The 57,671-nt window shown below is 54.0% G+C and carries 49 protein-coding genes (2 of these 49 cut by a window edge); 24 read left to right on the forward strand and 25 right to left on the reverse strand.

Translation table 11 applies throughout. The annotated features are described in order from the left end of the window. The 11 genes from ptsP to INT19_RS16920 all read left to right on the forward strand — a co-directional run. Positions 1-1,658 carry the 3' portion of a phosphoenolpyruvate--protein phosphotransferase gene (gene ptsP, locus INT19_RS16870; RefSeq protein WP_193061589.1) on the forward strand. Its footprint begins 922 nt before the window's first position, so 1,658 of the gene's 2,580 nt are visible here — the last part of the coding sequence; its start codon lies off the left edge, out of view; its stop codon occupies positions 1,656-1,658. 1 nt (position 1,659) lies between these two features. Next, on the forward strand, positions 1,660-3,414 hold the full coding sequence (nagE, locus tag INT19_RS16875) for an N-acetylglucosamine-specific PTS transporter subunit IIBC (protein WP_193061590.1): 1,755 nt from the start codon (positions 1,660-1,662) through the stop codon (positions 3,412-3,414). Positions 3,415-3,606: 192 nt separating this feature from the next. Next, positions 3,607-5,013: an OprD family outer membrane porin gene (locus INT19_RS16880; RefSeq protein WP_193061591.1), complete on the forward strand. Its 1,407-nt coding sequence runs from the start codon at positions 3,607-3,609 to the stop codon at positions 5,011-5,013. 17 nt (positions 5,014-5,030) lie between these two features. Next, entirely contained in the window at positions 5,031-7,724 is a 2,694-nt protein-coding gene (locus tag INT19_RS16885) for a beta-N-acetylhexosaminidase (protein WP_193061592.1), read from the forward strand. A gap of 128 nt (positions 7,725-7,852) precedes the next feature. Further along, on the forward strand, positions 7,853-8,650 hold the full coding sequence (locus tag INT19_RS16890; protein WP_193061593.1) for a Cof-type HAD-IIB family hydrolase: 798 nt from the start codon (positions 7,853-7,855) through the stop codon (positions 8,648-8,650). A 120-nt stretch (positions 8,651-8,770) separates the two neighbouring features. Continuing rightward, complete coding sequence (locus INT19_RS16895; protein WP_193061594.1) at positions 8,771-9,496, forward strand: response regulator; 726 nt, start codon at positions 8,771-8,773, stop codon at positions 9,494-9,496. Further along, on the forward strand, positions 9,493-10,965 hold the full coding sequence (locus tag INT19_RS16900; RefSeq protein ID WP_193061595.1) for an ATP-binding protein: 1,473 nt from the start codon (positions 9,493-9,495) through the stop codon (positions 10,963-10,965). The genes INT19_RS16895 and INT19_RS16900 overlap by 4 nt, the downstream gene beginning before the upstream one ends. 164 nt (positions 10,966-11,129) lie before the next feature. Beyond that, the gene (locus tag INT19_RS16905; RefSeq protein ID WP_193061596.1) at positions 11,130-12,425 is read left to right on the forward strand and encodes an ABC transporter substrate-binding protein; all 1,296 of its coding nucleotides are present in this window, start codon (positions 11,130-11,132) and stop codon (positions 12,423-12,425) included. 82 nt (positions 12,426-12,507) lie between these two features. After that, a complete protein-coding gene (locus INT19_RS16910; protein WP_193061597.1) occupies positions 12,508-13,422 on the forward strand; it encodes a carbohydrate ABC transporter permease in 915 nt (304 codons plus the stop codon). Further along, entirely contained in the window at positions 13,415-14,293 is an 879-nt protein-coding gene (locus tag INT19_RS16915; RefSeq protein WP_193061598.1) for a carbohydrate ABC transporter permease, read from the forward strand. Before INT19_RS16910 ends, INT19_RS16915 begins: the two co-directional genes overlap by 8 nt. 184 nt (positions 14,294-14,477) lie before the next feature. Next, positions 14,478-15,599 (forward strand): ABC transporter ATP-binding protein, encoded by a 1,122-nt coding sequence (locus INT19_RS16920; RefSeq protein WP_193061599.1) that lies wholly within the window; start codon positions 14,478-14,480, stop codon positions 15,597-15,599. A gap of 84 nt (positions 15,600-15,683) precedes the next feature. On the opposite strand, the gene INT19_RS16925 is transcribed toward INT19_RS16920, so the two are convergent. Together INT19_RS16925 and betC are read right to left on the reverse strand one after the other, a co-directional pair. Then, positions 15,684-17,324 carry a BCCT family transporter gene (locus INT19_RS16925; RefSeq protein WP_193061600.1) on the reverse strand — a complete coding sequence of 547 codons (1,641 nt, stop codon included), beginning with the start codon at positions 17,322-17,324 and terminating at the stop codon, positions 15,684-15,686. 84 nt (positions 17,325-17,408) lie between these two features. Continuing rightward, complete coding sequence (gene betC / locus INT19_RS16930; RefSeq protein WP_193061601.1) at positions 17,409-18,947, reverse strand: choline-sulfatase; 1,539 nt, start codon at positions 18,945-18,947, stop codon at positions 17,409-17,411. A gap of 107 nt (positions 18,948-19,054) precedes the next feature. On the opposite strand from betC, the gene INT19_RS16935 reads away from it, so the two are divergent. Next, positions 19,055-19,957, forward strand: coding sequence for a LysR substrate-binding domain-containing protein (locus INT19_RS16935; protein WP_193061602.1), 903 nt, complete (start codon positions 19,055-19,057; stop codon positions 19,955-19,957). On the opposite strand, the gene INT19_RS16940 is transcribed toward INT19_RS16935, so the two are convergent. Genes INT19_RS16940 through INT19_RS16955 form a run of 4 tightly spaced genes read right to left on the reverse strand, consistent with a single transcriptional unit; the run spans position 19,954 to position 23,490 of the window. Continuing rightward, positions 19,954-20,982 carry a YcjF family protein gene (locus INT19_RS16940; protein ID WP_193061603.1) on the reverse strand — a complete coding sequence of 343 codons (1,029 nt, stop codon included), beginning with the start codon at positions 20,980-20,982 and terminating at the stop codon, positions 19,954-19,956. The two genes, INT19_RS16935 and INT19_RS16940, sit on opposite strands and share 4 nt — an antisense overlap. After that, positions 20,979-22,367: a YcjX family protein gene (locus INT19_RS16945; protein WP_193061604.1), complete on the reverse strand. Its 1,389-nt coding sequence runs from the start codon at positions 22,365-22,367 to the stop codon at positions 20,979-20,981. Before INT19_RS16945 ends, INT19_RS16940 begins: the two co-directional genes overlap by 4 nt. 4 nt (positions 22,368-22,371) lie before the next feature. Beyond that, complete coding sequence (locus tag INT19_RS16950) at positions 22,372-22,560, reverse strand: hypothetical protein (protein ID WP_038482470.1); 189 nt, start codon at positions 22,558-22,560, stop codon at positions 22,372-22,374. Between the two features lie 60 nt (positions 22,561-22,620). Then, on the reverse strand, positions 22,621-23,490 hold the full coding sequence (locus tag INT19_RS16955; protein WP_193061605.1) for a D-hexose-6-phosphate mutarotase: 870 nt from the start codon (positions 23,488-23,490) through the stop codon (positions 22,621-22,623). 159 nt (positions 23,491-23,649) lie between these two features. Between INT19_RS16955 and INT19_RS16960 the strand changes: the two genes are divergently transcribed. From INT19_RS16960 to INT19_RS16975, 4 genes are all read left to right on the forward strand, one after another. Next, positions 23,650-23,892, forward strand: a complete 243-nt coding sequence (locus tag INT19_RS16960) for a GlsB/YeaQ/YmgE family stress response membrane protein (protein WP_009722543.1) — start codon at positions 23,650-23,652, stop codon at positions 23,890-23,892. A 259-nt stretch (positions 23,893-24,151) separates the two neighbouring features. Next, positions 24,152-26,617 carry a DUF1266 domain-containing protein gene (locus tag INT19_RS16965; protein WP_193061606.1) on the forward strand — a complete coding sequence of 822 codons (2,466 nt, stop codon included), beginning with the start codon at positions 24,152-24,154 and terminating at the stop codon, positions 26,615-26,617. Positions 26,618-26,724: 107 nt separating this feature from the next. Then, entirely contained in the window at positions 26,725-27,363 is a 639-nt protein-coding gene (locus INT19_RS16970) for a C40 family peptidase (RefSeq protein ID WP_089038740.1), read from the forward strand. A gap of 36 nt (positions 27,364-27,399) precedes the next feature. Continuing rightward, positions 27,400-28,587: an MFS transporter gene (locus tag INT19_RS16975; RefSeq protein WP_193061607.1), complete on the forward strand. Its 1,188-nt coding sequence runs from the start codon at positions 27,400-27,402 to the stop codon at positions 28,585-28,587. On the opposite strand, the gene INT19_RS16980 is transcribed toward INT19_RS16975, so the two are convergent. From INT19_RS16980 to INT19_RS17000, 5 genes are read right to left on the reverse strand one after another with little or no spacing between them, the layout of a single operon-like run. Continuing rightward, positions 28,544-29,188: an ABC transporter ATP-binding protein gene (locus INT19_RS16980; RefSeq protein WP_193061608.1), complete on the reverse strand. Its 645-nt coding sequence runs from the start codon at positions 29,186-29,188 to the stop codon at positions 28,544-28,546. The two genes, INT19_RS16975 and INT19_RS16980, sit on opposite strands and share 44 nt — an antisense overlap. After that, positions 29,181-30,035: an ATP-binding cassette domain-containing protein gene (locus INT19_RS16985; RefSeq protein WP_193061609.1), complete on the reverse strand. Its 855-nt coding sequence runs from the start codon at positions 30,033-30,035 to the stop codon at positions 29,181-29,183. The genes INT19_RS16980 and INT19_RS16985 overlap by 8 nt, the downstream gene beginning before the upstream one ends. Positions 30,036-30,050: 15 nt before the next feature. Continuing rightward, complete coding sequence (locus tag INT19_RS16990; protein ID WP_193061610.1) at positions 30,051-30,851, reverse strand: ABC transporter permease; 801 nt, start codon at positions 30,849-30,851, stop codon at positions 30,051-30,053. Next, positions 30,848-31,828 (reverse strand): ABC transporter permease, encoded by a 981-nt coding sequence (locus INT19_RS16995; protein WP_319022200.1) that lies wholly within the window; start codon positions 31,826-31,828, stop codon positions 30,848-30,850. The genes INT19_RS16990 and INT19_RS16995 overlap by 4 nt, the downstream gene beginning before the upstream one ends. Next, complete coding sequence (locus INT19_RS17000; protein WP_089038734.1) at positions 31,819-33,399, reverse strand: ABC transporter substrate-binding protein; 1,581 nt, start codon at positions 33,397-33,399, stop codon at positions 31,819-31,821. The genes INT19_RS16995 and INT19_RS17000 overlap by 10 nt, the downstream gene beginning before the upstream one ends. Positions 33,400-33,505: 106 nt before the next feature. Between INT19_RS17000 and nikR the strand changes: the two genes are divergently transcribed. After that, entirely contained in the window at positions 33,506-33,907 is a 402-nt protein-coding gene (gene nikR, locus INT19_RS17005; RefSeq protein ID WP_038482498.1) for a nickel-responsive transcriptional regulator NikR, read from the forward strand. A 63-nt stretch (positions 33,908-33,970) separates the two neighbouring features. Here nikR and INT19_RS17010 read toward each other — a convergent pair whose 3' ends face one another. Next, entirely contained in the window at positions 33,971-34,453 is a 483-nt protein-coding gene (locus INT19_RS17010; RefSeq protein WP_009722554.1) for an FKBP-type peptidyl-prolyl cis-trans isomerase, read from the reverse strand. Positions 34,454-34,632: 179 nt separating this feature from the next. Here INT19_RS17010 and INT19_RS17015 point away from each other — a divergent pair, with 179 nt between their 5' ends. After that, positions 34,633-34,914, forward strand: a complete 282-nt coding sequence (locus tag INT19_RS17015; protein ID WP_193061612.1) for a hypothetical protein — start codon at positions 34,633-34,635, stop codon at positions 34,912-34,914. A gap of 122 nt (positions 34,915-35,036) precedes the next feature. On the opposite strand, the gene INT19_RS17020 is transcribed toward INT19_RS17015, so the two are convergent. The 9 genes from INT19_RS17020 to INT19_RS17060 form a co-directional block, all read right to left on the reverse strand. Then, the gene (locus tag INT19_RS17020) at positions 35,037-35,504 is read right to left on the reverse strand and encodes a glycine zipper 2TM domain-containing protein (RefSeq protein WP_030070161.1); all 468 of its coding nucleotides are present in this window, start codon (positions 35,502-35,504) and stop codon (positions 35,037-35,039) included. A gap of 275 nt (positions 35,505-35,779) precedes the next feature. Beyond that, the gene (locus INT19_RS17025) at positions 35,780-37,378 is read right to left on the reverse strand and encodes an isocitrate lyase (protein ID WP_038482507.1); all 1,599 of its coding nucleotides are present in this window, start codon (positions 37,376-37,378) and stop codon (positions 35,780-35,782) included. A 448-nt stretch (positions 37,379-37,826) separates the two neighbouring features. Next, positions 37,827-38,249: a GNAT family N-acetyltransferase gene (locus INT19_RS17030; RefSeq protein WP_193061613.1), complete on the reverse strand. Its 423-nt coding sequence runs from the start codon at positions 38,247-38,249 to the stop codon at positions 37,827-37,829. A gap of 6 nt (positions 38,250-38,255) precedes the next feature. Continuing rightward, positions 38,256-39,437, reverse strand: a complete 1,182-nt coding sequence (locus INT19_RS17035) for a cupin domain-containing protein (protein ID WP_193061614.1) — start codon at positions 39,435-39,437, stop codon at positions 38,256-38,258. Between the two features lie 55 nt (positions 39,438-39,492). Then, a complete protein-coding gene (purB, locus tag INT19_RS17040) occupies positions 39,493-40,878 on the reverse strand; it encodes an adenylosuccinate lyase (RefSeq protein WP_038482516.1) in 1,386 nt (461 codons plus the stop codon). A gap of 93 nt (positions 40,879-40,971) precedes the next feature. Further along, positions 40,972-41,610 (reverse strand): high frequency lysogenization protein HflD, encoded by a 639-nt coding sequence (hflD, locus tag INT19_RS17045; protein ID WP_038482519.1) that lies wholly within the window; start codon positions 41,608-41,610, stop codon positions 40,972-40,974. Next, positions 41,607-42,749 carry a tRNA 2-thiouridine(34) synthase MnmA gene (gene mnmA / locus INT19_RS17050; protein WP_193061615.1) on the reverse strand — a complete coding sequence of 381 codons (1,143 nt, stop codon included), beginning with the start codon at positions 42,747-42,749 and terminating at the stop codon, positions 41,607-41,609. Before mnmA ends, hflD begins: the two co-directional genes overlap by 4 nt. 73 nt (positions 42,750-42,822) lie before the next feature. Beyond that, positions 42,823-43,272: an NUDIX domain-containing protein gene (locus INT19_RS17055; protein ID WP_038482525.1), complete on the reverse strand. Its 450-nt coding sequence runs from the start codon at positions 43,270-43,272 to the stop codon at positions 42,823-42,825. An 8-nt stretch (positions 43,273-43,280) separates the two neighbouring features. Next, positions 43,281-43,883 (reverse strand): pseudouridine synthase, encoded by a 603-nt coding sequence (locus tag INT19_RS17060; RefSeq protein WP_193061616.1) that lies wholly within the window; start codon positions 43,881-43,883, stop codon positions 43,281-43,283. Positions 43,884-44,188: 305 nt separating this feature from the next. On the opposite strand from INT19_RS17060, the gene INT19_RS17065 reads away from it, so the two are divergent. From INT19_RS17065 to clpA, 3 genes are all read left to right on the forward strand, one after another. After that, complete coding sequence (locus INT19_RS17065) at positions 44,189-46,426, forward strand: NADP-dependent isocitrate dehydrogenase (RefSeq protein ID WP_193061617.1); 2,238 nt, start codon at positions 44,189-44,191, stop codon at positions 46,424-46,426. Positions 46,427-46,736: 310 nt separating this feature from the next. Then, positions 46,737-47,081, forward strand: a complete 345-nt coding sequence (clpS, locus tag INT19_RS17070) for an ATP-dependent Clp protease adapter ClpS (protein WP_193061618.1) — start codon at positions 46,737-46,739, stop codon at positions 47,079-47,081. Between the two features lie 138 nt (positions 47,082-47,219). Continuing rightward, the gene (clpA, locus tag INT19_RS17075) at positions 47,220-49,496 is read left to right on the forward strand and encodes an ATP-dependent Clp protease ATP-binding subunit ClpA (RefSeq protein ID WP_089038725.1); all 2,277 of its coding nucleotides are present in this window, start codon (positions 47,220-47,222) and stop codon (positions 49,494-49,496) included. Positions 49,497-49,667: 171 nt separating this feature from the next. On the opposite strand, the gene infA is transcribed toward clpA, so the two are convergent. From infA to aat, 3 genes are all read right to left on the reverse strand, one after another. Next, positions 49,668-49,886, reverse strand: coding sequence for a translation initiation factor IF-1 (gene infA, locus INT19_RS17080; RefSeq protein ID WP_007111068.1), 219 nt, complete (start codon positions 49,884-49,886; stop codon positions 49,668-49,670). A 139-nt stretch (positions 49,887-50,025) separates the two neighbouring features. After that, entirely contained in the window at positions 50,026-50,760 is a 735-nt protein-coding gene (locus INT19_RS17085) for an arginyltransferase (RefSeq protein WP_038482539.1), read from the reverse strand. A 62-nt stretch (positions 50,761-50,822) separates the two neighbouring features. Next, positions 50,823-51,575, reverse strand: a complete 753-nt coding sequence (gene aat, locus INT19_RS17090; RefSeq protein WP_089038724.1) for a leucyl/phenylalanyl-tRNA--protein transferase — start codon at positions 51,573-51,575, stop codon at positions 50,823-50,825. Between the two features lie 118 nt (positions 51,576-51,693). Between aat and INT19_RS17095 the strand changes: the two genes are divergently transcribed. After that, positions 51,694-55,131: a DNA translocase FtsK gene (locus INT19_RS17095; RefSeq protein ID WP_193061619.1), complete on the forward strand. Its 3,438-nt coding sequence runs from the start codon at positions 51,694-51,696 to the stop codon at positions 55,129-55,131. Positions 55,132-55,299: 168 nt separating this feature from the next. Next, complete coding sequence (gene lolA / locus INT19_RS17100) at positions 55,300-55,953, forward strand: outer membrane lipoprotein chaperone LolA (protein WP_193061620.1); 654 nt, start codon at positions 55,300-55,302, stop codon at positions 55,951-55,953. 64 nt (positions 55,954-56,017) lie between these two features. Here lolA and INT19_RS17105 read toward each other — a convergent pair whose 3' ends face one another. After that, positions 56,018-57,352 (reverse strand): replication-associated recombination protein A, encoded by a 1,335-nt coding sequence (locus tag INT19_RS17105; RefSeq protein WP_193061621.1) that lies wholly within the window; start codon positions 57,350-57,352, stop codon positions 56,018-56,020. A gap of 254 nt (positions 57,353-57,606) precedes the next feature. Here INT19_RS17105 and INT19_RS17110 point away from each other — a divergent pair, with 254 nt between their 5' ends. Then, positions 57,607-57,671: the beginning of a hemerythrin domain-containing protein gene (locus INT19_RS17110; RefSeq protein WP_089038720.1), read on the forward strand. It continues 481 nt past the right edge of the window; the window shows 65 of its 546 coding nt (coding positions 1-65); the start codon lies at positions 57,607-57,609; its stop codon lies beyond the right edge, outside the window.

A 57,671-nucleotide genomic window follows, 5' to 3' on the forward strand; every position in this document is an offset into this window, starting at 1 on the left:
CCTTGATGGGCGAGGGCGAAGCCGTTGAGACAGCTCGCTTGAAAAAGGCGCTGTTAAGCGTTGGCGAGGCGTTAGCCAACGCTGAAACGCAAGCAACGCGCCAGGGGCAGAGCGCCGAGGCGGAAATCTTTGCTGCCCATGGCGCCTGGCTCGATGATCCCGATTTGGCAGCAGCGGCAGGTAAGCACATTAGTGAAGGTCGCAGCGCTGGCCAAGCTTGGCGTGAGGCGCTTGATGACGAGGCCGCAAGGCTTGCGGCGAGCGGAAATGCGCTGCTTGCCGCCAGGGTTGCAGATCTGCGCGACTTGCAGCGCCGTGTGATGGTGGAACTAAGCGACGACCAGCAAGCGGCACTTCCTGAGCTGCCTAAAGGGGCCGTCGTCGTTGCTGATGAGCTGACACCCTCAGAGCTGGTGGCCGTTGCTACCCAGCATCCTGCTGGGCTGTGTCTCGCGGGCGGCGGCACCACTTCTCATGTGGCCATTTTGGCACGCGCCCGAGGTATTCCCTGCCTCGTGGCCATGGGGGCGAGCCTAATCGACGCTGCTAATAGCGCCACAAACGAGAGCGTCATTCTAGATGCGGAAAATGGGCGCTTGGCGTTGAGCCCTAGCGCTACTCAACGGGCGGAAGTGGCAGAGCGCATTGATGCTCGCCGTTATGAAGCAGAGCAAGCGCAAGCGTTAGCCCATGAACCAGCGATCACTCTGGACGGGCGAGAAATTGAGGTATGCGCCAATATCGGTGGCGCCGAAGAGGCGCGTTTAGCGGCAGATTCGGGTGCTGATGGTGTAGGTCTACTGCGCAGTGAGTTTCTTTTTCTTGAGCGAGATAGTGCCCCCAGTGAAGCGACTCAGCGTGATGAGTATCAGGCTGCTGTGAAGGCCTTAGATGGCAAGCCTGTGATTATTCGCACCCTGGATATTGGTGCAGACAAGCAGCTTCCTTATCTGCGATTGCCGTCAGTACCTAACCCAGCGCTGGGCGTGCGGGGCGCTCGTTTGTGGGCCAGCCAGCCTGAACTGCTGGAGACCCAGCTGCGAGCGCTACTCGGCGTTACGCCGTTGGAAACGTTACATATCATGCTGCCGATGGTGACCGAGGTTGGCGAGCTGCGCGAAGTGCGCAAGCGCTTAGAGACGTTGGCCAGCGAAATGGGGCTCGATGCGCGGCCGCGCCTTGGTGCCATGATCGAGGTGCCTAGTGCTGCTCTGTGCGCCAGAAGCCTCGCTGTTGAAGCCGACTTTCTGTCAATCGGCACCAACGATTTAACCCAGTACACCCTGGCGATGGACCGTGAGGACCCGGCGCTCACCGCACGAGCGGATGTATTGCATCCCGCGGTGCTGCGGCTGATTCAAGCGACGGTAGACGGCGCGAAAGGACACTGCCCCGTGGGTGTCTGCGGTGCCGCCGCGGGTGATGAGCGGGTCGCGCTTCTGCTCGTCGCGCTGGGTGTCGATGAACTCTCTGTAGAACCTGCACGTGTGCCTGCAGTGAAAGCTGCCCTGCGTTGCCTGAATGCTGCCGCACTGGCAGATGAACTTCCCGCACTACTGGCCTTGGACGATGCGACCGCTGTACGCCAGCACTTAAGCGCGTGGCTTGCTAAGGCCAACCAAACCGACATAACAACAACGACCCTTGAGAGGTGCTGAAATGTCTTCTACGACCTTCGGTTCCCGCCTGATGGGCGGGCTACAGCGGCTTGGCCGCTCTCTGATGCTACCCATCGCGGTATTGCCCATTGCAGGTCTATTGCTGCGCCTTGGGCAGCCTGATCTGCTGGATGTTGCCTTTATTGCTGGCGCTGGCCAGGCCATTTTCGCCAACCTGGCGCTGATTTTTGCCATCGGCCTCGCCGTAGGCTTCGCGGATGATAGTAACGGCGCTGCCGGCCTGGCCGGGGTGATTGGCTACCTGGTGCTAGATGCGGTGCTGACCGCGCTTAACCCTGAGATTGATATGGGGGTGCTGGCAGGGATTATTGCCGGCAGCGTGGCAGGCCTGCTTTATAATCGCTATAAGTCGATTCAGCTCCCTGACTATCTGGCCTTTTTTGGTGGGCGACGCTTTGTACCTATTGCTACTGGCCTAGCGGCAGTAGCAATGGGGGTGGTTTTTGGGGTGATTTGGCCGCCTATTCAACATGGCATTGATGCTCTTGGTCACTGGCTGATTGGCGCCGGTGAACTGGGGCTTTTCGTTTACGAAACGATTAACCGTTTGTTGATTATGACGGGTCTGCATCACGTGCTGAATAGCCTGGTGTGGTTCGTCTTCGGCAATTTTGAGACAGCCGCTGGGGTAGTAGCCAATGGCGACCTTAACCGTTTCTTTGCTGGTGACCCTGAAGCAGGGCGCTTTATGGCGGGCTTTTTCCCGGTGATGATGTTCGGCCTGCCAGCCGCGGCGCTGGCCATGTACCATGCCGCACCAAAAGGACGCCGTGCCCAGGTGGGTGGCTTGTTACTTTCGCTGGCATTGACGGCTTTCCTGACCGGTGTCACCGAACCCATCGAATTCACCTTTATGTTTCTGGCACCGCTGCTTTATGGCATGCACGCAGTGTTAACAGGCATTTCCATGGCGCTGCTGCACTGGCTGGACGTGAAGCTTGGCTTCACCTTCTCCGCTGGAGCCTTTGACTTTGCACTCTCTTACGGGCTTTCCACCAATGGTTGGCTGATGCTGCCTGTCGGCCTCGTCTATTTTGTTCTGTACTACACGGTATTTCGCTGGGCCATCGTCCGCTTTAATCTACCTACCCCAGGGCGCGAGCCGGAAAGTGCTTCCTCCGCAGCAGCCCCGACACCACTCGGTGAGCGTGGCCCAGCGTTTGTCACGGCGTTAGGTGGCGCGAGCAACCTGCAAAGCGTAGGTGCCTGTACGACTCGGTTGCGCTTGGTGCTGGAGAATCCTGAGGCAATTGATGAGCCGGCTCTGAAATCGTTGGGCTCTCGGGGGATTATGCGTCTCCAGGGCGGTGGTCTCCAGGTAGTGATGGGGCCCATTGCGGATGGTATCGCAGATGAGATTCGACAAGCGCTCAAGCAGAGTGGAGCGGCGATTGATGCTAATACCTCTTCTCATGGCCCTGCTGCACATAGTCCTTCTGCACATAGTCCTTCTGAACAGAGCCCTGGCACCCCCGCAACCCCTTCTCAACCAACGGCATTGCCCGCCGAGGTGGCCCAACGCTGGATGGCTGCCTTAGGTGGTAATGCCAACGTGCAACGGCTGGACGTCCAAGCCCAGACACGCCTGCGCGTAGAGCTAGTCGATGGCGCTGGTCTAGACAGCGCAGCGCTTGACCAACTGGGATGTAGAGGCATTCAGGCGTTGAACGGCAATACATGGCATCTGATCGTCGGCGATCAAGCCGCTGCTATCGCGCATTCACTAAGAGCCTAACGCTCGTAATCGACACCCGTTACTCGGCAACGGCCGAGTAACGGGGAGCCGTGGCGATTTAGCCAAGACTTCTACGTCATAGACCCATGTTTATGGGGCAGCGCTGCGCTGCCCCACAGACCCCGCGCGTCTTTAAAACGTGCACATCACTGCAACGCTAATACAAAATCAACAACAATCGGATACGACGCCATGCTGATATCAAGCATACCTACGCCCCAAAAAGGGCAACCGTTAGGTCGCTTTGGTCAACTAGCCCTGATCGGTACCTTATCGTTGGTTCCTTTGACATCTTCTGCCGACGAGCCCCAGGGCTTTATGGAAGAGGCCAGCCTTGAGACCACCCTGTTTTATATCTATCGCGACCGTGATCGTCGTTCGGGAGGTATGGGGCCTGATGGCGAGGGCACTCCAGGGGCTTACGCTTCCAATCTGCAGCACTCCACCGCCAATCTGGCTGTCGACTTTTCGAGTGGTCATGCGGGGGGCGTTGTAGGACTGGATCTAGCCGCCTTTGCTGCTTACGACTTTCAGAACCGCCACCAGGGCACGGAATTCAATTTCCGCCCAGCGAGTACGCTCTGGGAGGAGCGCTGGGACGGCAAGGAGACGAATGGTGCCAGCCTCTACCGGGCCGCACTCAAGTTCAAGTTTGGCGATATGTGGGGGCGGCTAGGCTATCTGCAGCCCCAAGGCACCAGTGTTATCGCCCCTAACTGGTCCTTCCTGCCAGGCACTTATCGCGGTGGAGAACTCGGCGCCAGGATAGGTGACCTATCGCTGAGCTATTTTCATGCTGATCGTTACAAGGCGCCTTGGTATCAGAGCTTCTACGAGTTCCGCCAAGCTGATGGAGAAACGATCGACTACCTGCACTCGCTGGGAGCACGCTACGACGTCACCGATGACTTGGCCATCGAAGCAGCTTTTGGGCAAGCCCAGGGCTATATGGATCAAGGGTTCGGCAAGGTGTCTTATGCTACCCAGCTGAACGACTCCCCGCTGCGTTTGAGTTACCAAACCTACGCCGCCCGTGACCGCCATGACGATGGCTCAGCCAACGACGTCTATGACGGTACTGCCTGGCAACAGGTGCTTACCGCTCACTATGATCAGGGGGCCTTCGATTGGCGGCTTGAGTTTAGCTGGGTGCATGCACCTGGGGCTCAGGGCTACTTCCTGCCGCGAATGACCACTCCTTATGCATCGTCCAACGGCCGCTTGGATATCTGGTGGGATGCCCGATCCGACTGGAATCACGATGGTGAAAAGTCCCTCTACGCCGGTGTCACCTATGACCTGGAAGGCTGGGATTTGCCTGGTTGGTCACTGGGCTTGGCTCATGCTTATGGCTGGGATGCTCGTCCCTACTCAGGTTTTGAGGACCCCGGGCGCCGCTTCAGTGAGTCCGCCTGGAACTTTGACGTGCATTACAAAGTTCAGAATGGCTGGGCCGAGGGCACGCGTTTTCAACTGCACTATACCCGCTACGACAACCGCACCGACTACGCCTCCTGGGGAGATGGCGGCTTTAAAAATGCCTTTCAAGATGAGCACGACATCAAGTTCACGGTCGTGGCTCCTTTCTCGATTCTGTAATGCTTGAGGTGAAAACAATGACAACATTGACGAAGGCCCTAACGACACTGGCTATCGGGGTTGCAATCAACTCGGCGGCAGCCCAGGCCAGCGAAACCACTCAGCTTGATGCGTCGTCTGCCCATGACTTGGCGCAGCGGCTAGACGTGCAGTACAAGGTAACTGCCAACCAGCCACAGGCGCATGATATCGACTGCCAGAGATTGGGGGCGGATTACGCCGCCTGTTTCACCGCGACGATCCTTTTGACCAATACCTCCGATAAGGCCATTGAGGCGAGCGACTGGGGGCTGTATTTCTCGAGTATTCGTCGTCTGCTGCAGATGGATCATCCTGAACTGTCACTGACGCGTATCACAGGGGATCTCCATCGCCTTGAACCCAATGACACCTTTACTGGACTGGACGCTGGAGAGAGCCTGGAAATTCCCATCGTGGGTGAGTACTGGCAGCTATTCATGACCGATGTGATGCCCAACTGGTACCTGGCAGTGGGCGATGAAACCGCGGTGATCGATAATACCCGTGATGAAGTGCTGACCGATTTTGTCCGTGCTCCTTTCGGTGAGCAGCTTATGCGTACACCGGACGATAACAACGTGGTGATGACGGCCGAGACACGCTTCGAGCGCAACGCTGCGGCCACTGCAATGCCCGCCGACGCATTGCGGGGAGCTATTTTGCCGACACCGCGCTCATCTCGCCTGGGAGAGGCTACTCTCGATTTGTCTGAAGGGGTCAGCCTCGAGATGCCAATGCTGAGCGAGGCCAGCCTAGCGGTACTGGGAGAGCGCTTCGAACGGCTCGACATCCCCGTCAACGAAGGTGGCGACAGCTTGGTGATCCGAGCCCGCTTGGTCTCTGAGTCAGACGTTCTCGATGAAGCGTTGGCACGGGAGGGAGGCTATCGCCTGCAGCTCAATGAGTCCGGTGCCGATATTCTGGCCTTTGACGCTAGCGGGGCTTTCTACGCTGTCCAGTCGCTAATAGCGGCCATGGATGAGGAAGGGCTGGTGCCAGCGATGGACATTGATGATGCTCCACGTTACGACTATCGCGGCGTCATGTTGGATGTTGCACGGAATTTCAAAGATAAGGCCTCAGTGTTGCGCTTGCTGGATCAGATGGCTGCGTACAAGCTCAACCGTTTCCACTTCCATCTCACCGATGATGAGGGCTGGCGGCTGGAAATTCCGGGGTTGGCGGAATTAACCGAAGTAGGCAGCAAGCGCTGTCATGATCTGGAAGAAATGAACTGTCTTTTACCTCAGTTGGGCTCTGGGCCAGAGGACGATACTGCCGGTAGCGGTTTCTACACCCGTGAGGATTATATCGATATCGTTCGCTATGCCGAGGCTCGCCATATTCAGGTGGTGCCTGAAATTGATATGCCGGCTCATGCTCGTGCCGCTGTGGTGGCTATGGAAGCGCGATATCGTCGGCTGATGGAGGAGGGCGATAGTGCGGCAGCCAATGAGTATCGATTAATCGACCCTGAAGATACGTCTAATACGCTGTCGGTTCAGCTCTATGATCGTCGCAGCTACCTTAACCCCTGTCTTGAGTCGACGAACCGCTTTGTCGATAAGGTGATGGGCGAAGTGGTATCGATGCACCAAGAGGCGGGCCAGGCGCTGGACAATTGGCACTTTGGTGGTGATGAAGCCAAGAATATCCTGCTAGGTCATGGTTTTCAGGATATCGATGCTGAAGAACCGGTCGACTGGCGAGGAACCATCGACCAGAGTGATCAGCACCATCCCTGGGAGGCGTCGCCAATTTGCCAACAGAGCGTTGCCGATGGAGAGGTCGCTTCTGTAGAGGAACTGCCGAGCCGTTTTGCCCTACAGGTCAATCAACTCGCTGATAGCTACGGAATAGCGCGGATGTCAGCCTGGCAAGACGGCCTAAAGCATGTTGAGTCCGCCTCCGAGTTTGCGACGCCGCAGGTCGCGGTCAATTTCTGGGATCCGCTGTTTTGGGGCGGTAGTCAGTCGGTGGCCGAGTGGCAGTCGCGGGGCTATGAGGTGATTCTTTCTAGCCCAGATTATCTCTACTTTGACATGCCCTACGAGGTCAACCCACACGAACGAGGCTACTACTGGGCGACACGTTTCACCGATACGCGCAAAGTGTTCTCCTTTGCCCCCGATAATCTGGCGCAAAATGCGGAAACCTCAGTTGATCGAGACGGCAATACCTTTCGTTCCGAGAGCGCCGAGGGGTGGCAAGGCGCTCGGGGGATTTCCGCTCAAGCCTGGGGTGAAACGGTACGTAGCGAGACGCAGATGGAGTACATGATCTTCCCGCGTCTGCTAGCGTTGGCCGAGCGAGCCTGGCACCAAGCCGAGTGGGAACTCGATTATCAACCTGGTCAGGCGTTCATCGGTGGCGAGACGTCCTTTGTCGACCATGAGTCGTTGATCGAGGACTGGCAGCGTTTTGCCAACCTGCTTGGCCAGCGTGTCCTACCACGGCTGGAGCGTGATGGAATCGCTTATCGTCTGCCGTTGCCAGGAGCCCGGGTTGAAGCGGGTAGGCTAGTGGCCAATGTCGCTCTGCCGGGAGTAAGTATTGAGTACTCCTTAGACGATGGGGCAAGCTGGCAGGTCTATCAGGACAGCGCGCCACCCGAGGTGAAAAACACGGTGCTACTGCGCAGCGCCAGTGCCAATGGTCAGCGGCATAGCCGTGTCGTGACGCTAAATTAACTACTGTTCAGGTAGCGAGAGCCCTCATAAATCGGTGTTGCCTTGGAGGGCTCTGAGTCTCTGTAGTCCGGCTGGGAGCGGCGAGCGTAATCGGATAAGCTGAGAAGTTCTATCACCAGGAGTGCACCATGACATCACGCCTTATCGTTTCCGACCTTGACGGTACGCTGTTAGGCAGCGACCACCGACTGCACGACAGCACTATTGAGGTGCTGAGAGCGCTTGTATCGCAGGGCCATCATGTCGCGCTGGCGTCTGGTCGCCACTATAACGATATGCGGGTGTTTCGCGATCAGTTGGATATCCCGGCCTATTTAATCAGTACCAACGGGGCATATATCCATGCTCCAGATGGCACGCTTTTGAGCGCGACCCATCTTGAACCAGCCCATGCCGAAACGCTTATTCAGTTGCCGCGCCCGCCTCAGGTGAGGCTCAACCTTTACCGTGAAAGCGGCTGGTATATCGATGCCGACGCACCGCATCTGTTGTCATTGCATGCCTCGACGGGCTTTGGTTACGAGGTTGTGCCGCCGGAAGCGATGGATGCCGATGGAGTTGGTAAAGTGCTCTATCTGGGCGATCCGGCTGCGTTAGCGCAATTGGAATGTCAGGCCCAGGAGGCGCATGGTCACAGCTTACATATCACATACTCAACGATCGACTCTTTAGAAATTATGGCGGGTGGCGTTAATAAAGGCGTGGCCTTAACGGCGCTGCTGAAAAAGCTAAAGCTAACGCCGGCAGAGTGCTTAGCATTTGGCGATAACCTAAACGATACTGAAATGCTTAATCTGGCAGGGGAAGCCCAGGTAATGGCGAATGCCCACCTAGCCCTATTTGATCGTGTTTCCAGCGCTGAGCGTATTGGCCATCATGGCGAAGCGGCTGTCGCTCAGTGGCTAGCAAAGCGCTTCGCGCTGTAATAAACGCTTCACGCTGCAACCTTGGTCGATGGCCGCTTGCGATAGGGTGGCCACTCCACCATCATCTAGCCCCTAAAATGATAATAACGAGTAATAATAACCCAGGGGCACATTGCTACCATGACAACCACACCTGCTACCTTGATGGTCGTTGATGACGACGCGGAAATCCGCGAACTGTTGGCAGACTATTTAGGGCGTCACGGCTATCACGTGTTGACTGCCGACGGGGCGGATTCGCTGTATCAGCAACTGGTTGATCAAGCGCCAGACTTGTTGGTCGTTGACGTCATGATGCCGGGGGATGATGGTTTTACCATCTGCCGGGAACTGCGCAGAACCAGCGATACGCCGATTATTATGCTCACCGCCAGTGCCGATGATACCGACCGCATTTTGGGGCTTGAGTTAGGCGCTGATGACTATATCGCTAAGCCCTTCAACCCTCGTGAGTTGCTGGCGCGGATTAAAGCGGTGTTACGCCGAGCCCGCCCGGCAGCAACTGGCACGCCAACCCAAGAGGCTCGCTGGGTACGCTTTGGCGACTGGCAACTAGACCGCATGACCCGCGAACTGATTGACCAGGAAGGTATTCGCACCGCACTTTCTGGCGCAGACTTTCAACTACTGCAAGTATTTCTGGAACGGCCTGCCACCGTCATTACTCGCGATGATCTCTACACCTTGACCCGCGGCCGTGAAGCGCCACCGTTGGATCGCTCTATTGATGTACACGTGTGCCGCTTGCGCCAGCGACTGGGGGAAGATGCACAGCACTCTCAACTGATTCGAACCGTGCGTGGGGCTGGTTATGTGCTAACCGCCAGGGTTGAAGCCGCTTCGTGAAAGGTGTAAAGCGCAAACTCGCGCGCTGGTTGCCGAGCAGTCTACGTGGGCGCTTTGTGGTCATTATGATTGCGGGAGTGCTGGCTGCTCAAGCGGCTAGCTATGCGCTATGGACTTCCCAAGTGCGGGCCAGCCAGCTTGAACAGCTAGATGAGCTTTCCAGCAATATGGCCTTCAGTATTGCCTCGACCATGCGGTTTTTCCGTTCGCTGCCGGTAGATTACCGGCACATTGTGTTGGATCAGTTGCGAAGCATGGGCGGCACGCGGTTTTTTGTCAGCGTGAACGAGCGACGCATTGCCGTGGAAGATATTGGCAGTGGCCCAGAAAAAGAGGTCGTGGTAGACAATGTACGTGCTATCTTGACCGAGCAGCTCTCCATCGACGATGTGGTGGTGGAGTTTTCCCGCCCGGAAAGCTTGCGTGTCTTCAATAACGAAGTGCTGCTTTATGATTTGCCACCCCGATGGGGGCAGCACAGTCTGTTAATGGAGCCGCTTTCGCCCCCTATCTTAGTGGTGCAACTGGAGCTGGCCCCCGATACCTGGCTTTACGTGGCCACACTGCTGGGCGTGCCGGATATTTTTAGCGGCTACCGCTGGCTTTCTGAAGAGCGTCTATTAGTCGGCGTGTTGGTGCTGTTAAGCGTGCTGGCGCTTTCGTTACTCGGTATTACCAGTGTAACTCGGCCGTTGGCGCGGCTTTCCCGAGCAGCGCGCCAGTTGGGTGATGATTTAGATAGCCCGCCACTTAAAGAGAGCGGCCCTAAAGAAGTAGCCGCTACCGCAGTGGCTTTTAATCGTATGCAGCGGCGTATTCAAGAACAGATTGATGAGCGCGAGCGGCTGTTTTCGGCGATTTCTCATGATCTTAAAACCCCCATTACACGCATGCGGCTGCGTGCCGAAATGCTCGATGATACTGCTCAGCGTGAACGCTTTTGCGCCTCACTTGACGAGTTGAGCGAGCTGGTCAAAGGTGCACTGGCCTCGGTCAAAGGGCTGGATCTACATGAAGATCCACAGCCCACGGATCTTAACGCGCTGCTGTTGGAGATTGCCGAAGGGTTACGCCTGTACGGCGGTGAGGTGTCACTCTATGGTACGGTGTTGCCACTAACCGTTAAGCCACTGGCGCTAAAACGTTGCTTGGCAAACCTACTTGAAAACGCGGTGTTTTACGGCCAGAAAGCAACCGTAACGCTTGAAGAGCAGGAGGGTGTCGTGACATTGTCCATTCATGATAATGGGCCAGGTATTCCTGATGCTCAGCTTTCCCGAGTATTTTCACCTTTTGTGCGCCTGGAAGCCTCTAGAAGCCGTTACACCGGTGGAAGTGGCCTGGGACTTGGCATTGCCAGGCATATTGCCCGTGCCCATGGGGGCGATATCGTCTTATCGAATCACTCGGCAGGTGGGTTAGTGGCCACGTTAACGCTACCGCGCCAAACGAGTGTTACTGGCTTGTAATAAAACCCTAACACTATTAATAAATTGCCAAGACTATGCAGGACTCGGTAACTCCCGTTGTGTGCCTGGGTGGCGTACTCTGCTGTGAGTCGTTCAGTCGATCATCAGCTGCGACATTTCATAAGCACCAAGCAACAGCACAATAACAACAGTAGGAGCTATTCATGCCGAGTATCAATATGCCCGTATTTAACGTGCCTACGTTTAAAAAATCCGTATTCGCATTAGCCGTGGCGGCTGGCACCAGCATGGCGGCCAGTACCACCCAAGCCAACGAAGTGGAAGTATTGCACTGGTGGACATCCGGCGGTGAGGCCCGTGCAGCAAACGTCCTCAAAGAGTTAATGGAAGCCGAAGGCTATGGCTGGCAGGATTTTGCTGTGGCCGGGGGCGGTGGTGAAACCGCTATGACGGTACTTAAGTCTCGTGCAATGTCGGGCAACCCGCCTTCCGCCGCACAAATCAAAGGGCCTGAAATTCAAGAGTGGGGCGAGCTTGGCCTGTTGGGCGATTTAGACGACGTCGCCACCGTTGAAGGCTGGAACGACCTACTGCCCGAGACGGTTGCCGATATTATGCGCTACGACGGCCAATATGTTGCCGTCCCAGCGAACGTGCACCGAGTTAATTGGCTATGGGCTAATCCTGATGTACTAGAAGCGGCAGGCGTTGAAATGCCTACCACGCTTGAAGAGCTATTTGCTGCCGGTGAAGCTATTCGCGAAGCTGGTTTTGTACCGCTAGCCCATGGTGGTCAAGCGTGGCAAGACGCCACGGTATTTGAAAGTGTCGTATTGGGTAGCCAGGGAGCCGAGTTTTACCAGCAAGCGCTAGTGGAACTAGACCCCGAAGCCTTGGGTGGGGAGCAGATGATTGCCGCGCTAGAAGACTTTAAACGCCTGCGCGAGCTGATGGATGAGGGCATGTCCGGCCGCGATTGGAACATTGCCACCGCGATGGTGATTGAAGGTGTCGCAGGCTTTCAACTGATGGGGGACTGGGCCAAAGGAGAGTTCACTGCCGCAGGTCTCGCCGCCGGTGAGGACTATCTGTGCGCTGCAGCCCCTGGCACGGAAGATGCGTTCACGTTTAATATCGACAGCTTGGCCATGTTTCGTGTTACTGACGACGCCGAGCGTGATGCCCAGCAAACCTTGGCCCGTTTAGTATTAGAACCAACCTTCCAAGAAGCTTTTAACCTTGCCAAAGGCTCTATTCCTGCGCGGCCCGATCTAGATATGAGTGAGTTCGATAGCTGTGCTCAGCAGTCGCTTGCTGACTTTCAACGCACCGCTGATGAAGGCGGTTTAGTGCCCAGCATGGCTCACGGGATGGCGGTACGCGCTGATGTCCAGGGCGCGATCTTTGATGTCGTGACCAACTACTTCAACGATCCCAATATGCCTGCCGAAGAAGCCGCCGAACGGTTGGTGAGTGCGGCTAAAACCGCCTCTTTTTAAGCCACCGCGTACTTTTAATAAGTAACGTAACTAGCGCTGCCGCAACGGTGGCGCTAGCGGCTGACTGGCGAGGAATTATCTCATGAGCGAACCCACGACGCGCACTCCAGTGCGGCCGACGGCGTCCGGCTGGCTTCAAGCTTGGCTGCCCCGTTTGGTACTTGCCCCTTCTGTTGCGGTGTCTCTGTTTTTTGTTTACGGCTTTATGCTGTGGACTTTTGTGTTGTCGCTAACCAGCTCGCGCATGCTGCCAAGCTACGACTTTGTTGGTTTTGGCCAATATACGCGACTGATGACCAATGAACGTTGGTGGGTGGCCTCTACCAACCTGATGCTGTTTGGCGTGCTGTTTATTGTGATTTGTTTGGTGATTGGCGCGCTGCTGGCAATCTTGCTGGATCAAAAAATTCGCCAAGAGGGCGCGCTGCGTACGATTTATCTCTACCCCATGGCACTGTCGTTTATTGTTACGGGGGTGGTGTGGAAGTGGCTGCTGAATCCCCAGTTGGGCATCCAGGCGATGGTGCAAAGCTGGGGGTTTGAGTCGTTTCGCTTCGACTGGATCGTTGATCCGAATATGGCGATTTATACCCTGGTGATTGCCGCGGTTTGGCAGGCGTCGGGCTTTGTGATGGCACTCTTTTTGGCAGGGCTGCGGGGCATTGATGACAGCATCGTCAAAGCGGCTCAGTTAGACGGTGCTAGCCTGCCGCGCATTTACTGGCGGGTGGTGATGCCGTGCCTGCGCCCGGTGGTGTTCAGCGCGGTGATGATTCTGGCCCATATTGCGATTAAGAGCTTTGATTTAGTGGTAGCACTAACCGGCGGCGGGCCCGGCTATGCCACCGACCTACCGGCTACCTTTATGTACACCCATGCCTTTAATCGTGCCCAAATCGGGCTCGGCTCCGCCAGCGCCATGCTAATGCTAGGCGGTGTTTTGGCCATCTTGATTCCTTATCTCTATTCCGAACTAAGGAGCCGTAAACATGGCTAACGTGATTCGTCGGCAAACGCCCGCCGCACGGCTGTTGCGTGCCGTGCTTTATGGCGTACTTATTGTGGCGGGGCTGTTTTATATCCTGCCGCTGGTGGTCATGCTGATGACCTCTATCAAACCGTTGAGCGAGATAAGTGCGGGGACGTTACTGTCGCTGCCGCAAAATCCAACCCTTGAGCCCTGGACGAAAGCCTGGGGAGAAGCGTGCACCGGTATGCGCTGTGAAGGTGTCGGCGGTTATTTTTGGAACTCCTTTGCGATTGTGATTCCTGCAGTGCTGATTTCCACTATGGTCGGGGCGTTAAACGGCTATGCGTTGACCAAATGGCGCTTTAAAGGCTCTGAGTTGGTCTTTGCGCTGATGCTGTTTGGCTGCTTTATCCCGTTTCAGGTAGTGCTGCTGCCAATGGCACAAACCCTGGGCTGGTTAGGGCTTTCCAGCTCACGTGCAGGGCTTATTCTGGTGCATGTGGTTTTTGGCATTGCCTTCACCACGCTGTTCTTCCGCAACTTCTACGTCGGAATTCCTAACGAGCTGGTCTCTGCGGCGAAGCTGGATGGCGCTGGGTTCTTCCGTATTTTCTGGCGCATTTTATTACCGGTTTCCGCGCCGATTATTGTGGTGTCAGTCATCTGGCAATTCACCCAGATATGGAATGACTTCCTGTTTGGCGTAGCGTTTTCGGCTCACAACACCCAGCCGGTGACGGTGGCGCTCAACAATTTGGTCAATACGTCCACCGGTGTGCGTGAGTACAACGTCGATATGGCCGCCGCGATGATTGCAGCGCTGCCAACTCTGGTGGTGTATGTGCTGGCCGGAAAGTATTTCGTGCGCGGGCTGACGGCAGGCTCCGTGAAAGGCTAATAACAACTAAGTGAATGGCAGCAACCATTTCTAGACGGTCAGAAGCAGCCCTCGGCGGGGGCGCTGTGAACCCATCCATGGGCGCTACTTTCGCCATCCATGGCGAAAGACCCCCGCTACGGGCTGCTTTTGACCGATCCAACTAAGTGGAGTTTGTCAGTCGCTATACAATGGGGTTTTCATTATGGCAGCGTTAGAAATTCACAACGTGCGCAAAGAGTTCGGCAGCGAGCGGGTGCTGAAAGATGTCAGTATTTCGATTGACTCCGGTGAGTTCCTGATTTTGGTGGGGCCATCTGGCTGTGGTAAATCCACGCTGATGAATGCCATCGCCGGGCTGGAGCCAGTGACTAGCGGCAATATCTATATCGACGGCGAAGACGTCACTTGGCGCACGCCCGCTGAACGGGATATTGCCATGGTGTTTCAGTCCTACGCGCTCTATCCCAGCATGACCGTACGGCAAAACATCAGCTTTGGGCTGGAAATGCGCAAGGTGCCCAAAGCCGAGCGGGTCGGTGCCGTAGAGCGCGTGGCCGACCTGCTGCAAATCTCCCACCTGCTTGAACGTAAGCCTGCCCAGCTTTCGGGTGGCCAGCGTCAGCGGGTGGCCATGGGGCGGGCGCTGGCCCGTGAACCCAAGGTGTATCTATTTGACGAGCCGCTATCAAATCTGGACGCAAAGCTGCGGGTGGATATGCGTACCGAGATTAAAAAGCTCCACCAGCGCTTAGGCACCACAATTGTTTACGTCACCCATGACCAAGTTGAAGCAATGACCCTGGCCGACTGCATTGCGGTGATGCGTGATGGCAATATCCTGCAGCTTGGTAGCCCCGATGAGGTGTATAACAACCCGGTCGATATGTTCGTCGCAGGCTTTATGGGGTCACCATCGATGAACTTTATTCGCGCGACGCTAGAGGCGGCGGACGATGGCTATGCACTACGTATTGCCACCCCTGATGAAGACGATCTCTTGCTGCCATGGCCCTCTGGACGCAACGCAGCGGGGCTTGTGGAACAGCTGAATAAGCCAATTATTCTTGGGCTGCGACCAGAACACTTCAGCGAGGAGGATGTTCGGCTGAGCGAGCAGGCGGAAGGGACATTAATGGAGGCCAAGGTAAGCGTCGTTGAGCCGACAGGTGCTGATATTCTGCTACGCCTGCCGCTGGGAGAGCAGGAAATCACCGCTAGGGTAGGGCCTAAATGCGCAATTGCCCCCGGCGAACGCTTGTCGCTACGCGTCGATATGGCCCGCGCCGTGCTGTTTGATGCCGAGACTGAACAGCGCTTGGCTTGAAGCGTTAGTGTTATGTCGTACTGATAAGTAAAGAGCCTCTGCTGATGTTAGCAGAGGCTCTTTACTATCGTCCTAATGTCCTCGTTAGCGGCGCATATGCTTTAACTCGCCATTAAGCGCTTTAATGATCGAGTAGCACATCAGCAGCATAACAATTGAGAATGGAATGGCCGTTGCTGTCACGCCTGCCTGAAGCGCTGATAAGCCGCCACCAATCAGCAGTACGATAGCGATAAGCCCCTCAACAATTGCCCAAAACATGCGCTGTGGGCGGGGAGCGTCAATTTTTCCGCCGGCCGTGATAGTGTCGATCACCAAAGACCCCGAGTCTGACGAGGTAACAAAGAATATCAGTGCCAACACGATACCTAAGGTGGACATAATACCTGTCAGAGGCAGCTCATTAAGCATGCCAAATAGCGATAATTCAGGTCTGTAGTTGTCGATAACATACTCTTTAACCAAGCTGCTGGCGGGGTTTGCGTAGAGCTGATCTAACGCCGTAGCGCCAAAGACGCCCATCCAAATAAAGATGAACAAGCTGGGAACAAGCAGCACACAGAGCACGAACTCTCGCACTGTACGGCCTCGTGACACGCGGGCGATAAACATGCCGACGAAAGGTGCCCAACTGATCCACCACGCCCAGTAGAAAATAGTCCAGGATTGACGGTAGGCATCATCGTCACGGCCGAAAGGGGCAGATAGAGGCAGGAAGTCAGCAACATAGGTGACAAGCCCGGACATAAAACCGCTTAGCGCAATCAACGTAGGGCCGGCAAACAATACAAAGAAGAAAAACAATACGGCCAGGATCATATTGAATTCAGACAGCTTCTTTAAGCCGCCCTCTAGTCCGCGCCATACTGACACTAGCGCGACTGCCGTTACCAGCACGATGACCATCACCTGGGTGGTGGTGTTTACCTCCATGCCAAAGACGAAGTTCATCCCCGCATTCGCTTGTTGTGCGCCAAGCCCAAGGGATGTGGCCAGTCCGAAGAGGGTGGCAAACACTGCCAGAATGTCGATGGCATGACCCCACCAGCCCCAAACACGTTCGCCCAGAATTGGAAAAAATGCTGAACGTATCGAAAATGGCAGGCCTTTGTTATAGGTAAAAATGCCCAGTGCAAGAGCCATCACAACATACACTGCCCAGCCATGCAGCCCCCAGTGAAGATAGGTGCCCGCAAGCCCCATGGCACTAGCATCAGCAATAGCGTCTGGGTTCAGTGTTCCGTCACTTCCGAAGGGCGACGTAATACCTAAAGGCAGCGAAACATTGGCGTGATAAACCGGCTCTAGAACGCCAAAAAACAGTAAGCCGATGCCAATGCCAGCAGTGAACAGCATTGCAAACCAAGAAAGATAGCTATGATCCGGGCGAGCGTCAGGCCCCCCTAGCCTGACTGATCCATAAGGCAAGACCACGAGTGCCAAGCAAAACAGAATAAAGAAATCCACCAGGATCATGAAATACCAGTCCAGGGTTCCCGTGGAAAAAGCGACGATCGACTGAAAAATGCTCCCTGCGCGTTCAGGAAATAGCAGCGTAAGGATAATAAACACGACCGAAGAAAGGGCGGATACAGCAAAAACGCGATTATGGATATCAAATCCGATGGGGCCAAAGCTCCCCTCGATATTATCCTGCCCGACCACGTAGTCGGTTTGCATATCACTAGCCATAGGCGGCGACTCAGGGTCGCTTTTAGTGCTCATAATAGAATTTCCCTTATTATTAATAATGGGCGCATCCGCCGTCTTATCATCTTTATTTTAGGGTGGTAGTGGTTAAATGATGAATCAACGGTTGTTTGTTACGGAGGCGGTGGCTGATAAACGTGCTCGACGCTCTAGGTCGTCCAAGTCGATGTTGTTACGCATATACTGGGTACTGGCATCGAAAGTAGGCTGATAATCCCATGGCGTCACTTTGCCTTGCTTAAGGGCCCGCGAAACCAGTTTGCGGCGCCGTTGACTGGCAATCACCTCATTATGCATTTGCTCATAGTCCCAGCGACTGGCGACCTCATTGCGAAACTCCTTACATAATTCCTGATAAGCAGGGCTTTCGGCGAGATTGTTGAGCTCTAGCGGATCAGCTTCGAGATCGAATAACTGATCTGGGTCTGGTGCAGTGTGGACGAATTTGTAACGACCGCGACGAATCATTAGTAGCGGTGCAATAGCCCCTTCGCCAAGATACTCGCCGATTACCTCGTCGTGACCACCGTTACCCGTCAGGTGCGGCAAGAGGCTGCGACCATCAATCGGCACGGCATACTCCGGTGCACTTCCACCGTGGGCTAGTTCGGCAAACGTTGGCAGCAGATCCATGGTCGACACCGACTCACGCACCCTGCCTGGAGTAAAGCGTTGTGGCGCATGGATAATCATTGGCACGCGTGCCGAGCCCTCGAACCAGCTCATCTTGTACCACAGGCCGCGCTCGCCGAGCATATCACCGTGATCACCGGAGAAGACAATGATGGTGTTTTCATCGAGGCCAGTCTCCTTCAACGCTTTAAGCACGTCACCGATTTGATCGTCGACATAGCTTAGCGCCCCATAATAAGCATGGCGCGCGTTGCGGATTTGCTCATCGTTGATGGTGCCCTCATCGCACTGGTAAACATGACGCAGCCGCTTGGAGTGTGGATCCATCAGCTCTCGTGAATAGGGCACCCGTGGCATGTCGATGGCGTCGTGCTGGTAGCGGTCCCAGTACTCCTTAGGGATGGTGTAAGGGTCGTGTGGGTGCGTCATTGAAACGGTCAGGCAGAAGGGACGCTGCTCGCCATTGCGGGCATAATCGTAAAGAAAGCGCTTAGCGCGGAAAGCGACTTCATCGTCGAAGTCGAGCTGGTTGGAGCGCACGCATGGCCCCGCCTGAATCACCGACGACATATTGTGGTAGTAGCTAGGCCGTTCATGAAAGTTTTCCCAGTCGACAAACCAGCCATAGTCGGCCGGGTAGATGTCGGTGGTCAGCCGTTCCTCGAAACCATGCAACTGGTCAGGGCCGCAGAAATGCATCTTGCCGGTGAGGGCGGTGTAGTAACCAGCATCGCGTAGATAATGGGCGAAAGTGGGAGTGTCCGCTGGAAAATCAGCGGCATTGTCATAACCTCCAATGCGTGACGGCAATTGACCGGCCATCAGCGTAAAACGAGATGGCGCGCACAGCGGGGTGTTGCAGTAGGCTGAGTCGAACACTACCCCTTCGTCTGCCAATCGTGAGAGGTGGGGAGTCTTTACGATGGGGTGGCCGTGGAAGGGCATCGCTGAGGCTGCTATCTGGTCGGCCATCAGAAAGAGAATGTTAGGTTGTCGAGCAGTCATGTGCAGAAACTCCAGGTCGTGGCGCGTATCAATTCTTAACCAGTCTCTCTGCTAATCCGTTATGCTGTAAACTGGCTATTTTTTAATGTTTCCCATTAGGTGAGCTAATGTCAGCGGCGGGTAAAAGGGTGTCGCAGAATGGATTGAGAGTCTTTGAGGCAGCAGCCAGACATCTGAGCTTTACTGCAGCAGCTCATGAACTGCGTTCGACCCAGTCGGCGGTCAGCCAGCAGGTTCGGGCGTTGGAAGAAGAGCTTGGCTTGCGGCTTTTTGACCGGGTATACCGTGGCGTGCGACTGACCGAATCTGGTCATGCGCTGTTTGCCAGTGTTCAGGAGGGATTTTCGATCATCGAGGAAACGATCGAACGGCTGCAGCATCGCCGGCATAATCCGCACGTCAATATTTTGACCGATTTTTCGTTGGCTGCTTACTGGCTGATGCCGCGGCTGCCGATATTTCGGCAGCAGCACCCCAATATCGACGTGCGCATTTTAACTAGCCAGGAAGTCTTTGATTGGAGAGGGCAAGAGGTCGATGTGGCCATTATGTTCTGTGATGAACGGGGGATGAAAAACGCTTCTCCATTGTTTCAGGAAGAGGTTTTTCCCGTCTGTAGTGCTGGTTTTTTGAAACAGTACGGCCCTTTGGAACAGCTCTCATCGCTTGCTGAAGTCCCCCTGCTGACCCTTACCGCTGATCAACGGCAGCACTGGCTGGATTGGCCGACATACTTCAAGCAAATGGGTGGGGCGCCTTATGGGCAATCTTCCGAACTGGATTTCAATAACTATACGCTGTTGATTCAAGCGGCGATTGCAGGGCAAGGCGTAGCGCTGGGTTGGAGAGGGCTAGTCGAAGACATGCTCGAGCGTGGCATGCTGGTCGGACTGAAGCATCTCAGTCTGGCGACGCCTAATGGTTACGGCATCATTGATGCCAACCCAAATGACAATGGGGCTGGCAAACGCACGTTTCTCGATTGGATCGCCTCGAACCATCCCGTTTAACGATCTTGTGCAACGGGCTCTTTATCGAGCCGTTTGATTTGCCTCCACAGGTCTTGGCGTAGATCGGCCAACTTGGGTTGCTCTTCATCCGTAAAGGCCACCGGGCGACATAGACGCTGGGCGCGTAGCCCTAAACGGGCGCTCAGTAGGCCTGTGGCCAAGCCTTGGCCCGCACGGGCGGAAAGCCTGCCTGCCAAATCAAGCGAAAGCATATCCATGCTGGCGTCAGTGGCCAGTTCACTGGCTCCCGCAAAAGCCATGTTATGCAGCACATTGCGAAACAGTCGTAGACGGCTAGCGTAACCAAGCTCAAGTCCGTAAAGGCGGCAGAGTCTGTCGACCATGGCAAGACTGCGCCAGGCCACCAGTGCCATATCCACCAATGTAAGTGGGCTGATAGCCACCATAATGGCCGTTTCGCCAGACATACGGGTAATCAGGCGTTGGGCTTCGCGGTCGCGGGGTGCCAGTAGGTGGTAGCGCAGCAGTGTTTGTATCTCTTCACCGCTATGGTGGGGCTGGCAGGCGCGTTGAAATGCCTGCCAATGAGGATCATCGTCGCTCAGTTTTAGCTGGCGCTTGAGCTGCTCTGCCATGGATTGGGCTTGCTTGGTAGAGCGCTGTGGCAGCTCGGCGAGGTCATGGCGTAATCGGTCATGGCGCTTTAAGCGGCGCAGACGGCCAAGCTCTTTCAACAACGACAAGCCGCCTAAACCAATCAAGCTAATGCCAAACAGCTGCCAAGCCATGGTCATCCACTGTGACTGGGAAAAGGCGTCTGGAATGCCGGTGGCCAGTTCTACGCTGCCCAACGTAGCACCGCCGACCAGGGCAAACATCAACCCCCAACGGCGCTTTCGGGGTGTGCTCAGGCTCGCTTCCGGAAGTGCTTTGATGTCTGCCTGGAGAGTCAGCGGCTGATGCGATTCAGTCGCGGCAAAGCTTTCACGCTGCCGCAACTGTTCGGGGTTGGGGGCGGGTGCTTCTTCTGTTTGAAAATCCCGGCGCGGCTGAGGATTACTCATATCAATTTATCTCCAATCAGCCAGTCGATAGCGGCGTCCATGCGGATGTGTGAAAGCGCTTCGCTGTCAATAGACATGGGGCGAAAGCTGGGAAAGTCGAAGCCTTGCTGCTGCCAAAAGTCGGGTTTCGGAAGGCGGTTTGGCACGTCACCCGGGTAGACCAGTACGTCTTCACCTTCCAGGGTAGTGCCTTTTAGTGCGGGGGTGCGTTTGCCTTCGTGGAGCACTTCACGGGCTTCAGTGGCGCGTATGGCTGCCAGTGACAGTGCCTTCACCGGAATGTCGGCAAAGCGCAGGTCTTTAAGCGGCTCAGCGAGTAACGCCTCCAGCAGTTGCACAACATTGCCGTGCTGGTCGGGCGTCACGTGATCAGCTTTAGTTGCAGCAATGGCCAGACGGTCTATTTTCGGCGCAAATAGACGCGTTAACAGGCTGCGCTTGCCGTAATCGAAGCTTTGCATCAGTTGGCGCAGCGCATGGGAAAGGTCTTCAAAGCGTTCCGGCCCGGCATTAAGCGCACCAAGCACATCGACCAGCACAATCTGACGGTCGAAACGACGGAAATGGTCACGATAAAAGGGCCGTACCACTTGCTGCTGATAGTAGCGAAAGCGCGCGGCCAAGGTGGCGTAAATACTAGTATCAGGTAGTGCTTCCAGGGTTTCTTTTGGTGCATTTAATTCAGGTAGCGGAAAAAATTGCAGTACTGGCGCGCCATCTAGCTCGCCAGGGAGCAAAAAACGTCCTGGCTGAAGATCGGAAAAGCCTGCCTGTTTAGCCCGGCGAAGACCTTGGGCATAGGCATCTGCGAGCGCTGCCAGTTTAGCTTCATCAGCCTCGGCGGCAGGGTCTAATTGTTCAGCCTCCGCTAGCCATTCGCTGAATAACACCTTCCGGTGTGGCCCTTCATGCAGTGACTGCGCCTGGCACCAGCTGTAAAAATCGTGCTGTAGCAGGGGTAAATCCAGCAGCCACTCGCCTGGGTAGTCGAACAAGTCGAGGGTTAAGTGGGCAATATCTGGGGTGAACCAGCCCTGTTGGGCAGGGCGGTAGCGTAGCTGTAAGCGCAGTTCACTGATGCCACGGGTGGGTTCGGGCCAGCGCGGCGGCGTAGCACGTAGCGCCGCCATGCCAGGATCATAGGGGAAACGCGGCACGCCAAGGTCAGGCTGGTTCAACCGCTGCGCACCCAGCAAACGCCCTTCACGGGCGGCGGGTAACAAGTCTAGTTGAGCCTCTACCCCAGCGTGGCGCAGTTGGTTAACCAGAGACGTTAGAAACGCGGTTTTCCCTGCCTGAGACAGCCCCGTTACCGCCAGCCTTAATTGCCGGTCACGGCCTCGCTCTAATAAATTGCTCAGTTCGCGACTTAACGGCTGGCGCATCCTATCAATTCCTTATTAGTACAACCTGGGAAAGCATGGGTAGGGTGGCGATGATAAACCCAACCACAGCGACGCTATACCCTGGCCAGCGGCGCTGCATTTTTTGCGCAAGTGTTAAGCCAACTAAGCATACCACCATGCCGATCAGGTTAAAGGCAAAGGTGGCAGCCTCCAGCCATTGCTGTGGATCCATTATGTCTCCCTTAAAAACATTAATTGCTTTGATGATAACAAAGCCTTGATGAACCGAGGATTAACCGCGGCTTAATGTCGTACCTAGTAGGTGTTGTGCGCCGGGGACTAGCCATACTGGATCGAGGCGGGTGTTAGCAGCTTCAACGCAAAAAAAGTGACGTGCCGCGTCGGCTGGCGTATCGCTGGGCAAATCGCTGTCTGGGTGCCACACCACGGTGGAGTCGCTGGATTGTTTGGCAATACGCAGCGTGCGCTGCCCATCGTTCAACAGTACGGCTTCATTGGTGTGATAAATACGGTCGACGGCGCCGCGAATAGCCAGCGTACCCTGTTGTTGGTCTTCGCCAAAGCCGCGCAGTTTGTCTAAATAACGTGCGCCGGCCAACCCTTCCAGGCGGCACTGGTGCACATCACTAACCGCCAAATAGGTATGTAGCGCCCCGCTGATTTTGACCGGTACTTCGCCAATATTTTCGCTAATCAATTCGACGTTCAAGCGTTGGGCATTCGCTTGAATGACGACGCGAGCGGTTAGCTGACTATGTAGACGCTCGATAGGAGAGAGATGCACTTCAATACCTTCAGCATGGTCATCAATCGCGTCTAAACGCCACTGAGCGTGACGAGCAAGCCCGTGAAAAGGGCCGTTACGGTCAGGGCTTTCATCGGCATAGCGTTCGTCGCCAAACCAGGGCCAGCATAGGGGAATACCACCACGGATCGCACCTGGAAGCGCCTGCGGTGTGGGGGTAACCCAAAGCCAGCCGGTGTCGTCAGCGGGTTCAAAATGCAGCACTTGTGCGCCCTGTAGGCTAATGGCCATTTCTCCCCAAGCCATCTTGAACAGCGCTATGTCGCGTCCTTGCCAGGTTACCTGCTGGTGGCCGTCTACATCGGACAGTAATTGCTTGAGAGAATCGGGAATCATAGGGTTTCCTTGTAAGGAAGGGGATCAAATGGGCAGGACAGTAGCGCCGTGTGCTATGGTAGGACAAGCAACAGTTATACGTAAAACACTGCGGATAAAACGTTGCAGTTAAGATGTTATAGGTAAAACCCTGACGAAAGTGAACATCAAGGAGGCACTATGGGCTTTATTGCGTGGTTGATTATTGGTGGTTTGGCTGGCTGGATCGCTGGCAACATCATGCGTGGCGGTGGTTTTGGTATTTTGGGCAATATTGGTGTCGGTGTTGTTGGCGCAGTGCTTGGCGGGTTTTTATTTAGCCTGTTAGGTCTGCAAGCGGGCGGTTTTATCGGTTCGTTGGTGACCGCAACCGTCGGTGCAGTCGTGTTGTTATGGATAATCAGTAAAGTTAAAAGCGCTTAGCATAGCCAACCTAGTGCATTATTTGCTGCCCGGCCCTGCGCCGGGCAGTGCTGTTTTAGGTGCTCGTTTTTTGCCTCGTTTTAACGTTTCATCGCTATCGGCCTGCGCGCCACTTTCCGTTACACTATGCCCTCTTAGCAATGCCATTTTGACGATGTCGTTACAACGGCGTCTCTTTTTATTTTAAGCGGCCTTATTGTGTAGGCTGCTCACTCTTTTTTATTTTCATTAATAGCTTCCTGTTTCTTAGAGGTGTCTTTTGGCCGATGCACTGAATGCCTGGTGGGCTCAACAGCTTGTGCTGTGTGATTGGGCCTTTACGCCGCATCCGCTGACGGTGGATGCGGGAGCGGCCGAACAACGTCTGCTACAGCTGGGTATTGCACACCGTGGCGAGTTGGCTGATCAGCTCTTTTTTGCGCTGGATGCCCCAGCCGGTGAAGCTGATCGACTATTGGGGGCGCTAGAGTGGGCAGCGCTAGCAGGCGCGGCAGGCTGGCTGACACAATCTCAGGCGCAAACGTGGGCGCATCATATTACCCTTCGTATTACGTCTGATTACAGCGATCTGCGCGCTTGGCTTTCCGACCTGCGCCGAGCGCTTGGCGTGAAAGGGTGGGAAACCGGCGCGGATGATCGCTTTATTGACGCTTGTCAGGCGCTAGCGGATTTAGAAAGTGAAGGCGAAGGCATCACTTGGCAAGTTCTTGACGCCGCACTGGCACGATTACCTGAACCCCAGGCGCTATGGCCAGAGAGCCAATCAGCACAGCCGTGGCGTCTATGTGCGCTGTTTCGCTCTGTGCTCAGTTACCCAGCAAGTTCTGCTGACTGGCCAGACGCCCCTGAATGGCTAGCACGTATCTGGCAGGTTCATGATCGTGATCAGTTGCTTGAAGTGATGCTGTGGTTAAGCGCCCAGGGGGAGCGGCAGAGCTGGGATATCGAAGCCCGTGAACTGCTCACTATGGATCATGCTCAGCGCCAAGAGTGGCAGCGGGGTGCTGTTGCAGATGCCCCTTATGCACCGGTGTTGACTACATTCGTCAGCCAAGGTGAGCCACTGGAGTGGGCCGCTTGGGATTGGCTACGACTGGTTGAATTGGCGTGGGCGGGCGCTTGCTGTGGCTGGTTAAGCCAAGCGGAGGCTGATGATCTCGCAGCGCATGCGGCTGACTTAATAAGCCGTCGTTACCATGATTGGTACGCGGTGCTGAAAGCCTATATGCGAGGCCAAAGTTTGTTTGAAGGGGTCGATCGGCGTGGTATGACGCCGAGTACACGGCATAAGCTCCTGACGCAGGCGCCTCATAGTCCGTGGAAATGTCCACTAAGCTCGCTGCTGGATGAGCCAACGCTGAGCGCGTCTCGTGAACGCATTAAACAGTGGAGAAATACTTCCCATCATTGGTTACTGGCCCTGGCCAGCGTGCGAGAACCGGATGTAATGCTGCGCCAGTTGAATCCATCAGCGCCTATTTCAGAGCAGCGCCGAGCCGAGGCGGCGGTCTACCTTCAGGATTCGTTAGACCTGCATGCTGATGAGGGGCACCAAGCGTTGGTGCGCTATTGGCTACCGGCCCAGGCGCACCATCTTAATCAGCTTGCCGCAGACGCCGTTCATGGCGTTATACCGCCATCGCAGACGCCGTTTGGTCAGCCTACGCCTGACGAGCTAAAGCAGCGTAATGCAGTAAAAGGGGTTAGCCGTCATGCTGCCACTATTCATATGGCAGAGAAGTTCGCGTTCTACTTACATATGGTGCTGGACAGCAGCCTCTTTGAGCGTGAACCACTGATGACGCATGCCAGCGCTTTGCGTAGTTGCCTGTGTCGCTTTTATGCCACACCAAAGCGTTTGCTTGAAGCATGGTTTGCTTGGGAAAGCTGCTTACCAGAGCCGGAGCACGATTCATTAATTAATGAAATTGCCTGGCACTTAGAGGATCCCGGCAGTCTTTTCCATTGGTTGAATTGGCATCCTGATGCGTGGTGTGAACCTGGTGAACGGCCAACGCTAAGTCATTTTACGGCCATGTCGCTGGTTGGGCCGCTTAATAGCGCTGTGTGGAGTGAGCCTCAAGTGGAAAGCCCTAGAGAGTGCGCTGATATCCGTGAATGGGTGGAAAGCCATTATCATCTGACCAGTGCTGATGACATGCAGGAATTCTTGACCTTCATGCTCGAATCTGGGGATCGTCAGGAGTACCAGATTAACTATGCGCCCTACACACTTAATCCTGATCGCTTAGATGCCGAAATCGCTATTTTAGAGTCGGGTGATTGTGCCGAGGAGGAGCGCCATCATCTGCTCCGCCTGCGTCGGGTGCAAAGTAATGAAGATGGTTGTAACGATGTAGATATGGCTGCCTGGGACATTGCTCAATTAGTCGACCTCGCCATTGCGGCGCGCCAGCTTGGTTGGTTAGACCGGCAAGCGTTTGCCGACGTGTTGGATCGTGCTTATAAGCTGGCGGCTAATCACTATTCTGGCTGGCAAGAGTACTCCGCGGGAATGTACGCCGGTTTTTCGTTTTTTATGGGCGAAACACCTGAGCGAGAAAGCTTTCTGGCTGGGTTTCGGCAGGCGTTAGTCGCATGGTTGTGTGGCGCCCCTATACTGGCTGGTCCCTGGGCGAGCCTTGATTTTCCTGGTAATAAACCGCGCCACTTTGCGCCGCTACATATCGATACGTTACCGGGCGATCAGCGAATTTTGCATTGAAGCTCGCCAAGCACAGGGTAATTAGCTTATAGTCCAGGGTTTGAAAAAAATGAGTTTTTTCATACCTCATTCCCATTAAATATTTTTATTGTTACGAGGTTAATCGCATGGTTGCGTCACCACACCCCGCTGTGACCGCTGTCCGTGTTGTAAGTGTTTGTGCTGTTGTCGCTGTTTTAACTGGTTGTGCGGGCTCCGCCTCACGCCAGGGCATGGAGCCACCCGAGAATTATTTCTCAATGGCGCTGCCGGGATTGGCAGAAGGTGAAAACCTCGCAATGTCCCCGGTCAGTAACGCCACTGGCCAACTGCGTAGCCTTCAGACGCCGCCACCTACGATCATTCGGCAAGCACTTTTAGAGCAGCATCAGCGATGGGCGGGGACGCCGTACCGAATTGGCGGCACCTCGAAACAAGGCATTGATTGCTCTGCTCTGGTAAGAAATGTGTTTCGTGACACATTTAATTTAGAGCTGCCACGCTCTACCTATGATCAAGTACATGAGGGACGCCCGATCGACCGCCAAGAGCTGCAGGCGGGCGATCTGGTCTTCTTCCGCCCCCCAGGTCGATACAACCATGTGGGCATTTATGTAGGGGATGGCCGTTTTTTACACGCGTCCTCTTCCAAGGGAGTCATGATCTCTCGTTTGGATAACAGCTACTGGCAGCGCTACTATTGGCAGTCTCGGCGCGCGCTAGAGCCGACCAATTTAGCCCAGCTTAGTAACCGCTATATGCCGTAAATGTCTGCTATCAGTTTTGCTTAGTGTGGACATCATATGATCGAGGCTAGAACGCGCGCCTGGTGGCGCGCGACTGCGGCTCTTTGCCTAGGGTCGTTCCTTGTTTTTATCAACTTATATGTCCCGCAACCGCTGCTCCCCGGGCTGAAGGACACCTATGGGGTATCTACCTTAGGTGTTAGTTTTTTGATGTCCGCCTCCACGCTTTCCCTTGCTTTCGCGCTACTCATATTTGGCCCCCTGTCTGATGCGATTGGCCGTGAGGCTATTATGCGCATCACGTTGCTCTTAGCAGGCGGTCTCTCCCTCGCATTGGCGTTTGCACCTACGTTCGAAAGCTTATTATTGCTGCGTTTACTGCAGGGTTTTGTGTTGGGCGGGTTGCCAGCCGTTGCGATTGCATGGATGGGAGATGAGTTTGAAAAGCCCGCTTTGCTCAGTGCGGTTGGTCTGTATATCGGCGCCAATTCGCTGGGCGGTATTAGTGGCCGAATTGTAGGCGGTGGGGCGGCGACCTTAGGTGGCCCCTCGGCGGCATTTTTAGCGGTAGGAATCATGACGGTAATCGGGTGCGCGGTTTTTTGGCGACTGCTACCCAATAGTCGAGCCTTTACACCCAAGCGTTTTAAATTTCGCCAAGCGGCCGGTGATCTGCTTGGGCATTTGAGCACGCCGGTGCTGTTGGCGGCTTATTGCCTGGGCGGAATTAACTTTCTCATTTTTATCAATCAGTACAGCTATATCACATTCCGTTTGGCTGGTGAGCCTTATCAATTAGCGGCTAGCAGCTTGGGGCTGATTTTCCTGACCTATCTGGGGGGGACGCTTGGCTCTACGGTATCAGGCCGATTAGCCGGACGTTTTTCACCCGCGAGCTGCATGAGCGTGGGCATCTTAATTTTGATGCTAGGTACGGCGGTAACGCTGGCCAATTCTCTGCCGCTGATTATTGTTGGTCTCACCATTAACGCGTTTGGTTTTTTCTTAGCACACTCCCTGGCCTCTAGCTGGGTGGGTCGCTATGCACAAGGTGCTAGGGGCAGTGCCTCAGCGCTGTACTTAGTGTTTTACTACCTCGGGGCAAGTATTGGTGGATTCTGGCTAGAACCATTTTGGCGTTGGGCGCAGTGGCAGGGCGTAGCGGTGGGGTCTTGGCTACTGCTTTGCGTCACGCTAATCATTAGCATTGGTTTATGGCGCTTCGAGCGTCGTGAACTGCGCTAAGCGTACCTTGGGCTAAATGGAGGCGTCGAGTACACAATCGCGCTAGCAGTGCTGCGTCATGGCTGATCACTAACACGCCAAGTTGGTGGCGGTCGGCAACTTTTCTTATTGCCTGCCATAGCTCCACTTGGGTGATGGGATCGAGCATGGTTGAGATTTCATCAGCGATCAGATAGCGCACACCTGGGGCTAACGCCCGCAATACGCATACCCGCTGTAATTCTCCGCCAGATAAGGTAGTTGGAAAACGCGATAGCCAATCAGGTTGGATGCCAAAGTCCTGTATTAATGATTCGGAAGGGCACCATGCCTCGCAGAGTACTTTCTTTACTCGCCAACGTGGGTTGACGGCAAGCTCCGGTGATTGCGGCAGCCACTGTACCGGCCGCAGTCCACGAGAGAGTAATGGCTTATCGTCGGCATAAATCTCACCCTGTTGTGGCCGCAGTAAGCCAGCCAAGAGTTTTCCCAGCGTAGATTTGCCTGCCCCTGAATCACCGCTTAGCCCCAGCCATTCTCCCCGTTCAAGTGATAGCGAAAGTTGCGTTAATAGAGGTGCTTGAGAACGGAAGCCAAAGGTGATTTTTCGCGCATCAAGCAATGGTTGGCTCCTTAGGCAGGTCGATGGCATCAGCATGGGTGGCACTTTCGTTAGCACGTACCTGAGTACTAAAGGTGTTGTCGGGCAGAGCATTCCATAGCGCGCAGGCATAGGTGCTTTTAAGCTGTTCCCCATTGCCTTGAAAGGCAATGGCAGGGGTGGCTTCAATGCACTTTCCCTGGCGCAGTATCGTTACATGGTCGGCTATGGGTAACGCATGGCGCAAATCGTGGGTAATTAGCATGACGGCCTTCCCCTCAAGCGCGAGCGCCTTTAGAGCGGCCAATACACGATCGCGCTGTTGAGGGTCCAAACCTACGCTTGGTTCGTCGGCAATAATCAGGCTAGCGTTACCTATTTGGGCCATGGCGGCTAAAACACGCCGCGCCATGCCGCCTGAAAGCTGGTGGGGGTATGCCCGCTGGGCGTGATGATTGAGCTGATAATGATTTAGTGTGCGCTCTGCGCTGCGCCAAGCAACGGTTTTGCTTTGCCCTGCCCGGCGAGCCGCCCAACTGACTTGGCGTTGACTACTAGCGAGGGGATCTAGGGCATTGAGCGATTGCGGAATGAGGGCCAGCTGGCGGCCTCTTAGCTGGCGCTGGCGCTCAGCGGTCAATGGCGTATCTTTAAAAAATAGCTGACCACTGGTTTTTGCCGCTTCCGGCAGTAATCCCATAATCGTGTAGGCTAGCAGGCTTTTGCCTGCGCCGGATGCACCAATGACGGCATGTACTTCACCGGGGTGTATGCTTAACGACAGGTTATCAACGCAGGTGGTCCACTCTCGTCGCCACCAGTACTTGTAGTAGGGCAATTGCAGCGTCAGGTTCTCAATATCCAGCATGCTAGCTTCCCCCCGTTATAGAGCGCGACGCAATTGCACCGCTAAACGATCAATCGATAGCACCATCAGCAGTAGCCCTAGGCCTGGGAATACCCCTAACCACCAAAAGCCCCCGGTTAAGTAGCGCATAGCATCGGCGAGTAATACCCCGATAGCGGGTTGGGTTGGGTCTAACCCTACGCCCAGAAAAGTCAGTGCGGCTTCATGCAGAATGGCGTGAGGAAACAGCAATAGCGCACCAACAATACACTGGGGAATTAAATGGGGGAGTAAGTGGTGTACTAAAATATAACAGCGGCTTTTTCCTAGTGCCTGGGAAATAGCGACATAGGGGGCATGGCGTAGGGAAAAGAGCTCCGCCCGCAGTATCCTGGCTAAACTTGGCCAGTGGGTAAGCGCCACGGCAATAATCACTGCCTGTGTACCACCACCTAAAGCAAAGGCTAACAGGAGTAGTAATATCAGGTGCGGTACGCTTAGCAGCGTGTCAATCAGCAGGCTAACGAGCGCATCTAACGTGGTTGAAAGTGTCGCCAGCGTCGCAAGCGTTAACGCAATGAGTGTGCCGAGTAGCGCAGCGCTTAGTCCTACCCAAAAGCTGAGCCTTAACCCAGCCAGTGTTCGCGACCATAGCTCGCGTCCCAAAGCGTCGGTGCCTAGCCAATGGCTGGTGCTCGGTGGCATAAGGCGCGCATCAAACTGCATTGGCGCCGCGCTATGACCTGCCCACCATGGGCTACTTATCAGCAAAACCAACACTATGAGTAGAAGGCCAATATAGCCAGCGGCGGCTAAGCGTGGTTGGATCATCCTCATGGCTGTTCCTGTGCCATGCGTGGGTCGATAAGTGGATACAGGCTATCTGCGATCAGATTGCCGAGACTGACAAACAGCGCGGTAAACAGCGCTATCCCAAGCAGTAGCGGAACATCACTACGTAGTCCTGCTTCAACAGTGGCTTGTCCAAGGCCGGGGTAGGCAAATACCTGCTCGATTAATATTGAGCCGCCAAACAACTCTCCCAGCGAAGCAAAAGCGAGCGTTAGTGCCGGGAGACTGGCATGACGTAGGCCATGACGCCAGGCGATATCTGATCGGCTGGCTCCTTGGGCAAAAGCGTGAAGGGCGATGTCGGAGTTCATCAGCGCTATCATGCGTGCGCGGGTGTGAAGGGTGATGGTGGCGATGCCTAGCAGGGCCAGTGTCATCATTGGGAGTACTAAGTGGTGCAATCGAGTCAGCATGCTAACGTCTTGGTTGAGTACGCCCACCGGCCCGGCGCAGCAGGTCGGGGTCCAGCCGAGATAAACGGAGAATAGCAGCACTGCCAGCATGCCAAGCCAAAAAGCAGGCGTTGAGGCGGTGACATAGGCGTAGCCACTAATCAGCCGGTCGAGTGGTGAGCCTTCTTTCGCACCGGCGATGACGCCCAGCGCAAAGCCAACAAGCAACGACATTAGCCAAGCGCTACCCAGCAAGATAAAAGAGCGTTGGAAACGCTGACTGATAACTTCGCTAACCGGTTGATTGTAGATATGGCTCCAGCCTAACTCGCCACTTAGCAATTGGCTTAGCCAATGACCAAATTGAACGGCAGGCGAGGCATCAAAGCCCCACCTTTCAGCGATCAGAGCGCGCTGTTCGGGGCTTACCTGTGCCATTTGAGGGCCAAGATAGGCATCCACTGGGTCGATAGGCGACAGCATGACTAACCCAAACGTCACCATCGCGACGCACAGCAATACCAACGCAAGGCGTATTAAACGGCTTGCCAGTCTGTTGATCAATCGCACGTCCAGCGCCATTCAAGCAGGTTGGCGGTAATCGGCCAGCCGTGGCCGTGAGGCGCAATGCCTAATTCCCCAAGGTCCAGGCAGGAATTGGCTGCATATACATGGGCTAGGTTAACCATCCATGCCCAGCTAGTATCGCCCCTAAAGCCATAGCCCGTATTGCCATCCCACTGGGCGGCTTGCCAGTGGCGGTTAGCTTCTTCTGCCCCTGCGGCCGCTTGAGCTGCTTCTAGGTGGCCATCCACTGTCGCGTTTGAGTAGTAGCCACTGTTATAGAAGCCAAATCCCGCGTGCTGGCTATGAAATAGGTAGTACACCTCTTGTGGGCTGTGGCTGCCAAAGCCGAAGACGATTGCGTCTTGGTGCAGTGCTTCACGCTGTATTTCGTCCCAGTGACGGCCTGTCGGCTGCATCTCAATGCCCAGCGGGCGTACCATCTCGGCGCTTACCTGGGCGAGCAGTTGGCGAGTGGTGTCGCTGGCAGGGTAGGTCAAGCGAAAACGGGCGGGCTGGCCGTTTTTATAGCGTAGCCCGTCGGCATGGCGCTCCCAGCCTGCTGCATCGAGTAGCGCATTGGCACGGTCACTGTCGGGCGCTGCAAAGGCTTCGTCATCCAGGCTCCAGGGTAGCCCATCGGCTGGGCCAAAGGCGGGGCGTCCAAAACCATTAAGAGCGACGTCAACGAGGGTGTTTCGATCAAGGGCAAGATTAACCGCCCGGCGTATCGCACTATCGGCAGTAACATCGTTACCGATAGGCGCACCAGACGCGGCCTGCTCGCCTGCGGCAGGCTGCATAGGAAACAAAATACCTCGATTATCGACGCTTTCCATGACGATGCGCTGCATATGACTTGGCAGATTGGTGGCGAGTGCTGGTGGCACAGCGGCAAGGTCGAGCTGCCCAGCATGGGCCGCGCTTAACGTGGACTCTTCGCCAGTAAATACAAACACCAGTCGTTCAAAGGCCGGTATGGGGCCATGGAAATAGGGATTCCGCTCTACAATTAGTTGCTCACCCTCTTGCCATTCGACTAGCCGATAAGGGCCTGAGCCCAGCGGTTGTCTACCGTACCCTTCGCGATAACCGTTTTCTCTGTTAGCGTCAGGAACGATACCAAGCGTCATTAACTGATCGATGAAGGTAATCCGCGGCGCGTTTAAAGACAGTTCCACGGTCGTATTATCGATGGCGCTGGCGTTGTTCAGTGCGCTTAAATCGGCCCGGCCACCGGCTTGCTTTGCGGCATTAAAGGTGTAGGCAACATCCTTGGCAGTCAACGGTGTGCCGTCACTAAAGCGGGCATCATCGCGCAGAGTGAGTATCCAGGTGAGTCGGTCTTCTGACAGTGTCCACGCGGTAGCCAAACCGGCTTCGGGTGTAAGGTCACGTCCGCGGGTTAGCAACGTCGATTGAAAAAGCGGACTACCGTACTGGCCCCAGCCAAGCAGTGGGTCGAATCCCTGCTCGGGCTCTCCGCCGATTGCCAACACCAATTGCTCTTTGCTGATGGCGGGGGAGCTAAACGCGACGCACGTAGCCGCCAGACCCAGTAAGATAGTACGACGCATGAGGCACCCCAGAAACCAACCGTATGATGTTTTTACAATAACATCATACTATAAGGTCTGAAAGTCACGGCAGCACCGCGCTTGCGGCGTTAGTTTAGGAGAGAATATGCAACGGGTAACGGTAACGCTGGATGAGGAACTGCTGAGCGAGGTCGATGCATTGATGCATGCGCGCGGCTACCAAAACCGCTCAGAAGCGATACGCGATTTAACACGCAGTGGGTTAAAGCAGGCCAAAGAGGAGGTTGCGCCCGAAGCGCCGTGTATGGGCGCGCTTGTCTATGTGTACGATCATGCGGCGCGAGACTTATCGAAACGCTTAACCCGACACTCTCATGATCATCATGATCTAACGCTATCGACGCTTCATGTGCATATTAATCATGATAGCTGTCTGGAAGTGGCGTTATTAAAGGGGCAGGGCAGCGCGTTGAAGCAGTTTTCTGATGAAGTGACATCATCACGTAGCGTGCGCTATGGACAGTTGGTGATTATTCCTGAGGAGTAAAGCGGGGGAGCGCCCATTAAAAAGGGCGGCCCTAGGCCGCCCTATAAGCACGCGTTAAGCAACTTAGTGCTCTACGCCGCCTTCGCCGTGCACATGACCGTGCTCGACTTCTTCCTGGCTCGCTTCACGAACGGTTGCAATCTCAACATCGAAGTTAAGATGTTGGCCAGCCAGCGGGTGGTTGCCATCAACTACAACAGTGTCGCCTTCAACTTTCTTGACGGTAACCATCAGCGGGCCGCCTTGAGTCTGGGCTTGGAACTGCATGCCCGGCTCAATGCTTTCAACGCCTTGGAACGCATCGCGAGGTACTTCTTGCATCAGCTGTTCTTGAACTTCACCGTAGCCCTCTTCTGGGGTTACTTTTACGTTCAGCTTATCGCCTTCGGCACGGCCTTCGAGCTCTTTTTCCAGACCCGGAATAATGTTGCCAGCGCCGTGTAGATATGTCAGCGGCTCACGGCCTTCGGAACTGTCTAGCACTTCACCTGCATCATTGGTCAGGGTGTAGTGGAACGCGACAACCGAGTTTTGCGCAATTTGCATTTAATAACCTTTCGGTGAGTGCATGTCCCAACATGGTAACGCGTGAGAGCTTGCTTGTCAGGGGGTAAACAGGCTTTTTCCTCCTCCCACTCCTTTGGCGCTATTGCGCCACGGGGTAACCGGGGATACCCTACGACAACTTCTTTTCCCCCTTTAGACAACATTCACTGGAGCTGGTTATGACGATCTTCTTGATTTGGGTTATCGCCTTTGTGCTAATTGCCTACTTTGCGAACAAGCGCTGGGATAGCAGTGTCAGTCAGGGGCTGGATAAAATGCTGCCTGAGGTATTAAAAACACATGGCGACAACCGCTATTTATGGGTGGCAGCATTAGCCGTGTTGGGTGCTACAACGTTGATTCGTCCAGTCGATATTCTTCTGGTCGTTATCCTGTTGACCATTATTGGTTTGGTAATCGCAAAGCTGGCAAGCTGGGCGAGCAATAAAGTAGCTCACTAACTTATGCCTTGTTAGCCATTAACGAAGGCGACAAAAATGCCCGACCAAGTAGGCTTGGTCGGGCATTTTTCTATTACGGCGCTACCTGTGTTACTGGCTAGGAAGCGTTTGGTAAGACGAACTTAGTAAGGAGCTACGCTTAAGTTAGCGCCGCTACCGATCAGGCGAACACGCTGGCCTGCTTGATATTGACGGTCTGCGCTTTGAACCACGATCACATCTGTGCCGTCGTCGCGACGAATTTCCATTTCCAACGCATTAATGCGGTTAGCGCGGTCTTCTGCTGCGGTACCGGCAATTGCGCCACCTAATGCGCCTGCAACGGTTGCTAGTTGACGACCAGAGCCACCACCAACTTGACTACCCAGCAGGCCGCCGATGACCGCACCGCCACCGCCGCCCAACAGGTTGCCTGTACGGCTGTCTGCCTGGATTTGTACAGGACGGACCGCCACGATGGTGCCATAGGTCACGCTTTGGCCTGTTTGCGCTTGATTGCCACGGTATACATCACCTGAATAAGGCGCAGTGTTGGCACAACCTGCCAGCGTGAGAATGCTCAATGCTGCAATAGGTAGTAAACGTTTCATTCAAACCTCCAGTGTGTCTTGACCCGCATGGCTGCTAAGCCGCAACGGGGGTAATACGTAAGCTAGTTATAGAACAGCGTTCGCCAAAGATAACCTAAGCGACTAGTTTTGACTAGCCATCAACAGGAAAGATCATGGATTAAAGTGTAGACAAGTATTAAGAAAGCAATGTGTAAAAGTGACTACGATGCTTGATCAGGAGAGGGATGTTGTAAGGCTAGCTTATAAAAAAACAGGGAGCCTAAGCCCCCTGTTGTGTCGTGCTAATTAAATGATTAGCCGAACTGGTTCATGGTGTTGTCTTTACCACCGGCTTTAAGTGCCGCGTCGCCGTGGAAAAACTCTTTATGGTCGTCGCCAATATTAGAGCCAGCCATGTCCTGGTGTCTTACGGTAGCGATGCCTTGACGAATCTCCTGACGCTGTACCCCTGCGACGTAGGCCAGCATGCCTTCATCACCGAAGTAGCCTTTAGCCAGGTTGTCAGTCGATAGTGCCGCTGTGTGGTAAGTTGGCAGCGTGATCAGGTGGTGGAAAATACCGGCTTCACGAGCGCCATCGCGTTGGAAGTTACGTGTCCACTCATCCGCTAGCTGACCAAGCTCAGTGTTGTCGTATTCAACACCCATTAGCTTGTCACGCTGGTAAGCGGAAACATCTTTGCCTTCTTTTTCCCAGGCATCAAATACTTGCTGGCGGAAGTTCAGCGTCCAGTTAAATGACGGTGAGTTGTTGTAAACCAGCTTGGCATCGGGCACTACGGCGCGGATGCGGTTAACCATGCTGGCAATTTGGCCGACGTGGGGCTTCTCGGTCTCAATCCACAGCAGGTCAGCACCGTTTTGCAGGCTGGTGATACAGTCAAGCACAACGCGGTCTTCGCCAGTGCCCGGTTTGAACTGGTAGAGGCCTGACGCTAAACGCTTCGGCTTAACCAGCTTACCGTTTTGTTTGATAACCACGTCACCATTATTGATGTCGCCAGCATTTTCGATGACATCACCATCTAAGAAGCTGTTGTACTGGTCGCCTAGATCGCCAGGTTCGTTAGTCACTGCGATTTTCTGGGTTAAGCCTGCGCCTAGCGAGTCGGTACGCGCCACGATAACGCCATCTTCGATGCCGAGCTCAAGGAAGGCATAACGCACTGCATTGATTTTGGCTAGGAAGTCTTCGTGGGGAACGGTGACTTTACCATCCTGGTGGCCACACTGCTTCTCATCGGAAACTTGGTTTTCAAGCTGGATACAGCAAGCGCCCGCTTGGATGAATTTCTTGGCCAGCAGGTAAGTCGCTTCAGCGTTACCAAAACCGGCATCGATATCAGCAATGATCGGTACGATATGTGTCTCGTAGTTATCGATTTTGCTGATCAGTTCTTGCTCTTGAGCGCTGTCGCCTGCTTCTTTGGCCTCATCCAGGGCGCGGAACAGGTGGTTAAGCTCCCAAGCATCTGCCTGCTTCAGGAAGGTGTACAGCTCTTCGATCAGATCAGCGACGGATGTTTTTTCATGCATCGACTGATCGGGCAGTGGGCCGAACTCGGAGCGTAAGGCGGCTACCATCCAGCCTGACAGGTAGAGGTAACTGCGCTTAGTCGTGCCAAAGTGCTTTTTAATGGAAATCAGTTTTTGTTGACCAATAAAACCGTGCCAGCACCCCAGAGACTGCGTGTACTTAGACGTGTCAGCGTCGTAGGCCGCCATATCGTCACGCATAATTTTTGCAGTGTAGCGTGCAATATCCAAACCGGTATGAAAACGGTTCTGAGCACGCATGCGTGCAGCGTATTCAGGTTTGATCGCTTCCCATTTGCCGCCTTGAGCTTCGCGCAGTTGGGCCATTGCTTTGATATCGTCGAGCAGTCCTGACATAAGCTGTTTCCTCCGGGGTCATGATAGCTATTTCGCAAGTTAGCTTATTCTTATGCTGCACCTGCGAAGATGTGTTCAGCATTATCGAAATTTAACGCGCTGTCTCTACGCCAATTGTCTCTGAGCAAAACGTCTCTTAGTCAAACGTCGCATCGGAGAGTGATCATTGTGGAGACGCTTATTTAAACGTCGGTTACAGCGTTTCCTGTTTGGCTAACTTCGATGTTGCGCCATAACGCTGCGGTGCAATAACTATCAACGAGAACGGCAGGTTCAACAATTGTCACTTGGGGGCAGAAGGGGTTGTAGTTCAACTACAGGAGCGTGCTGAAACGCTCTGTTTGTGTAGTCGTTTTTCGTCAGGTGGGCTGAAAATGGAGCAAAAAAAAGCGCCACATAGCAGTGGCGCTCTCATTGATTGATCACAATCGTAGTCAAAAAAAAGCGACTACAGCGTTAGTAGCATTTCCCGGTGAGGTATTCCGGCATCCATAAAAGTGCCACCATGCGCCACAAATCCCAAGCGTTGGTAAAAGGCGAGGGCGTGCAATTGAGCGCTCAGCGCTACATGGGTATGGCCTGCTTCTCGAGCAGCCTGAATGGCTGCTTCCATGAGTTGATAGCCAATGCCAGCGCCACGCGCGCTATCGAGTACCGCGACGCGCCCAATATGGCCGTCGGGCAGCAGTCGCGCAGTCCCCACTGGCTGATCCTCAAGATAGGCAATGAAGTGGCTGCACTCCTCGTCACGGCCATCCCACTCCTCCTCTTGAGGCACGCTCTGCTCTTCGATAAACACCACGCGGCGGATCTCGGAAGCTATATCCTTTAGCGTACTCCAATCACCGTTAATAATGGTTGTCGTCGACACCGCTAGCTACTCCTCATCATCCTCTTCGCCCATAAAGCCTAGGCTTCCGGTGTTTACTAACTGTGTTATCAGCGCTGCTGCCCCATCAATGGCAAGTACGTCTTCATACATAGGCGATGGGTCGGCAAGCCGCTTGGCTAACTCAGTTGAACAGGAGTGTCCGTCGCCGTCGACAAAGAGCGTGGTGCCGTTGGCATCGCTTCGCCAAGCAACGCGGGAACCCGGCATATGAAACAGTGGTTCACCGTGTTGTAGTTGCGCAACAAGGTCAGCTTCCGTCATTGGCACTTCAAGGGGCGCTACTTGGTCAATGTATTTCGGTTGGGTCATGACGCGACCAAACCACTGGGCTATTTGCTCAGGATTGTCCAAGGTGGAAAGCACGAACTGGCGCATACGTTCAACGGCCGCATCATCTAGTTCACCCACTTGGCTTGCAGGAGACATGCCTGCATCGCTATAGCGGTGGGAGTCAGAGAGCTGCTCTCCTAGATAGTCGGCGTAGGATGTGATGGCTTCATCCGCTGAGGGTGCCCTAAACCCTACCGAAACAGTCATGCAGTCGTCGGTTTGACTAACGCCGTGGTGCGCCCAACCAGGGGGGAGATACAGCATATCGCCCGGTGATAGCGTCCAGTCAGAGTCGGCTTCAATCTCAAAGGTTTCAAGAATACGTAGATCGATACCTTGGATAATGGGCGCGTTGTCTGGCTGCTTACCGCCTAGTTGCCAACGCCGGTGGCCGCTAGCCTGTAACAGGAAAACATCGTATTGGTCGATATGTGGGCCGACGCTACCACCGGGCGGCGCATAGCTGACCATGATGTCGTCTAACCGCCAACGGGGAAGGAAATCAAATTCATCCATTAGTGCAGCGATAGACGGTACATAGTGATCGACGGCTTGAACCAGGAGGCTCCAGTTGCCTTCCGGCAAGCGCTCAAAGGTTGCGTCGTCAAACGGGCCGTGGGAAACCTGCCAGGGGCCATCAGGCCCGTTTTCTTCCACAAGGCGCGCTTCTACACCGGGTTCGCAGGCAAGCCCGGCTAGCTCATCGGGGTCGATGGGGCTAATAAAGTCGGGGATAGCGCCACGAATCAGCAGCGGCTTCTGCTGCCAGTAATTGGCCAAGAAGTCTTCAGGCGTTAAATCGCCCAGCAATGTGAGTGGCTTATCGTGTTGGCTCATGGCGTTATCCTAGTTCAAATGAGCGCTGCGCCTTACTAAGGGCGCAGTGCGTCGTTTAGAGTGCAGCAAGCCGCTGGTTAAGTGCTTCGGCTTGAGCCTTCGCATTACCAATATAGCTGGCAGGAGAGAGGGCTTTCAGCTCATTTTTAACCGACTCGGGTAGTTCAAGCGTATCAATAAAAGCAGCAAAGCCTGCTTGGTCAATACGCTTGCCGCGGGTTAATTCTTTAAGTTTTTCGTAGGGCTTTTCGATGCCATAGCGACGCATGACCGTTTGAATTGGCTCAGCCAGTACTTCCCAGCTGTTATCCAGGTCTTCAGCTAGGCGCTCAGGATTTGCTTCAAGCTTGCTGATACCCTTGAGGCTAGCGTGATAGCCAATCAGGCCGTAAGCCAAGCCAACGCCTAGGTTGCGCAACACAGTGGAATCCGTCAGGTCGCGCTGCCAGCGTGAAATCGGTAGTTTCTGGGCCAAGTGATTAAGCACGGCATTGGCCAGCCCAAGGTTGCCTTCCGAGTTTTCAAAGTCAATTGGGTTAACTTTATGCGGCATGGTCGATGAGCCAATTTCGCCTTCGACAGTGCGCTGCTTAAAGTAGCCCAGCGAAATATAGCCCCATACGTCGCGATCAAAGTCGATCAAAATAGTATTGAAGCGGCAAACTGCATCGAAAAGCTCGGCAATGTAGTCGTGGGGCTCAATTTGTGTGGTGTAGGGGTTGAAGCTTAGTCCTAAGCCTTCCACAAAGGTGCGTGCGTTGGCTTCCCAGTCAATGTCTGGGTAGGTTGTCAGGTGGGCATTGTAGTTACCTACAGCACCGTTAATTTTACCCAGAATCTCAACGCGTTCGATTTGCTTGAGCTGGCGCTTAAGCCGGTAGGCCACGTTGGCCATTTCCTTGCCTAGCGTTGTGGGGCTGGCGGTTTGCCCATGGGTGCGCGAAAGCATCGGTTGAGCCGCATGCGCAATGGCCAGTTTGGCAATCTCATCAGCGACTTCATGCAGGGTAGGTAGAGTGGCTTTTAGCCCATCTGCCAGCATAACGCCGTAGGAAAGGTTGTTGATGTCTTCGCTGGTGCAAGCGAAGTGAATAAATTCAGTGACCGCGTTAAGCTCGGGTTGCCCCGCAATCTTCTCTTTCAAGAAGTACTCAACCGCTTTGACATCGTGGTTGGTGGTGCGCTCTATTTCTTTAATGCGTTCGGCATCTTCGACAGAAAAGTCACGAATCAGCTGCTCAAGAAAAGCCGTCGCTTCCACTGACAGCGGCGGTACTTCGACAATTTGGCTGTGGTCAGCAAGGCGCTGCAGCCAGCGCACTTCCACAATCACGCGCGCACGGATAAGACCGAATTCGCTGAAGTGCTCCCGTAGTGCGGCGGCTTTTGCGCCGTAGCGTCCGTCAACGGGGGAGAGGGCGGTCAAAGCAGAGAGTTGCATGGCTTGGTTTCCAAGGTGGTCTGAAGTCAATGGTTCGAACAGCAAAATGTCGAAAAGAAATCGCTCGAAGTGCCTAGATGATCTTTGGGCGCGTTAGCCAAGGCTATCAAGCGCGCGCCTCAACGCTTTACGCTGGAAGACAAGCTTCCAGCGACGGCCGCCTTGTTGGTGCCATAGCAGCGCAAAACGTATGCCCGCCATCAAACAGGCGCGCACCCGCTCGGGCATCATGCGAGTCTGCAGTAAAGAGGGGTCGCCCTGAACCACGATGCGGGTTTTGAACGTCGAAATGGTTTCTTGGTAGGCATCGCCCAGGCTTGCAATCACATTTTCATGAGTGCTGCCGAAGTGCTCTGCCTGCCCCTGTACGTGGGTCAGCTTTTGACCCAGTAAATCCATCATATGTCGGTCAGTGCGCAGTTTATTCATTAACAGCAGCAGCGAAAAACCGTAGCGGAGAACCACAGGGTTGGCTTGTTTGCGGCCAACAAGGGCTTCGAGTGTTTCTAATCCGCGGCGTAAATTATTGGGGTGCCCGCCATAAATAGCTTCAAAGCTTGCCGGGTTGGTGTCCACGGTTGCATTGATAAGTGTTTCCCAAGCGCGTGGATCTACTTGTCCAGTACGCGCGAGTTCGTCTACCAAGCTAGCGGATTGAAAAACGCCAGCCAGCGCCAGTGCTTGGCGAGCGGCTTGAGACTCCGGCGCGCGATGAATAGGGGTAGCGCTCATGCAGCGGTCTCCGTGGTATTCCAAGTGGCGCGAATAACGCCGCCGCCTAAGCAAATTTCACCATCATAAAGTACCAATGACTGGCCCGGTGTGACTGCCCACTGAGGATCATCAAACACCACCTCAACAGTGCCGTCGGGCAGCGCATGGATTGCACATGGGCAATCACTTTGACGATAGCGGGTTTTGGCGGTGTAACGGCCCTGTGCGGCAGGCGGTTCACCTGCTACCCAATCCATGGCTTCAGTGGCCAACGCATTGGTGAACAGTAGGTGGTGATGCTTGCCTTGGACGACAATCAATACATTACGCTCAAGGTCTTTGGCCGCTACGTACCATGGGTCTTCCGAATAGTTGGCGAGACCACCAATGCCTAACCCTTGGCGCTGCCCGAGGGTGTAGTACATCAGTCCCATATGCTTGCCAATGACATCGCCTTCGGGCGTTTCAATATTGCCGGGTTGTGCGGGCAGGTATTGCTGCAAAAAGTCGCGGAAACGGCGCTCGCCGATAAAGCAAATACCAGTAGAGTCTTTTTTCTTGGCGGTAATAAGATCGTGCTGTTCAGCCAAGGCTCTAACGACAGGTTTTTCAAGCTCACCAACCGGAAACAGGGTGCGCGAAATCGCTGCTTCAGGCACCGCATGCAGGAAATAGCTTTGATCTTTATTGCTATCCACACCTTTTAGCAGGCGCGGGCGTCCTTCGCGAACCCCTTGTCGAACATAATGCCCGGTTGCGATTTTATCGGCGCCTAGCATTTCAGCGTAGTCTAGAAAGACCTTAAACTTGATCTCTCGGTTGCACAGGATATCGGGATTGGGCGTTCTGCCCGCTTTATATTCGGCTAAAAAATGCTCGAAGACGTTATCCCAATACTCGGATGCGAAATTGGCCGTATGCAATTTGATGCCCAGCTTCTCACACACAGCTTCTGCATCGGCAAGATCTTCTTTTGCCGTGCAGTATTCGGTGCCGTCGTCTTCATCCCAGTTCTTCATAAACAGGCCCTCAACCTCATACCCTTGTTGGAGTAGAAGGAGAGCAGAAACCGATGAATCAACGCCGCCCGACATGCCAACAATTACTTTTTGGGTCTCGGGCGCTTCAGGAATAGACGTGCCATGGGTGGATGTCATTGGCATCCTCAGTTGAGGTGGTGTGCAATTGGATGCTGATTATACACGATGGAGGCTTGGTGCTTCGAGTGCTTCACTCATGAATCACGGTCAGGGGATAACATTGGCCGTTAATGGCGTTTTCGATCCGTTTAAGCACCAGGGGGCTGCGCAGCCGACCGGCATTGCCGAGGGCTTTGATGTCATTCAATGTGAGCCAGTGAGTGGCAGTGATGTCGCTATCAATGGGGGACGAGAGCATGACGTCTGGTGTGGCTATAAAACCATGGCTATGGAAGGTAAGGCCTTCTGGCGTGTGGAAGATATAAAGACCTAAGTAGTCGGTTAGCGTCACCTGCCAAGCAGTTTCTTCTTGCACTTCACGCAAGATGGCTGCCATCGGGCCTTCGCCTGGCTCTACATGTCCAGCCGGTTGGTTAAACACGGTTTGCCTACCGCCGCGGGCTTCTTCCACCATCAAAAAGTGGTCATTGCGCTGAATCACGCAGGCAACGGTACTTCTGATGATGGCATTTTTTATCATCTCACTGCTCATTTGGAGTGCCTGTGCCGAGGTGCGCCGCTGCGCTTTGGCGCTTTAGTGGGGCGTGGAGCGTGTAGTGTTTGTTTGCGCCACTCGCCTGGGGCCAAATCGCCAAGTTGCCAAGTGCCAATCGCCGCGCGTATCAATCTCAACGTAGGAAATCCTACATGGGCAGTCATGCGCCGTACTTGGCGGTTGCGGCCTTCGCTGATTGTTAGTTCCAACCAACTAGTAATTGGGTGGCGCTTAGGGTCAATCCTTGAGTCGCGTTGTGCGATGGCCGGTGGCTCAATGCGCCGGGCTTTTGCTGGCTGGGTTGGGCCATCTTTTAAGGTGATGCCGTTTTTCAGCGCGTTAATCGCCTCATCATTAATCTGCCCTTCGAGCTGCACCCAGTAAGTTTTGGGCTGCTTGTGACGTGGGTGGGCGATACGGTGAATGAGACTGCCGTCATCACTTAATAACAGTAGACCCTCAGAGTCATAATCAAGCCGCCCGGCGGCGTAGACGCCAGGCACATCTATAACATCGGCTAATGTGGCGCGGCCTTGTTTGTCGGTAAACTGAGAGAGCATACGATAGGGTTTATGCAGTAAATATAAAGTGCTCATAATCTCTTTAGAAGGGTGCCCTTGATTTGTCGACAATCTCTCATGCGATTAAAATGCAGCGCTGGTATACTTTGAGGCTAATCTTTCAAAGGCAGTTCTTGAAAAGTCGCCTTTGAATAGCGTTTATGTCGTGCTGGAGTTGTCGTAATTTCCACTGAAATAACCACCGTAAAAACCACCGATTGATAACCGGGAAAGCCAAATAAAATGGCCCCGCCTGCTTCGCGGCATGGTCTCTCGTTGAAGAAGTCGCGTCGCTCAGGATCTCTATAATCACAGCGATAGAAAAAAGAGGTTAACGCAAAATGTCTAAAACGCCGAAGATCATTTACACGCTCACCGACGAAGCGCCTGCGCTCGCGACATACTCTTTGCTACCGATTATTGACGCTTTCACCGACGCTGCGGGTATCGAGGTGGAAACCCGGGATATTTCCCTGGCGGCTCGCGTTCTCTCTTTATTTCCCGACTACTTGACCGAAGAGCAGCGTATCGAAGACCACCTGGCCGAATTAGGTGCGCTGGCCAAGGTTCCCGAAGCCAATATCATCAAATTACCGAATATCAGCGCCTCTATGCCGCAGCTGCGGGCGGTGATCAAAGAGCTGCAAGAACAAGGTTACAAGCTGCCCGAGTATCCGGATGACCCAAGCAGCGATGAAGAGAAAGATATCAAAGCGCGCTATGACAAAGTGAAAGGCAGCGCAGTTAACCCCGTATTGCGTGAAGGTAACTCTGATCGCCGCGCACCGAAGGCCGTGAAAGAGTACGCCCGCAAGTACCCGCATTCTATGGGGGAGTGGAGCCAGGCATCGCGTACCCATGTTTCACACATGCATAGTGGCGACTTCTACCATGGCGAGAAGTCGATGACCCTGGATCGCGCCCGCAACGTCAAGATGGAGCTGATCACTGCCAGCGGTGAAACCAAGGTGCTCAAGCCTCGGGTCGAGCTGCTGGAAGGCGAAATCATTGACAGCATGTTTATGAGCAAGAAAGCGCTGCTGGAGTTTTACGAGCGTGAAATCGAGGATGCGCGTAAGACCGGTGTGATGTTCTCATTGCACGTAAAAGCGACGATGATGAAGGTCTCGCACCCCATCGTGTTCGGGCACTGCGTCAAAATTTTCTACAAGGACGCCTTTGAGAAGCACGGTGAGCTCTTCAAAGAGCTGGGTGTCGATGTTAACAACGGCATCGCTAACCTCTACGATAAAATTGCGACCTTGCCAGAATCTCAGCGTGATGAAGTCATTAGTGACTTGCATGCGTGCCATGACAAGCGCCCAGAGCTGGCAATGGTTGATTCGGCTCGCGGCATCACCAACTTCCACTCACCCAGCGATGTGATTGTCGATGCTTCGATGCCGGCGATGATTCGCGCTGGCGGTAAGATGTACGGTGCTGATGGTCGTCTCAAGGACGTCAAAGCCGTCATGCCTGAGTCGACGTTCGCGCGTATTTATCAGGAAATGATCAACTTCTGCAAATGGCACGGTGCGTTTGATCCGGCCACAATGGGCACCGTTCCCAATGTTGGTTTGATGGCGCAAAAAGCCGAAGAGTATGGCTCTCACGATAAGACCTTCGAGGTGTCGGCAGATGGTGTTGCCAACATCACCGATCTGGACACGGGTGAAGTACTGCTGTCACAGACTGTGGAGCAGGGCGATATCTGGCGTATGTGTCAGGTCAAAGACGCGCCGATTCGCGACTGGGTGAAATTGGCGGTTGAGCGCTGCCGTGATTCTGGTATGCCGACGGTGTTCTGGCTTGATCCTTACCGTCCGCACGAGAATGAGCTAATCAAAAAGGTCAAAACGTACCTCAAAGATCACGATACTGATGGCCTCGAAATTCATATCATGTCTCAGGTTCGGGCGATGCGTTACACCCTTGAGCGCGTGATTCGTGGTCTCGATACGATCTCGGTGACGGGCAACATTCTCCGCGATTACCTGACAGACCTATTCCCGATTCTTGAATTGGGCACTAGTGCCAAAATGCTTTCTATCGTGCCGTTGATGGATGGCGGCGGCCTGTTTGAAACGGGGGCCGGTGGTTCCGCGCCTAAGCACGTTCAGCAGCTGCTTGAAGAGAACCACCTACGTTGGGACAGCCTTGGCGAGTTCCTGGCGCTGGTTGCTTCTTTGGAACACCTCGCCAAACGTTTTGGCAATGACCGTGCTAAGTTGCTGGCGAAAGCGTTGGATGAAGCTAACGGCAAGTTCCTTGAGAGCAATAAATCACCTTCGCGCAAAGTGGGTGAGCTTGATAACCGAGGAAGCCACTTCTATCTAGCGCTCTATTGGGCAGAAGCATTGGCAGCTCAGGATGAAGACGCTGAACTAAAAACACGCTTTGCCCGTTTGGTAGAAACGCTGAAAGCCAATGAAGCTACGATCATTGACGAACTGAATGGCGTGCAAGGCCAGCCTGTTGACCTTAAAGGCTATTACCACCCGAATGGGGAAGTAGCTAGTCAAGTCATGCGCCCGAGTAAGACGCTCAACGAAGCCCTTGCTATGGTCGCAAACGGTTAAGGCTTAGATCACCAGCAGTCTGCGCTGCCGCTGGGCAATACGCATGAAAACGCTGTGATATCCCTCGCCCGCTTTGGTGGGCGAGGGTTTTTTGTCTTATTTAGTATGCTAATTTTTGTATTTTCCATGAACCCTTGCTGGTAACGGGCGTCTTACTTTGGAGAGCAAAATCAGAGTGATCAAATCTAGCGCAGTTAATGTTAGTGCATTTCAAGCTAGGATGGATGATTCAAGCGCCGTAAGACACCACTTGCCAGCTAAGAGACGATAACCCTTGCTGCTTATGCCTACTACAGACAGCCTATGCGTCATGGCTATCCTGCACGCAGGAATGACTCGGCCAGATGCGCCTGAATATGATGATGACCTAGCCGTTCAGTCGGCTGAGCCAGAGCTTGCTCGGCCGCCGTTGTACAAAGTGATACTTCACAATGATGATTTCACACCGATGGAGTTCGTTGTTGAGGTATTACAGGAATTTTTTAATATGGATAGTGAGCAAGCGGTCCAGGTCATGCTTGCGGTGCATACCCAAGGTAAAGCGACGTGCGGTATCTTTACGCGGGATATTGCAGAAACGAAAAGTTACCAAGTCAATGAACATGCCCGCGAATGCGAGCATCCTTTAATGTGTGATATCGAAGCTGCTGACTGAAAGCGTTGAAAAAAATTAGCGATGGGCCTTGCAAGTGCGCCATTTGTACCCGATGTTGAAAGTGCCGGTCGATTAAACTGATCCGACGCAAGCCCTAGGTGGCGACACGCCCTAGGTAGTAGCGAAAAGGGGACTGCCATGCTGAGCAAAGAACTTGAACTTACCCTGAACACGGCCTTCACCGTGGCTCGCTCAAAGCGCCACGAGTTTATGACCGTTGAGCACCTGCTCCTGGCGTTGTTGGATAATGCGTCAGCAGTTGACGTGCTTAAGGCGTGTGGGGCGAATCTCGATAAGCTGCGGTCCGATCTGCAGGATTTTATTAATTCGACCACGCCATTGATTCCTGAGAGTCAGGCGGATCGCGAAACCCAGCCTACCCTTGGGTTTCAGCGCGTACTGCAACGTGCTGTATTTCATGTGCAGTCATCTGGAAAGAGTGAAGTGACTGGCGCTAATGTGCTGGTCGCTATTTTCTCTGAGCAGGAAAGCCAAGCCGTTTACTTCCTCAAGCAACAAAGCGTTGCGCGCGTAGACGCTGTTAACTATATCGCTCACGGTATTTCGAAGGTGGCTGGCCATGGGCCTGCTCCATCGCCGTCTTCTCAAGAGAGTGAAGATGCTGAAGAGGGTAGTTCTGAAGGAGCTGCGCATCCGTTAACCGGTTACGCTACCAACCTGAATGAGCAGGCGCGCCAAGGCAAAATAGATCCATTGATTGGGCGCGACCATGAACTTGAGCGCGTGGTGCAAATCCTTGCCCGCCGGCGCAAGAATAACCCGTTACTGGTTGGCGAGGCGGGTGTTGGCAAAACCGCTATCGCAGAAGGCCTAGCAAAGCGCATTGTTGAAGAAGACGTGCCGGATGTGATTGCCGATGCAGTGGTTTACTCGCTTGATATGGGAGCGTTGTTAGCGGGTACTAAATACCGCGGTGATTTCGAGAAGCGCCTTAAAAGCTTGCTTAGTGAATTACGCAAGCAGCCTAACGCCGTGCTCTTTATTGACGAGATTCATACCGTAATAGGGGCGGGTGCTGCCTCGGGTGGCGTAATGGATGCATCTAACTTGCTGAAGCCCTTGCTTTCTTCCGGTGAGTTGCGGTGTATCGGTTCGACAACGTTCCAGGAGTTCCGCGGTATTTTTGAGAAAGATCGTGCCCTGGCTCGCCGGTTCCAGAAAGTGGATGTGCTAGCACCTTCTGTGGATGACACCATCAAGATCCTCAAGGGGTTACGTTCGCGCTTTGAAGAGCACCATGAAATTAAGTACACCGATGGCGCGCTAGAGAGCGCTGCTCGTTTGGCTGATCGCTATATCAATGACCGTTACCTACCCGATAAAGCCATCGATGTGATTGATGAGGCAGGCGCGCATCAGCGTATGCTGCCGCCGGAAGTGCGGACTGATACCATTGATGTTGAGCAGGTAGAAGCGGTAGTGGCGTCTATTGCGCGCATTCCGCCAAAGAGTGTGTCAAGTTCTGATCGTAAGTTGCTAGAGAAGCTCGACCGCGACTTGAAAATGTTGGTGTTCGGTCAAGATGAGGCCATCGATACTCTCTCCGCTGCCATTAAGCTTTCCCGTGCCGGTTTGAAATCACCAGATAAGCCAGTAGGTAGTTTCTTGTTTGCTGGCCCAACCGGTGTTGGTAAAACCGAAGTGGCTAAGCAGTTGGCGCATATCATGGGTATCGAACTAGTACGCTTTGATATGTCGGAGTACATGGAGCGTCATACTGTTTCACGCTTGATTGGTGCCCCACCAGGCTATGTCGGCTATGACCAAGGGGGGCTGTTAACTGAGGCCGTCACCAAGCAGCCGCATTGTGTATTGCTGCTAGATGAAATTGAGAAGGCGCACCCTGAAGTGTTTAACCTGCTGCTGCAGGTTATGGATCACGGCCGTTTGACAGACAACAATGGCCGCGAGGCGGATTTCCGTCACGTTATCCTGATCATGACCTCTAACGCAGGGGCAGAGCAGGCATCACGGCGCTCTATCGGTTTCCAAAGCCAAGACCACTCAACTGACGCGATGGAAGTGATTCGCCGCACCTTCTCGCCTGAGTTCCGCAACCGCTTGGATGGCATTATCCAGTTCCATGCGCTGCAAACGTCTGTTGTGCGAAACGTTGTCGATAAGTTCCTAATCGAGCTACAAGCGCAGTTGGACGAAAAGCGTGTACAGCTTGAAGTGGATGATACCGCGAGAGACTGGTTGGCAGAGAAGGGCTACGATCCCGATATGGGGGCACGCCCAATGGCTCGCTTGATCCAGGAGAAACTGAAGAAACCGTTGGCTGAGATGATTCTATTTGGCGAGCTGGCTGATCAAGGCGGCATTGTGCACGTTAGCCTTGAAGAAGGTGAGCTGCATTTGTCGACGGAGTCGGAGATGGCGGATGCGCCCTGAAAAGGGCGCTAAGTCTACATTAAGCCCTTATCTCATGCCTCACTAAAGCACAGCGCCCTGTCATCCGACGGGGCGTTGTCGTTTGCAGAGAGCGGCGCCGTACTTACGCTATATTTTCAGTCAGGATGCGTGCATGCGCGGGCAGTATTTGCTTGTAGGCGTTACCAAGGCTTAGCGCGAGCGATAAACAATACGGCCTTTTGACAGATCGTAGGGCGTCAGCTCTACTTTTACCTTGTCACCTGTCAGGATACGGATGTAGTTTTTGCGCATCTTGCCTGAAATATGAGCGGTAACGACGTGGCCGTTTTCCAGCTCAACACGGAACATGGTGTTGGGAAGGGTATCAACAATAACGCCTTCCATTTCAATATGATCTTCGCGTGCCATATAGGCAGATCCTCACTTATTTAACGTAATGGTTTGGTCTAATTAGTCACTTCAATGGGCGTCGTCAGGTGACGGTTACCCAGCAAGCAGCGCTATATTGTGCCGTAAGCCTGCCATCAAGGCAAAAAAGCTGGCAAGTTTAGCAAATTAAAGGCCGCCAATGTCGCCCGTCGAGCACCTCTATTGGGGTGAACGCGCGCTTATAACGCATCTTACGGCACTCCTCAATCCAATACCCGAGATACAAGTGGGGGAGAGACTTTTCACCACACAGCTCAATAAGTTTGAGAATAGCAAACGTTCCCAGTGATCGCTTTTCCAAGGCCTTGTCGACACTGAAAAACGTGTAAATAGCCGATAGCCCATGCTCAAGTTGATCAAATGCCGCGACCGCGACGAGCTTCCCATCCAGGTGCATTTCTAAAAGGTGTGCATAGGGTTCTTCAAGCGTTAAAAAGGTACGATACTGCTCTCGGCTTGGCGGATACATGTCACCATCGGCGTGGCGTAAGCGGATATAGTCTGCATAAAGTGCATAATGCTCAGCCTCATAGCGCGCAGGCACTACACGTGTAGCAATATCGGCATTAAGACGCCGGAGTTTGCGTTGGGTGCGATTAGCGCTAAAGTCGCTGATAGGAATGCGTACTGAGCGACAGGCATTGCAACCCTCGCAGTGAGGGCGGTATAGATGGCGACCGCTGCGACGAAAGCCGAGTAACGAAAGTGAGTCATAAACGCCGGGAACGGGAGATTCCTGGGGATCCAGAAACAGGGTGGTTGCTTCCTTGCCAGGAAGATAGCTGCAGGCATGGGGAACGGTTAGGAAGAAGCGCAAATCCCGCACCGGGCGGCGAGGAGCGTTACTACTCACGGCTTGCCTCCTTGCTTAGTTTGAACATGGACTAGCTTGAATATGGACTAGTTTGAATACGCTTACCATTCTGAACAGTGGCCTGAGGCAATGGCACCAAGCCACGGTGATCCAGGTATAGTAGGCGCTTCATTGGTCATATTCGTTAAGTTAAATGCCTCGTTAGGCAACCACTTTTCAAGATAGTTGATGAACGTCTTACGAGCGACTGTTGTCGCACCAAGGCTCGCCAAGTGAGGTGTGTGCATCTGGCAGTCGATCAGTTTACCCTCATGGTGCTGCATAGCATGGGCTAAGTGGGCGAGGGCGATTTTAGAGGCATCGGGCACTTTCGAGAACATTGATTCACCAAAGAAAATTGGCCCCATTGCTAATCCATAAAGCCCGCCAACCAGTTGGCCATCAAGATGCACTTCAATGCTATGCGCGATGCCTAGCTCATGTAGACGTTGGTAAGCGTGACGCATATCTTGATTGATCCAGGTGCCTGGTTCCCCAGAGCGTGGCGCAGCGCATGCTTTAACAATGTTTTCAAACTGTTGATCCAGAGTGACGATAAAGCCACCATGACGCAATCGCTTAACAAGGCTACGACGTCGTTTAAACTGTGCTGGTTGCAATACCATACGTGGGTTGGGGCTCCACCACAAAATAGGTTCATCATCGCTATACCATGGAAAAATACCTTTTCGGTAAGCGTGGATTAACCAGTGGGGGGAGAGCTCTCCGCCTGCGGCAAGAAGGCCGTTCGGTGACTCGAGGGCAAGGTCGGTAGACGGAAAGATAGGCTGTGGCGATGAAAGCCAAGGTAGCATTGTTTGCTCCTGTTACTGAACACTTCGATAGAAGCGCTGTGACGGCGAAAGGATGCTCGGTATGATGCAAACTCGCAAGTGGATTAAAGACACCATTGAGGTGTAAAGGGAGAATCGCTTGAAAGTAAATAAGGCGGTAGACAAGCGAACGCAACGTAACTCGCGTCAACCATCATCAACGGCCTCAACTGGGCGAGTTAAAGCCGCAAAGGATAAAGCTCGTCGATTTGGTCTGCGCTTGCAGGGCTCGGCGCGCGAAGGCGTGGTCGTGGTGCTGCTTGCGCTGTGCGTATTTTTGTTATTGGCACTGTTTAGTTATGACCCTGCCGACCCAGGTTGGTCTTATCAAGGGCCGGAAACGGATGTTCATAACTGGATGGGGCCTGTTGGTGCTTGGCTTGCGGACGTGCTTTATTCGCTGCTGGGAGCAAGTGCCTTGTGGTGGCCGGGAATGTTTGGTTATGCAGCCTGGTGGCTAATGAGGTCACGCCAAGTGCGCTTTGATATCGATCCGGTAGCGATTGCTGTCCATACCGGAGGATTAGTGCTGCTTATCTTCGGCACGACGATGTTGGGTGCACTGCATTTTTATCATCCTGACAGCATTTTGCCTTACGCCTCTGGCGGTATATTGGGCGAAGGGTTAGTGAGCACTCTAAAGCCACTTGTCAGCAGTGGTGGCGTTGGTCTTATTTCTGCTGCGCTAATCTTGATCGGTTTTCCCCTGTTTAGCGGCATGTCGTGGTTACAGCTGGCTGATGAGCTTGGTCGTCGTCTGTGTAAAGTAGGCGGCTGGTTCAGTGCTCGGCGCGCTAAAGGGCGTGAGAGGCGCTCCCAGCGTGCTGCTGTGCGTGCTGCCGCGAAAGCGGCGTCTCAAAAAGTAAAAGAGAAACCACTAGCTGAATTTAAAGCGGCTAAGCCAGAGAGTGACTCGCAACGCCCAAGTCCAAAAGAGAGTAGTCACCAGCAAGCACCCGCCCAAGAAAGCAGCCGCGTACGTCGTGAGCCTAGTTTTTCAACGACGACAGATACCTCAATTCCATGGGCAGCTGCTGCATTTTCAGGTGCGTTGCCTGAGGAAGAGATTCCCAAACGTGCATCCTCAACTGCGCCTGAGCAGCCTGCTCCTAAGATGGACGCCCCTCAGGATGCTCCGCCGGTTGAGCCTAATGACCAGCCGCTTGAAACCGCAGTTGAAGAGCGGCGTGAAGCTAAAGCAGAAGTTAAAACAGAAGTTAAAACAGAGCCTAAAATAGAGCCTGTTGTGAACAACGATGTGGAAAAGGTTGCGGAAGACGCTGTAGAAGATGTCGAGGAAAAATTGCCCAGCGCGCCTCGCGAGGATGCTTTTGCGGTGCGCATCAAGGATGAAAGCAGCGAGCCGACACCTTCAGTACCGCTCTCCGCGCGAGAGGCAGAGCCAACGTTCGATCGGCCATCGCGTGATGAGCTAGCCGGTGAAAAAGCGGCTTCTCATCCTGCACCTAGTTTCCAGCCAGCAGAAACGCAGCCATTTAATTCATCGGCAGACGGCGATGAAACAGAGCATCAAGCTACGCCTCAGGCGATGTCTTATGCAGCGCATGAAATAAAACAGCATGATGCAGCTAAGCAAGGCGACGACGTTGAACGCGAGATGGCGCCTGTTTCGACGAGCATGCCTGAACCCGAGCATACGCCCGCAATCACGCCGCGAGATGAATCTTACTCTCGCCCTGTACATGCGACGCCCCCTGAACCGTGTTCCGAACGGGTACCTGAAGTCGTGCCTGAGCCAGTATGGGATGATGAGGAAGATGATCTCCCTGTCGCACGGCCAGCCGTTACTGCCGTGCGCCAAGAGCCAACGCTACATGATTCTGATGTATCCAGGACTGAGGTATCCAGGGTTGAGGTTCCCCAAGGTGAGCCTTCTGAGGCGGTGGTTCCAAATGACATGTCTGCCGACGTGGCGTCTTCTGAGGAAAAAGAATCTGACAATGGACCTACTCTGTGGACTGTTGAGCATTTGCAGAGCCAGCGTCCAGCGTTTGAAACATTTGATGAGCCAGAAGGGGATGTGCCCAGTCTCCAACTGCTGACGCCTCCAGAACCGCATGAGCCAAATTACACGGACGAGCAGCTTGCTGATATGGCGGAGCTCTTGGAAGTGCGGCTGCGTGAGTATGGTGTTAAAGCAGAAGTCGTTGATACATGGCCTGGCCCAGTTATCACCCGGTTTGAAATTAAGCCAGCGGCTGGGGTGAAAGTTTCCAAAATCAGTAACCTTGCTAAAGACCTAGCACGCTCGTTAATGGTCAAGAGTGTACGTGTGGTTGAGGTCATTCCTGGGCGTCCAACGGTCGGCATTGAAATACCCAACCCTCATCGAGCGATGATTCGTCTGCGCGAAGTCATTGACTCTGACCGCTATCAACAGGAGAGCTCGCCACTGACCATGGCGTTGGGCCAGGACATTGGCGGCGGGCCGGTTGTCGCTAATCTAGGCAAGATGCCTCACCTTCTGGTTGCGGGTACGACAGGGTCTGGTAAGTCAGTGGGTGTTAATGCCATGCTGATTTCCATGCTGCTAAAAGCGACCCCAGATGAGCTCAAGCTGATCATGGTTGACCCAAAAATGCTGGAGCTGTCAGTTTACGATGGTATTCCGCACCTTTTGGCGCCCGTGGTCACTGATATGAAGGAGGCTGCAAATAGTCTGCGCTGGTGTGTTGCGGAGATGGAGCGCCGCTACAAATTAATGGCGGCAATGGGGGTGCGCAACATTGCTGGCTTTAATGGTCGTTTAGATGAAGCTGAGAGTGCCGGCGCACAAGTTGCCGACCCGCTTTGGGAGCCGCAGCCTTGGGAAATGCATCAGACGCCGCCAATCCTTGAAAAGCTGCCCTACATCGTGGTGGTGATCGACGAGTTCGCCGACATGTTTATGATCGTCGGCAAGAAAGTTGAAGAACTCATTGCTCGTTTGGCACAAAAGGCGCGTGCCGCGGGTATCCACCTGATTTTGGCTACTCAGCGCCCCTCTGTTGATGTGGTGACTGGGCTGATTAAGGCGAATATTCCGTCGCGAATGGCCTTTCAGGTATCGTCGCGGATTGATTCGCGTACCATTCTGGACCAGGGGGGCGCCGAGAGCCTGCTCGGCCATGGTGATATGCTTTACCTACCCGCTGGCTCAGGGCCGCCTAACCGAATTCATGGTGCTTTTGTAGACGATGACGAAGTGCACCGGGTCGTGGATGATTGGAAACGACGTGGCGCGCCTGAGTACATTGAAGAGATTTTGTCAGGCGGTGTAACTGCCGATGCACTGACGGGTCTTGAGGCTGAGGGCGTAGATGGCGATGATGCTGAGCAGGATGCGCTTTACGATGAGGCGGTTCAGTTCGTTACCGAAACACGCAAAGCTTCTATATCTGCCGTTCAGCGTCGCTTCAAAATCGGCTATAACCGCGCTGCACGTTTGGTAGAAGCAATGGAAGGTGCCGGTGTGGTTACCTCTATGGGGTCTAACGGTGCCCGTGAAGTGTTGGCACCGCCACCGATAGGCCACTGACTTATCTGTTAATGAGTGCCCGGCGCTTGGTTCAATAATGCAATAAGCGTGAAAGTCGCGCCGTAGGTGAAACCCTGCGGCGCGTTTTGCGTCTGAGAGGCTACACGGATCGTCTTAACGCTCCTTGCCTTGTCCGCTATCCGGCAATGACTGCCTAGGGAGAAAATAATGCGCGATACACATACTCGACGCTCATCAGCGTTAGCGTTAGCAGCCAGTGCGCTAGGGTTAGCCTTTGCATCGCCTATTGCGTGGGCAAACGAGGCTGCAGAGCGCCTTACTGAGCGGCTTGACCCGCTTGAGAGCTATCAAGCGACGTTTGAACAGCAAATTTTGGACGGTGGTGGTGAGCGTTTACAAAGCGCGCGTGGAGAAATGTGGCTCTCGCGCCCTGGCATGCTACGTTGGGAAGTCGATGCGCCTTATACGCAAGTCGTCGTCTCGGATGGTGATGATGTTTATCTCTATGACCCTGATCTTGAGCAAGTCACCATTCAGGCAATGGATGACCGGGTCACTCATACACCCGCGCTGTTGCTTTCGGGCAGTGCAAGCGATTTAACTGCTAGCTATGACGTATTTCATGAGCAGCAGGACGGTGATGACGTATTTACGCTGATTCCGATCTCAGCGGATACGTTATTTGAAGAGCTGAGCATGGTCTTTGACAATCAGACCTTAACGCAGCTGTGGATGATGGACAGTACTGGTCAGCGCACCGCGATTACGTTTAGCGACATTACTCGTAACGGTAGTATTGACCGCAGCTTATTCAATTTTGATATTCCTGAAGGTACGGATGTTATCCGCGAAGAGCTGTAAAAAATGGTGTAAGAAGAGCAGTACACGCTCGTAATAATGTCGCACGATGACTAGATCAGGCACCTTAAGGTGCCTGATCTGCTTCTAGGTCCTGCTGTTCCCGCCACGCCATTATCTCACCAAAGCGTTTCTCCTGACCAAAGACGCTCGGTTCATAAAATCGTGTTTTAGGTACGTCATCTGGCCAACAGTCATGAGCGCTGCCAGCAGGGTAGCCATAGGTTTCGTTATGCGCGTAGCGATAACCTTGGCCATGCCCCAACTGCTCCATCAATTTGGTGGGGGCGTTACGAAGATAGCTGGGAACTTCCAGCTGTGGTTGCTGCTGCACAAACTGTTGTGCAGCCTTCCAGGCACGATCGATACGATTACTTTTTGGAGCAACCGCTAAATGGATGGCGGCGTGGGCAATCGCCCGCTGGCCCTCATAATCGCCTAAACGTAAGTAGGCATCCCAGGCAGCAATGACCAGGGGCAGTGCTCGAGGATCAGCATTGCCGACATCTTCTGAGGCAATCGCCGTTAAGCGGCGCACAATATCAAGCGGGTCGCCGCCGCCCTGTAAAAAGCGTGCCATATACAGCAGGGCTGAATCAGGGCGTGATGAGCGAATTGATTTATGAACGGCTGATAATAAATCGTAATAAGCGTCACCCTGCTTATCAAAGGCGCTTGATTGATGACCTACCACATCGGCTAGCACCGCTTTGTGCAGCACCTCTTTATCACCATGCTGTTCAGTAAAGTCGCAGGCCGTTTCTAGTAGCCCCAGCGCGCGACGTGCGTCGCCAGCACTGGCATGAGCAAGTGCCTCTAATACTCCCTCTTCCATCTCGATGCGGCGCTTCCCCAGGCCATGCTCTGCATCGTTTAATGCTTGAGATAACACCTGGAGAAGTTCGTCATGGCTCAGCGGCTTAAGTACATACACCCGAGCACGGGAAAGTAGCGCCGAGTTGACCTCAAAAGAGGGGTTTTCTGTTGTTGCGCCGATCAGTGTTAGCAGGCCGGACTCCACATGGGGCAGCAGCGCGTCCTGTTGACTCTTGTTCAAACGGTGGATTTCATCTAAGAATAGAAGTGTAGGCGATGTGCGTTGCTGTGCTCGCTCTACTGCTGAACGGATTTCTTTCACACCGGCCATGACGGCACTTAAATGCTCAAGATGAGCGCCAGACGCGCGTGCTAATAACTCTGCTAGCGTGGTTTTGCCAACGCCAGGTGGCCCCCATAAAATCATTGAACGCACGACCCCAGACTCCGCCATTCGGCGTAGCGGTTTTTCAGGCCCCACTAATGCTTGCTGGCCGACGTAATCGTTAAGGGTTAGAGGGCGCATACGGTAGGCAAGGGGTACGTCTTCACTCGTGGTAACGGACGCGCGGTCAAAAAGATCCATATAAACGTTCCCTATAAATTTCCAGCGTAAATCTTGCCGTTGAACAATCAACGATTAACACGTGCCTGTGGTAAATAATGTAACGTCGGGCTACCTTTGGGCATAACCGACGGATAAGCGCCTGCTTGCCTAGGTAATGCCAAAGGCGCATGGTAACGATTAACACCAGTGTAGTTGAACCCAGCTCATGCCATGCGCCTAAGCGTTAGCAGGCAATGGGCGAAAGGTAAGGCACTTACAAAGGAGACGGCAAGATGTTAAACCAACTGCGTCTAGATCATGCCAACATGGCGCGAATGCTCCATGTGTTGCAACTGAA

Origin of the sequence: Halomonas sp. 3A7M (genome assembly GCF_014897875.1) — a bacterium.
Taxonomy (GTDB): domain Bacteria; phylum Pseudomonadota; class Gammaproteobacteria; order Pseudomonadales; family Halomonadaceae; genus Vreelandella.

Bases quoted from the DNA above. Each gene is read 5' to 3' on its own strand.
- nagE (WP_193061590.1), top strand. From the start codon at position 1,660: ATGTCTTCTACGACCTTCGGTTCCCGCCTGATGGGCGGGCTACAGCGG.
- INT19_RS16880 (WP_193061591.1), top strand. From the start codon at position 3,607: ATGCTGATATCAAGCATACCTACGCCCCAAAAAGGGCAACCGTTAGGT.
- INT19_RS16885 (WP_193061592.1), top strand. From the start codon at position 5,031: ATGACAACATTGACGAAGGCCCTAACGACACTGGCTATCGGGGTTGCA.
- INT19_RS16890 (WP_193061593.1), top strand. From the start codon at position 7,853: ATGACATCACGCCTTATCGTTTCCGACCTTGACGGTACGCTGTTAGGC.
- INT19_RS16895 (WP_193061594.1), top strand. From the start codon at position 8,771: ATGACAACCACACCTGCTACCTTGATGGTCGTTGATGACGACGCGGAA.
- INT19_RS16905 (WP_193061596.1), top strand. From the start codon at position 11,130: ATGCCGAGTATCAATATGCCCGTATTTAACGTGCCTACGTTTAAAAAA.
- INT19_RS16910 (WP_193061597.1), top strand. From the start codon at position 12,508: ATGAGCGAACCCACGACGCGCACTCCAGTGCGGCCGACGGCGTCCGGC.
- INT19_RS16915 (WP_193061598.1), top strand. From the start codon at position 13,415: ATGGCTAACGTGATTCGTCGGCAAACGCCCGCCGCACGGCTGTTGCGT.
- INT19_RS16920 (WP_193061599.1), top strand. From the start codon at position 14,478: ATGGCAGCGTTAGAAATTCACAACGTGCGCAAAGAGTTCGGCAGCGAG.
- INT19_RS16925 (WP_193061600.1), bottom strand. From the start codon at position 17,324: ATGAGCACTAAAAGCGACCCTGAGTCGCCGCCTATGGCTAGTGATATG.
- betC (WP_193061601.1), bottom strand. From the start codon at position 18,947: ATGACTGCTCGACAACCTAACATTCTCTTTCTGATGGCCGACCAGATA.
- INT19_RS16935 (WP_193061602.1), top strand. From the start codon at position 19,055: ATGTCAGCGGCGGGTAAAAGGGTGTCGCAGAATGGATTGAGAGTCTTT.
- INT19_RS16940 (WP_193061603.1), bottom strand. From the start codon at position 20,982: ATGAGTAATCCTCAGCCGCGCCGGGATTTTCAAACAGAAGAAGCACCC.
- INT19_RS16945 (WP_193061604.1), bottom strand. From the start codon at position 22,367: ATGCGCCAGCCGTTAAGTCGCGAACTGAGCAATTTATTAGAGCGAGGC.
- INT19_RS16950 (WP_038482470.1), bottom strand. From the start codon at position 22,560: ATGGATCCACAGCAATGGCTGGAGGCTGCCACCTTTGCCTTTAACCTG.
- INT19_RS16955 (WP_193061605.1), bottom strand. From the start codon at position 23,490: ATGATTCCCGATTCTCTCAAGCAATTACTGTCCGATGTAGACGGCCAC.
- INT19_RS16960 (WP_009722543.1), top strand. From the start codon at position 23,650: ATGGGCTTTATTGCGTGGTTGATTATTGGTGGTTTGGCTGGCTGGATC.
- INT19_RS16970 (WP_089038740.1), top strand. From the start codon at position 26,725: ATGGTTGCGTCACCACACCCCGCTGTGACCGCTGTCCGTGTTGTAAGT.
- INT19_RS16975 (WP_193061607.1), top strand. From the start codon at position 27,400: ATGATCGAGGCTAGAACGCGCGCCTGGTGGCGCGCGACTGCGGCTCTT.
- INT19_RS16985 (WP_193061609.1), bottom strand. From the start codon at position 30,035: ATGCTGGATATTGAGAACCTGACGCTGCAATTGCCCTACTACAAGTAC.
- INT19_RS16990 (WP_193061610.1), bottom strand. From the start codon at position 30,851: ATGAGGATGATCCAACCACGCTTAGCCGCCGCTGGCTATATTGGCCTT.
- INT19_RS17000 (WP_089038734.1), bottom strand. From the start codon at position 33,399: ATGCGTCGTACTATCTTACTGGGTCTGGCGGCTACGTGCGTCGCGTTT.
- nikR (WP_038482498.1), top strand. From the start codon at position 33,506: ATGCAACGGGTAACGGTAACGCTGGATGAGGAACTGCTGAGCGAGGTC.
- INT19_RS17010 (WP_009722554.1), bottom strand. From the start codon at position 34,453: ATGCAAATTGCGCAAAACTCGGTTGTCGCGTTCCACTACACCCTGACC.
- INT19_RS17015 (WP_193061612.1), top strand. From the start codon at position 34,633: ATGACGATCTTCTTGATTTGGGTTATCGCCTTTGTGCTAATTGCCTAC.
- INT19_RS17020 (WP_030070161.1), bottom strand. From the start codon at position 35,504: ATGAAACGTTTACTACCTATTGCAGCATTGAGCATTCTCACGCTGGCA.
- INT19_RS17025 (WP_038482507.1), bottom strand. From the start codon at position 37,378: ATGTCAGGACTGCTCGACGATATCAAAGCAATGGCCCAACTGCGCGAA.
- INT19_RS17035 (WP_193061614.1), bottom strand. From the start codon at position 39,437: ATGAGCCAACACGATAAGCCACTCACATTGCTGGGCGATTTAACGCCT.
- purB (WP_038482516.1), bottom strand. From the start codon at position 40,878: ATGCAACTCTCTGCTTTGACCGCCCTCTCCCCCGTTGACGGACGCTAC.
- hflD (WP_038482519.1), bottom strand. From the start codon at position 41,610: ATGAGCGCTACCCCTATTCATCGCGCGCCGGAGTCTCAAGCCGCTCGC.
- mnmA (WP_193061615.1), bottom strand. From the start codon at position 42,749: ATGACATCCACCCATGGCACGTCTATTCCTGAAGCGCCCGAGACCCAA.
- INT19_RS17055 (WP_038482525.1), bottom strand. From the start codon at position 43,272: ATGATAAAAAATGCCATCATCAGAAGTACCGTTGCCTGCGTGATTCAG.
- INT19_RS17060 (WP_193061616.1), bottom strand. From the start codon at position 43,883: ATGAGCACTTTATATTTACTGCATAAACCCTATCGTATGCTCTCTCAG.
- INT19_RS17065 (WP_193061617.1), top strand. From the start codon at position 44,189: ATGTCTAAAACGCCGAAGATCATTTACACGCTCACCGACGAAGCGCCT.
- clpS (WP_193061618.1), top strand. From the start codon at position 46,737: ATGGCTATCCTGCACGCAGGAATGACTCGGCCAGATGCGCCTGAATAT.
- clpA (WP_089038725.1), top strand. From the start codon at position 47,220: ATGCTGAGCAAAGAACTTGAACTTACCCTGAACACGGCCTTCACCGTG.
- infA (WP_007111068.1), bottom strand. From the start codon at position 49,886: ATGGCACGCGAAGATCATATTGAAATGGAAGGCGTTATTGTTGATACC.
- aat (WP_089038724.1), bottom strand. From the start codon at position 51,575: ATGCTACCTTGGCTTTCATCGCCACAGCCTATCTTTCCGTCTACCGAC.
- lolA (WP_193061620.1), top strand. From the start codon at position 55,300: ATGCGCGATACACATACTCGACGCTCATCAGCGTTAGCGTTAGCAGCC.
- INT19_RS17105 (WP_193061621.1), bottom strand. From the start codon at position 57,352: ATGGATCTTTTTGACCGCGCGTCCGTTACCACGAGTGAAGACGTACCC.